41 protein-coding genes and 6 pseudogenes (1 of these 47 running past the window's edge) are annotated in these 57,671 nt (G+C 70.0%); 11 read left to right on the plus strand and 36 right to left on the minus strand.

The genetic code is table 11. From position 1 onward, the window contains the following. From T398_RS21045 to T398_RS21070, 6 genes and pseudogenes are all read right to left on the minus strand, one after another. A partial coding sequence (locus tag T398_RS21045) for a class I SAM-dependent methyltransferase (protein ID WP_496449339.1) occupies nucleotides 1-538 on the minus strand: 538 nt, incomplete at its 3' end. Between the two features lie 250 nt (nucleotides 539-788). Beyond that, a complete protein-coding gene (locus tag T398_RS21050; RefSeq protein WP_496449341.1) occupies nucleotides 789-3,392 on the minus strand; it encodes an ABC transporter permease in 2,604 nt (867 codons plus the stop codon). A gap of 254 nt (nucleotides 3,393-3,646) precedes the next feature. Then, nucleotides 3,647-4,297, minus strand: a complete 651-nt coding sequence (locus T398_RS21055; RefSeq protein WP_496449342.1) for an HAD family hydrolase — start codon at nucleotides 4,295-4,297, stop codon at nucleotides 3,647-3,649. Between the two features lie 118 nt (nucleotides 4,298-4,415). Further along, the gene (locus T398_RS21060; protein ID WP_496449344.1) at nucleotides 4,416-4,577 is read right to left on the minus strand and encodes an imine reductase family protein; all 162 of its coding nucleotides are present in this window, start codon (nucleotides 4,575-4,577) and stop codon (nucleotides 4,416-4,418) included. Nucleotides 4,578-4,648: 71 nt separating this feature from the next. Further along, nucleotides 4,649-4,795: pseudogene (locus T398_RS21065) on the minus strand (DDE-type integrase/transposase/recombinase); the annotation flags it as partial. 81 nt (nucleotides 4,796-4,876) lie between these two features. After that, the gene (locus tag T398_RS21070) at nucleotides 4,877-5,800 is read right to left on the minus strand and encodes a methyltransferase (protein WP_496449346.1); all 924 of its coding nucleotides are present in this window, start codon (nucleotides 5,798-5,800) and stop codon (nucleotides 4,877-4,879) included. Nucleotides 5,801-6,278: 478 nt separating this feature from the next. Between T398_RS21070 and rsmI the strand changes: the two genes are divergently transcribed. Beyond that, nucleotides 6,279-7,175 carry a 16S rRNA (cytidine(1402)-2'-O)-methyltransferase gene (gene rsmI / locus T398_RS21075; RefSeq protein WP_496449348.1) on the plus strand — a complete coding sequence of 299 codons (897 nt, stop codon included), beginning with the start codon at nucleotides 6,279-6,281 and terminating at the stop codon, nucleotides 7,173-7,175. Between the two features lie 174 nt (nucleotides 7,176-7,349). Here rsmI and T398_RS21080 read toward each other — a convergent pair whose 3' ends face one another. Continuing rightward, nucleotides 7,350-7,883: a hypothetical protein gene (locus T398_RS21080; RefSeq protein WP_496449349.1), complete on the minus strand. Its 534-nt coding sequence runs from the start codon at nucleotides 7,881-7,883 to the stop codon at nucleotides 7,350-7,352. Nucleotides 7,884-7,935: 52 nt separating this feature from the next. On the opposite strand from T398_RS21080, the gene T398_RS21085 reads away from it, so the two are divergent. Beyond that, complete coding sequence (locus tag T398_RS21085) at nucleotides 7,936-8,577, plus strand: hypothetical protein (RefSeq protein WP_496449350.1); 642 nt, start codon at nucleotides 7,936-7,938, stop codon at nucleotides 8,575-8,577. Here the strand turns inward: T398_RS21085 and queD are convergent. The 8 genes and pseudogenes from queD to T398_RS21125 all read right to left on the minus strand — a co-directional run. Continuing rightward, nucleotides 8,559-8,915 (minus strand): 6-carboxytetrahydropterin synthase QueD, encoded by a 357-nt coding sequence (queD, locus tag T398_RS21090; protein WP_496449352.1) that lies wholly within the window; start codon nucleotides 8,913-8,915, stop codon nucleotides 8,559-8,561. The two genes, T398_RS21085 and queD, sit on opposite strands and share 19 nt — an antisense overlap. Next, entirely contained in the window at nucleotides 8,915-9,559 is a 645-nt protein-coding gene (gene queE, locus T398_RS21095; protein WP_496449353.1) for a 7-carboxy-7-deazaguanine synthase, read from the minus strand. Before queE ends, queD begins: the two co-directional genes overlap by 1 nt. Then, nucleotides 9,556-10,263 carry a 7-cyano-7-deazaguanine synthase QueC gene (queC, locus tag T398_RS21100; RefSeq protein WP_496449355.1) on the minus strand — a complete coding sequence of 236 codons (708 nt, stop codon included), beginning with the start codon at nucleotides 10,261-10,263 and terminating at the stop codon, nucleotides 9,556-9,558. Before queC ends, queE begins: the two co-directional genes overlap by 4 nt. Nucleotides 10,264-10,643: 380 nt before the next feature. Beyond that, nucleotides 10,644-11,015 carry a preQ(1) synthase gene (gene queF / locus T398_RS21105; RefSeq protein ID WP_496449357.1) on the minus strand — a complete coding sequence of 124 codons (372 nt, stop codon included), beginning with the start codon at nucleotides 11,013-11,015 and terminating at the stop codon, nucleotides 10,644-10,646. A 280-nt stretch (nucleotides 11,016-11,295) separates the two neighbouring features. Then, nucleotides 11,296-12,363, minus strand: coding sequence for a hypothetical protein (locus T398_RS21110; RefSeq protein ID WP_496449358.1), 1,068 nt, complete (start codon nucleotides 12,361-12,363; stop codon nucleotides 11,296-11,298). 1 nt (nucleotide 12,364) lies between these two features. After that, the gene (locus T398_RS21115) at nucleotides 12,365-12,940 is read right to left on the minus strand and encodes a glycosyltransferase (RefSeq protein ID WP_496449360.1); all 576 of its coding nucleotides are present in this window, start codon (nucleotides 12,938-12,940) and stop codon (nucleotides 12,365-12,367) included. Between the two features lie 45 nt (nucleotides 12,941-12,985). Beyond that, nucleotides 12,986-13,360 (minus strand): annotated as a pseudogene (locus tag T398_RS21120) (3-dehydroquinate synthase family protein); the annotation flags it as partial. Between the two features lie 172 nt (nucleotides 13,361-13,532). Beyond that, nucleotides 13,533-14,511, minus strand: a pseudogene (locus T398_RS21125) (DegT/DnrJ/EryC1/StrS aminotransferase family protein); the annotation flags it as partial. 293 nt (nucleotides 14,512-14,804) lie between these two features. On the opposite strand from T398_RS21125, the gene T398_RS21130 reads away from it, so the two are divergent. The 3 genes from T398_RS21130 to T398_RS21140 all read left to right on the plus strand — a co-directional run bounded on the left by T398_RS21130 (nucleotide 14,805) and on the right by T398_RS21140 (nucleotide 18,032). Next, nucleotides 14,805-15,629, plus strand: coding sequence for an Rmt family 16S rRNA (guanine(1405)-N(7))-methyltransferase (locus T398_RS21130; RefSeq protein ID WP_496449361.1), 825 nt, complete (start codon nucleotides 14,805-14,807; stop codon nucleotides 15,627-15,629). Between the two features lie 271 nt (nucleotides 15,630-15,900). After that, nucleotides 15,901-16,743: a glycosyltransferase gene (locus tag T398_RS21135; protein WP_496449412.1), complete on the plus strand. Its 843-nt coding sequence runs from the start codon at nucleotides 15,901-15,903 to the stop codon at nucleotides 16,741-16,743. A 26-nt stretch (nucleotides 16,744-16,769) separates the two neighbouring features. Continuing rightward, nucleotides 16,770-18,032 (plus strand): GMC family oxidoreductase N-terminal domain-containing protein, encoded by a 1,263-nt coding sequence (locus tag T398_RS21140; RefSeq protein ID WP_496449414.1) that lies wholly within the window; start codon nucleotides 16,770-16,772, stop codon nucleotides 18,030-18,032. A gap of 16 nt (nucleotides 18,033-18,048) precedes the next feature. On the opposite strand, the gene T398_RS21145 is transcribed toward T398_RS21140, so the two are convergent. Next, complete coding sequence (locus tag T398_RS21145) at nucleotides 18,049-18,855, minus strand: class I SAM-dependent methyltransferase (protein ID WP_496449362.1); 807 nt, start codon at nucleotides 18,853-18,855, stop codon at nucleotides 18,049-18,051. A gap of 7 nt (nucleotides 18,856-18,862) precedes the next feature. Continuing rightward, nucleotides 18,863-20,020 carry a tRNA-ribosyltransferase family protein gene (locus T398_RS21150; protein ID WP_496449364.1) on the minus strand — a complete coding sequence of 386 codons (1,158 nt, stop codon included), beginning with the start codon at nucleotides 20,018-20,020 and terminating at the stop codon, nucleotides 18,863-18,865. Between the two features lie 122 nt (nucleotides 20,021-20,142). Between T398_RS21150 and T398_RS21155 the strand changes: the two genes are divergently transcribed. The 3 genes from T398_RS21155 to T398_RS21165 all read left to right on the plus strand — a co-directional run bounded on the left by T398_RS21155 (nucleotide 20,143) and on the right by T398_RS21165 (nucleotide 25,157). Beyond that, the gene (locus tag T398_RS21155; RefSeq protein ID WP_496449366.1) at nucleotides 20,143-20,400 is read left to right on the plus strand and encodes an SCO4848 family membrane protein; all 258 of its coding nucleotides are present in this window, start codon (nucleotides 20,143-20,145) and stop codon (nucleotides 20,398-20,400) included. A gap of 385 nt (nucleotides 20,401-20,785) precedes the next feature. Then, nucleotides 20,786-21,061, plus strand: coding sequence for a hypothetical protein (locus T398_RS21160; protein WP_496449368.1), 276 nt, complete (start codon nucleotides 20,786-20,788; stop codon nucleotides 21,059-21,061). A 565-nt stretch (nucleotides 21,062-21,626) separates the two neighbouring features. Further along, a complete protein-coding gene (locus tag T398_RS21165; RefSeq protein ID WP_496449369.1) occupies nucleotides 21,627-25,157 on the plus strand; it encodes an nSTAND1 domain-containing NTPase in 3,531 nt (1,176 codons plus the stop codon). Here the strand turns inward: T398_RS21165 and T398_RS21170 are convergent, their stop codons facing one another. The 14 genes from T398_RS21170 to T398_RS21235 form a co-directional block, all read right to left on the minus strand. Beyond that, nucleotides 25,158-25,424, minus strand: coding sequence for an NIPSNAP family containing protein (locus T398_RS21170; protein ID WP_496449415.1), 267 nt, complete (start codon nucleotides 25,422-25,424; stop codon nucleotides 25,158-25,160). Nucleotides 25,425-25,999: 575 nt separating this feature from the next. After that, a complete protein-coding gene (locus T398_RS21175; RefSeq protein WP_496449370.1) occupies nucleotides 26,000-27,277 on the minus strand; it encodes a methylaspartate mutase in 1,278 nt (425 codons plus the stop codon). Beyond that, nucleotides 27,274-27,795, minus strand: a complete 522-nt coding sequence (locus T398_RS21180; protein ID WP_496449372.1) for a cobalamin B12-binding domain-containing protein — start codon at nucleotides 27,793-27,795, stop codon at nucleotides 27,274-27,276. The genes T398_RS21175 and T398_RS21180 overlap by 4 nt, the downstream gene beginning before the upstream one ends. Continuing rightward, complete coding sequence (locus T398_RS21185; protein WP_496449374.1) at nucleotides 27,792-29,615, minus strand: non-ribosomal peptide synthetase; 1,824 nt, start codon at nucleotides 29,613-29,615, stop codon at nucleotides 27,792-27,794. Before T398_RS21185 ends, T398_RS21180 begins: the two co-directional genes overlap by 4 nt. 28 nt (nucleotides 29,616-29,643) lie before the next feature. Further along, on the minus strand, nucleotides 29,644-29,856 hold the full coding sequence (locus T398_RS21190; protein WP_496449376.1) for an MbtH family protein: 213 nt from the start codon (nucleotides 29,854-29,856) through the stop codon (nucleotides 29,644-29,646). A gap of 40 nt (nucleotides 29,857-29,896) precedes the next feature. Further along, a complete protein-coding gene (locus T398_RS21195) occupies nucleotides 29,897-37,222 on the minus strand; it encodes an amino acid adenylation domain-containing protein (protein WP_496449378.1) in 7,326 nt (2,441 codons plus the stop codon). Continuing rightward, the gene (locus T398_RS21200) at nucleotides 37,219-41,787 is read right to left on the minus strand and encodes an amino acid adenylation domain-containing protein (RefSeq protein WP_496449379.1); all 4,569 of its coding nucleotides are present in this window, start codon (nucleotides 41,785-41,787) and stop codon (nucleotides 37,219-37,221) included. Before T398_RS21200 ends, T398_RS21195 begins: the two co-directional genes overlap by 4 nt. Before the next feature lie 108 nt (nucleotides 41,788-41,895). Further along, nucleotides 41,896-43,770 carry an amino acid adenylation domain-containing protein gene (locus T398_RS21205; RefSeq protein WP_496449381.1) on the minus strand — a complete coding sequence of 625 codons (1,875 nt, stop codon included), beginning with the start codon at nucleotides 43,768-43,770 and terminating at the stop codon, nucleotides 41,896-41,898. Further along, complete coding sequence (locus tag T398_RS21210) at nucleotides 43,767-44,678, minus strand: LLM class flavin-dependent oxidoreductase (RefSeq protein ID WP_496449383.1); 912 nt, start codon at nucleotides 44,676-44,678, stop codon at nucleotides 43,767-43,769. Before T398_RS21210 ends, T398_RS21205 begins: the two co-directional genes overlap by 4 nt. Further along, entirely contained in the window at nucleotides 44,675-46,033 is a 1,359-nt protein-coding gene (locus tag T398_RS21215; protein WP_496449385.1) for a flavin monoamine oxidase family protein, read from the minus strand. The genes T398_RS21210 and T398_RS21215 overlap by 4 nt, the downstream gene beginning before the upstream one ends. After that, complete coding sequence (locus tag T398_RS21220; protein WP_496449417.1) at nucleotides 46,030-47,157, minus strand: aromatic ring-hydroxylating oxygenase subunit alpha; 1,128 nt, start codon at nucleotides 47,155-47,157, stop codon at nucleotides 46,030-46,032. Before T398_RS21220 ends, T398_RS21215 begins: the two co-directional genes overlap by 4 nt. Nucleotides 47,158-47,835: 678 nt before the next feature. After that, nucleotides 47,836-47,976 (minus strand): hypothetical protein, encoded by a 141-nt coding sequence (locus T398_RS21225; protein WP_496449387.1) that lies wholly within the window; start codon nucleotides 47,974-47,976, stop codon nucleotides 47,836-47,838. Next, nucleotides 47,969-48,451, minus strand: coding sequence for a Clp protease N-terminal domain-containing protein (locus tag T398_RS21230; protein WP_496449388.1), 483 nt, complete (start codon nucleotides 48,449-48,451; stop codon nucleotides 47,969-47,971). The genes T398_RS21225 and T398_RS21230 overlap by 8 nt, the downstream gene beginning before the upstream one ends. 2 nt (nucleotides 48,452-48,453) lie before the next feature. Continuing rightward, on the minus strand, nucleotides 48,454-48,681 hold the full coding sequence (locus tag T398_RS21235; protein ID WP_496449390.1) for a hypothetical protein: 228 nt from the start codon (nucleotides 48,679-48,681) through the stop codon (nucleotides 48,454-48,456). A 472-nt stretch (nucleotides 48,682-49,153) separates the two neighbouring features. On the opposite strand from T398_RS21235, the gene T398_RS21240 reads away from it, so the two are divergent. Further along, nucleotides 49,154-49,495: an HIT family protein gene (locus T398_RS21240; RefSeq protein WP_496449392.1), complete on the plus strand. Its 342-nt coding sequence runs from the start codon at nucleotides 49,154-49,156 to the stop codon at nucleotides 49,493-49,495. Nucleotides 49,496-49,663: 168 nt separating this feature from the next. On the opposite strand, the gene T398_RS21245 is transcribed toward T398_RS21240, so the two are convergent. The 4 genes from T398_RS21245 to T398_RS21260 all read right to left on the minus strand — a co-directional run bounded on the left by T398_RS21245 (nucleotide 49,664) and on the right by T398_RS21260 (nucleotide 56,382). Continuing rightward, nucleotides 49,664-51,304: a DUF8724 domain-containing protein gene (locus T398_RS21245; RefSeq protein WP_496449393.1), complete on the minus strand. Its 1,641-nt coding sequence runs from the start codon at nucleotides 51,302-51,304 to the stop codon at nucleotides 49,664-49,666. Between the two features lie 11 nt (nucleotides 51,305-51,315). After that, complete coding sequence (locus tag T398_RS21250; RefSeq protein ID WP_496449395.1) at nucleotides 51,316-54,390, minus strand: helicase-related protein; 3,075 nt, start codon at nucleotides 54,388-54,390, stop codon at nucleotides 51,316-51,318. Then, nucleotides 54,387-55,922, minus strand: coding sequence for a sigma-70 family RNA polymerase sigma factor (locus tag T398_RS21255; protein WP_496449397.1), 1,536 nt, complete (start codon nucleotides 55,920-55,922; stop codon nucleotides 54,387-54,389). Before T398_RS21255 ends, T398_RS21250 begins: the two co-directional genes overlap by 4 nt. Before the next feature lie 316 nt (nucleotides 55,923-56,238). Next, nucleotides 56,239-56,382, minus strand: coding sequence for a hypothetical protein (locus T398_RS21260; RefSeq protein ID WP_496449398.1), 144 nt, complete (start codon nucleotides 56,380-56,382; stop codon nucleotides 56,239-56,241). A gap of 192 nt (nucleotides 56,383-56,574) precedes the next feature. Here T398_RS21260 and T398_RS21265 point away from each other — a divergent pair. Both T398_RS21265 and T398_RS21270 read left to right on the plus strand, forming a co-directional pair. Further along, nucleotides 56,575-57,045: pseudogene (locus T398_RS21265) on the plus strand (sensor histidine kinase); the annotation flags it as partial. Next, a pseudogene (locus tag T398_RS21270) lies at nucleotides 57,042-57,145 on the plus strand (DNA-binding response regulator); the annotation flags it as partial. The pseudogenes T398_RS21265 and T398_RS21270, both read left to right, overlap by 4 nt. A gap of 212 nt (nucleotides 57,146-57,357) precedes the next feature. Here the strand turns inward: T398_RS21270 and T398_RS21275 are convergent. Further along, nucleotides 57,358-57,671 (minus strand): annotated as a pseudogene (locus T398_RS21275) (MerR family transcriptional regulator); it runs 753 nt beyond the window's last position.

The raw sequence follows: 57,671 nt of genomic DNA on the forward strand, positions 1-57,671 counted from the left end.
CGGTCGGCGCGGGCGGGGGCTGCTCCGCCGGTAGGTGCGCGGCCAGGGCGTCCATCGCGGCGATGAAGCCCGGGTCGTACGCGCCGGGGGTGCTCACCACCAGCCGGCCCGTGGGGCGCAATAGTCGCGCGTACGCCCGCAGGGCCTGCTCCGGCTCCGGCAGCAGGAAGACGACCATCCCGGCGAGCACCACGTCGAAGCTGTGTGGCGGGAAGCTCGGCTGTTGGGCGTCGCCGACCCGGACCTCGACCTGGGTCAGGCCGGCGCGGGTGGCGTCGTCGGCGGTGAGCTTCACCATCGTCGGGGCGAGGTCGATGCCAGTGACGCGGCCGGTCGGTCCGGTGGCCGCGGCGGCGGGAAGGAGAACAGCACCGCGGCCGCAGCCAACGTCGAGGACCTGCTCACCCGGCTGAATGCCGGCACAGCGGACAAGTGCCGTGCCGAAAGGCTCGAAGTAGGACACTTCGGTACGGTCGTAGCTGGAGGCGGCCTGCTCGAACACGTCCACGATCGAGTTCGTCCGTGCACTGCCCGTCATTGACCCTCCTCATCACCCGCACTGCTTGCCGCCCGATCCGGTGGGCTACGAGGGCAGCCCGAGCGCCAAGTTTGCGAACCCGTCAACGGTTACCGTGCGATGGTCGTACCGACACCAGGATGACATGCCGGTCGCAACGTTCAGGCACGCCTGCACCGGCGGACACGCACCCTGTCCCAGATCCACAAAGCAACGGACCCTCCATCACCGCTTCATGTCATGGACCTGGACAGGACGGCACGGGGCGCTCTCACTCCCGTCCGCCGATCGTGGTGATCGGCGCAGCTCGCATCGCGAACCGGGTGGCCGTCGTGATCGCTCCCCAGGAAAGCGCGACGGTCACCACGACAATCGCGATCATTCCAAGAAGGGAGAAGCTCGGCACGGCCGACTGGGTCAGCCCGAGGCTGAAGCCAGCCAGCGGTGGGATCATGGCCAGTGAACCGAACAGCAGCGCCATGACGACAACGACCCGGGCCTCGCCATTCACCATCTTGCGGACCTGGTCGCGACTGGCGCCGATGAGTCGCAGCATCGCGAACTCGCGCACGCGTGCCGTCGTCGCCATCACCAGCGTGTTCACGACCGCGATCGCGATGTAACCCAGCAACACGGTTTGGAACAGCAGGTTGAGCGCCCAGTCACCGGTGCCGCCAACCCCGGGCGCCGCCAACAATCGCTCCCGGTCACCGACCTGGACCGTCGGAAAGCGCTCGACCGCGCCGCGCAGCGCCTGTTGCAATGCCGTCTGGTCCGCCCCGTCTACGGCGCTGACCAACACCGCGCTGTTGACCTGGGCGGTGGTGTGCGCAACCACGAGATCGTTGGGGAGGGTCACATCGCCGAAACCCAACCCATGCTCGTAGATCGCCACCACCCGCGGGTTGAGCAGGTGGCCGTCGCCGAGGCGCAACTCGATCGCCTCGCCGATGGTCCCACGGACGGTCTCCGCGGCGATCCGGCTCAACGCCACCGTCTCGCCTCGTAGCTCCGCGATGTCGCCCCGGGTCACCGCGAGGTCGATGGTCTCGGAGAGCCGGTCGGGTGTGACGCCCTGGGCGGCGAAAACCTTGGTCGCGGTGCTGTCCTCGGACGGGAACGTCAACAACGCCTGACTCCGCGCCACCGGTGTGACCACGGCTACCCCGGGCGTCTCCCGAACCGCGTCCACGACCTCTGGTGAGATCCCCGCGGCGGACGGGGCAGTCAGCGCGTAGTCGGCCCGCAGTCCTTCCGCAAGCTGGTGTTGTGCCCCGGCGAGCGTGGTGGAGGCCCCAAAGACCTGCACGGCGGCGAGCGTCACCCCCATCGCCAGCGGCGTGGCGGCCGTGCTGAGCTGCCGCCAGTTGGCCCGCGTGTTGGACCGGGCGAGGAAGGAACTGGCGGTGGTTCGTGGGTTCACCAACCGGCCGAACAACCGGAGCGCACCGTTGAACAGCAACGGTCCAAGACAGCCGAGGGCCACGACGAACAGCAGGACGGCGCTCGCGGCGGTATCGGCGGCCGAGTCCCCCGGCGATGCCACGTTCCCGAGTGTGAGCAGCAGCCCGAGGGGGATGAGCAGGATGCCGATGGTCAGCCGGACTGTCCCGAGCCTCTTGGGCTCGATCGCGGCGTCGCCGAACGCCTCAACCGGGCTGACCCTGGCTACCCGACGGGCGACCAGCCAACCGGCCAGTCGGGCGCTGATCGCGCAGAGCACCAGCGCGGCGAAGAGCGGCAGCACCCCCACCTGAAGCGCGAAGTCTGGGGGCATCGCACCGACGAGCACGAACACACCGCGCATGGCATAGGCGAGCGCGATGCCGGGAAGGGCACCGACCAACGCGCCGGCGAGCGCCACCACGGTCATCTCGGCGCTGACCATCCCGTGAATCTGTCGGGGCGTCGCGCCGATGGCGCGCAGCAGGGCCAACTCACGCCGACGTTGCCGCACCGAGAGCGCGAGGGTGCTCGCCACCACGAACACCACGATCAGCACCATGGTGCCGCCGAACGACGCGGCGGACTCCACCACCAGACTGCGGGCATCGCCGACATCCAGGAACTCGACATCGCCGCGATCGGCACCGGTATGCACCACAACTCCGGGTACGGCGGCCTGGATGCGCTTGGCCAGGTCCTCCGCGGCGACGTCGGGTGCGGCCAACACGCCGATCGCGTCCACCCGGTCGGGGCGGCCGGAGAGCCGGGTCGCCTGGTCGTCGCTGAAGTAGACGGCGGACTGCCGGTCGAGCGCGGCTGGCGCCGCGGCGATGCCCACCACCTGGTAGGCCGCCGGGGTGGAGCCGACCACGATCTGCACGGTCGAATCAGTCGCCAGACCGGCCCGAGCAGCCAGGTCGGCGTCGAGCACGACCTCACCGAGCCCGGTCGGTGCCCGCCCCTGGTCCGCCGTGAAGGGTGCGAGCGCCGCCGCAGACCAGCCGTGCCCGAGCACCGGGAAGTCGTGCGGTCCGGTCACCACGCCGCCGTCAACGGTCAGGACGCTCACCGAGATATTGACATCTCCGACTGCGGAGGCGACGCCGGGGACTGCGGCGACCGCGGCGACCGTGTCGGCGGGCAGCGTCACCCGCTCGCGGTAGCGAACCTCTGCACTCTCATCCAACCAGAAGGACTGCGGTGCGCCGATCGTCACGGCCGCGCCCGCGTACCGCTCAGGAGTGACGCCGTTGCTGAGCCCGGACTGCAGCAGAACCCCGCACGCGGCAATCACGGCGGCGCCGACGACGATCGCGACGAAGGAACCGGCGAAGCCCCCCTTGTTTCCCCGGATCGTGCTCCAGGCCAGACCCAGGTCTCGGGGAAGCGGAACCACGATGCCGATGAGCCGCCGGACGGCGCGGATCACCACTCGCCCAGGTACGTCCGGTGCGACCCGACCTGCTCCGGGGTAGCCTGGAACAGGCCGGGGCCGGAAGGCCCTTTAGATCCAAATGTTGGGCGAACCGTCTGGTCAACTGACGTGACATGTTGGGAAGCTTGGGGCATATCGGCCAGCATGACAGCTTTCGGCAAGGCCGCAAGGCCGCAAGGCAGCGCCGCCCGCCGCGCGGTACCCGATTGAAGGCGCACGCCGGCCCAGTTGTAGATCGACGGTCAACGTCAGGCAGCGTCCAGCAGCGCCGGGAGCTTGCGCATGTCGTCGAAGACCACCGTGCCCGGGCCCTCCAGTCGGTGCGCAGGGGTCAAACCGCCCGCGTAGCCGAAGCAGCGCATCCCGGCAGCGCGGGCCGCCTGGACTCCGTAGTGACTGTCCTCGACCACGGCACACGCTGCGGGCGGCACACCCATCGCCGCCGCCGCATGCAGGAAAAGGTCGGGGGCGGGCTTGCCGTGGGCGACCTCGGTGGCGCTGAAGATGCGGCCCGCGAAGCGCAGATATAGGTTTGTGCGGCCCAGGGTGTGGCGCATCTTCTCGTGCGTACCGCTGGAAGCCACGCACGTCGGCAGGGCGATCTCGTCGAGCGCCTCGTTGACCCCGTCCACGGCGGTTAGTCCGGCGTCCACCGCCTGGCGGTGCGCCAGGTCGAACCGGTCGGCCCATTGAGCAGCCACGTGGTGTCCGAGGCGGGCCGCGATCTGCGCACCGATGGATGTGCTGGAACGGCCGATGAACCGCTCGATGATCGCTGCCTCGGTCAGCGGCCAACCCAGTTCCGCGCCGAGCGCGACGTTGATGCGGACCGCGATGCGCTCGCTGTCGACCAACACCCCGTCGCAGTCGAAGATGACAAGCCCGACCGAAGTGGTCATCCGTTGCTCCTAACTCGGTCCGCGGTGCGGGGGGGGGTAGGTCCGGCAACACGGGATCATTGCGATGTTTGGGGCCCCGTTACCTGTCGTGATGGCGGGGCCGGTGTGCGGCTGCAGCCTACTCGGCAGCCGGGGTCCGCAGGACCTCGAACACGGCACCGAACCCGTCCCCCGCGTGACCGCGGCGGATGGCCTGCTCCGCGCATGCGTGCAGGAACTCCGGCAGGGCCGCGTCCACGCCCTGCGCCCGGCTCGCGTCTACCAGGTGCTCGATCGCCACCGTCTGCATCCCGAGCGTCGACTCGTTGTCCGGGTACGCCCCTCGTCCACCTGGCCGGTGCGGTTGGGCTTGACGGCCAGCCTCGACTTCATGTGTGAGTCGATGGAGTAGCCGACGATCCGGTGGGACCATACGTCCTTGATCGCGCACAGGTAGAGCTTGCCCTCACCGGTTCGGTGCTCGGTGATGTCGGCCAGCCACAGCCGGTTCGGGCCGTGGATCAACCAAGGGCTGCGACCATGATCAGCCAGGGTCGCTTACAAACCGACCCAGGGAGACAGCGCCGACGGCGGCGCGGGTCAGCCAGCGAGCAGCCGTTCGGTTGCGTGGAGCAGGGAGTCGGGGTCCTTCTCGTACCGGTCGTGGTAGGGCCAGTCGGTCTCGGTGAGTCCGATCGGGCCCGGGGCGATTACCAGCCAGCCTCGCTTCCACTCGCCCCCGGTGTCGGTGGCGCGTCGCTGTGAGGTGAAGATCCGCACCCGTAGGCCGTTCTCGGTCAACCCGAGCCAGTCCGCGAGCCGTTCCTGGAAGGGGTCACCCGGGTAGTCGTTCATGGCGAGGTTGACCTCGACGACGCCGCCGGACTCCAGCTTCGCCGGGACGTTCCGGAAGAACGTTTCCAGGATCGGTTCGCCCGCCTCCAGCAGGTCAACGAACTCGCTTCCCTCCTCGTTGGTGGGGGAGTTGAACGCGATCCGGGAGAACCGTCCCTCGGCCGGCTCGAACATGTCGCCCTCCCGGAAGGTGACGTTGGTCAGGCCGTTGAGGGCGGCGTTGAGCCGGGAGAGGGCCACCGCACGAGGGTTGACGTCCACCCCGAGGACCGTCTCGTACCGGTCAGCGAGCACCAGAGAGAGCACTCCCGAACCGCAGCCCATGTCCAAGGCCCGCACCCCGCCGCGCCGGAGCATCAGCCGGATCAGCAGATCCGCCTCCCACAGCGGGTCGACGTACCAGCGGTGCTGCACCTCCTCCTCGACGTCCGGGTCGGTGAGCACCACCACGCCGTGCGACTGGTGGCCGCGCAGCGGCGAGGAGAAGTGGGTGCCGTCGTCGATAGCCACGCCGCTGTCGAGCAGCGCGAGCCGGCCCTCCGCCCCGACCTCCCGGGCCAGGTCGTTCGGGTCGGCCGGTGCGCCGGAGAGCAGGGCGGACAGCGGGGTCAGCGCCGGTTGCCCGACCACCTTCCGCATGGCGTCGCCGAGCTGTCGAAGTGCCGACAAATCGACGCGCTCCGGCTGGAAACCACCTACACCGCTTTCACCGGCACCCGGCATGCCTCACCGCCCGGTTGATCGTCCGCCGCGCCGACCCCGCCCACGCCGCGCCGACCCCGCCCACGCCGCGCCGACCCCGCCCACGCCGCGCCGACCCCGCCCACGCCGCGCCGACCCCGCCCACGCCGCGCCGACCCCGCCCACGCCGCGCCGACCCCGCCCACGCCGCGCCGACCCCGCCCACGCCGCGCCGACCCCGCCCACGCCGCCGGTCAGCGAGGACTCCTGCCCGCCTACTGGTATCACGCCGTATTCACCGACAGCCCAGATCACGATTAAGGGGCTTGGGCGCCCGTGGTTCGCTGCCCGAGGGGCATCGGGCGGGGCGAGGTGGGCAGGTGGTCCCGGCGGCGGACTGGTGACCGGCGGACAGCCGGGTGCCCCGCTCCGCTAGGGTTGCCCCGGGCGACACAGGGGGAGACGGGTGGCAGGGTCGGACGGAACACGGCGGTCGGACGGTATTGGCCCCGGCACGCTCTACCTGGTTCCCACCCCGATCGGCCACCCCGGGGACATCACCCTCCGGGCGATCGAGGTGCTGGGCCGGGTCGGCGTCGTGGCTGCGGAGGACACCCGGCACACCCGCCGCCTGCTCCAGTCGTTGGAGATCGAGACCCGCCTGCTCAGCTACCACGACCACAACGAGGAGTCGCGGAGCCGGCAACTGCTGGGGCTGCTCCACGACGGCATCGACGTGGCGCTCGTCTCCGACGCGGGCACGCCGTTGGTCAATGACCCGGGCTACCGGCTCGTGGCAGCGGCGGTCGAGGCCGATACGCCGGTACGGCCACTGCCCGGCGCGACCGCCTCGGTGACCGCGCTGGTCGGTTCCGGGCTGCCGAACCACCAGTTCCACTACGCCGGCTTCCTGCCCCGCAAGGAGGCGGCTCGCCGGGCCGCGCTCACCGCACTGCGGTCCACCCCGGCCACCCTGATCTTCTTCGAGGCACCCCACCGGATCGTCGCCATGCTCGCCGATCTCCGTGCGGTGCTCGGCGACCGGCCGGCGGCGCTGGCCCGGAATCTCACCAAGGGCGACGAGGAGTTCCTGCGTGGTCGGCTCGCCGAGTTGACCGCCCGACTCGACGCCGAGGGGGCTGTCCGGGGGCAGTTCACCGTGGTGGTCGCCGGTGCCCCTGAGGAACACGCGGACGAGGACCGGGCGCTGGCCGCGCGGCTCACCGAGACACTGGTCCGGCGCGGCGCCGAGGCCCGACTCGTCCGCGAGGTGGTCCGTGAGGTGACGGGACTGCCCCGGAACTGGGTCTACGACCAGGTACGCCTGGCGGTTGAGCGGTCGGGCGCGGCGGAGACCCGGTAACCGTTCCGTCGGCTTTCGTTACCCTGCACCAAGGTGATCATGACGCGATTCTAGAAACATCGGGAATAGGTGACCTGTGCGACGCGTCCGCGTGTCGGGCCCCTGGCCTAATTGCAATTACCGGTCGGGGCGATCGTAGGGAGTCGTCCGTGTAGACGGCCTCCGATCCCGCTGTTAGAGTCGAAGCCTTGGTAACGGCTGGCGTCCAGCCGCCTGGCCATATTCCTCATCCGTCACCCTCAAGGGTCGAGGAAGGTCATGAAGAATCTTCGATGAGCTTCCCTGGTCGAGCGTCTGTCGGGCGGCGGCGCGCCGACCGCACTCGACCCAACGAAACGGTCCCAGGTTCGGTGCGGCACGCGGACCGAGGTCGACTGGACCGGAATCCAGAACCCCGACTTCCTCGCCCTCGGGCTCGGCGCGACCAACATGATGGCGATGCTCTGGTCGGTGCCGAACGGCCGCCAGGCCGTCGGCGTGGAACTGCGCGGCGACCCCTCGCTCGGCGTGCACTGGAATATCCGTGAGGACTTCTGGCACCACCTCGGTCTGATCGACCAGCTCATGATGGAGAACTACGGCGAGGACCGCATCCCGCGCAAGGGCGACGGCCGGGTCTTCAAACTCCGTGAGACCTTCTACGGCGCGATGACCGAGCCAGGCGACGTCTACGCCGACGAGGTCATCGCCGGGGTCGAGGAAGCTCATATCTCGGGACTGATCCACTACACCGAGTTCATCGACGACCGGTGGGCAGACGGTGGCGCCGGACTTCCGGAACTTCGACCCGGTCCAGGCGGGCATGCTGCCCCCGGGCACGAGCCGGACCTCCGTCGAGTACTTCGGCGCGCACCGATACCTAATCCGGGACTACTTCCTCGAACAGGTCTCGCAGATCACCGAGATCCCGCGCCGGGAACTCTCCCGGACGCTGACCCTCGCCACCCCGAGGATCGTCTCGGTGGTGGAGCGGATCGGGCGCGACGCGTTGGTGGCGCCGAACTGCGTCATCGCCGGCGACTCCTTCGGCAACAGCAGCTTCTTGCTCAGCGGGGGTGCCAGCACCGGCATGGTCGGGCACGCGGCCCGGGTCTACCGGTACTGGCAGGCCCGGGAGGCGGGGGTCGACCACGCCGAGGCGGTCCGGCAACTCGCTGACGGCATCCGCGGGGAGATGGATCCCGCACCTGCGCCGATGGCTCAGGCGATGGCGGACGTGCCCGCCATCCCCGATGACGGTTCCGGAGGCCGCGATTCCGGTCGACGGGTCATCCACCCCGATGGCCGAGCAGGTGGACCGGGCCGGCGAAGCCCGCATGACGACAGGGGCCGTGCCGGCGTCGGCACGGCCCCTGTTCGGGATGTGGTCGCGGTGGTGCGGTGTCAGTCCTCGCCCCGGTAGACGCAGCCGGAGGTGCAGGTCTCCCGGACGGAGACTGCCGTCAGCGGTAGCCCACCGGACAGCCGGTCCCAGATCCACCGGGCCAGCACCTCGCTGGTCGGGTTCGACAGACCGGGCACGTCGTTGAGGTAGTGGTGGTCGAGCTGGTCCCGGAGCGGCTCGAAGGCCCGCTTCAGGTCGCCGAAGTCCATCACCCAACCGGTGTGCGGGTCGACATCCCCGCTGACGTGCACCGCCACCCGGTACGAGTGGCCGTGTAGCCGGGCGCACTTGTGCCCCTCCGGCACGTGCGGCAGTCGGTGGGCGGCCTCGAAGGTGAACTCCCGGAAGATCTCCATCAGGCGATTCCAATGTACTTGTGGGTCTGCAGGCTCAGCTGCCAATGCGGGTGCGCCAGGCAGTACCGCACAGCGGCCTCGGTGTTGGCGATCCGGTCCGGGCCGTCCATGGGCTGGAGCATGAAGTGGGCGAAGTCGAGGCCCTCGAAGCGGGCCGGCTCCGCCCCCGGCTGGGGGTAGACGAGCTTCAGGTCGTGACCCGAGGTGAGGACGAGGTCGGCGCCGGCCTTCGGGCTGACGCAGATCCAGTCAATGCCGGGTGGTGCCGGCCGGGTGCCGTTGGTCTCCACGGCCACCTCGAAGCCGACGTCGTGTAGGGCCCGGACAGCCGTCTCGTCGAGTTGCAGCAGCGGCTCGCCGCCGGTGCAGACCACGTACGGGCGGCTGCGTGGATGGTCGGCGCCGCGCCAAGCGGCGGCGACTGCGGCGGCCAGCTTGGCGGCGGTATCGAAACGCCCCCCGCCAGGGCCGTCGGTGCCGACGAAGTCTGTGTCGCAGAACCGGCAGATCGCCCGGTGCCGGTCCTCTTCCCGGCCGGTCCAGAGGTTGCAGCTGGTGAAGCGGCAGAAGACCGCCGGCCGGCCGACGTGGGTCCCCTCACCCTGGAGGGTGTAGAAGATTTCCTTGATCCGGTACACCGTCACCCACCCGACGGGGTGGCGAGAGCGGGGTCGGTCAACCCGAGCTCCGCGAAGCCCCGGCCGCGGAGCAGGCAGGAGTCACAGGTACCGCAGGCCTGGCCGTGGACCGGGTCGTAGCAGCTGTGCGTCCAGGCATAGTCGACGCCTAGGTCCAGCCCTCGACGAATGGTCTCGGCCTTGGTGAGCTGGATCAGCGGGGTGTGCACACGCAGCCGTTGCCGCCCTTCGACGCCGGCCTTGGTGGCGAGGTTCGCCATCGTCTCGTAGGCAGCGATGTACTCGGGGCGGCAGTCCGGGTAGCCGCTGTAGTCGAGGGCGCTCACGCCGATGAAGACGTCCGCGGCGTCCAGGGTCTCCGCCCAGGCTAGGGCGAACGAAAGGAAGACCGTGTTCCGGGCCGGCACGTAGGTGACAGGGATCTCGCTGCCCAGGTCGTCGGCGCTGTCGTGGTGCGGGACGGCGAGCGAGTCGTCGGTCAGCGCCGAGCCACCGAAGACTCGCAGGTCGATGTCGGCGACGACGTGCCGGGTCGCACCCAGCGCCTCGGCCACCCGGGCTGCGGCCGCCAGTTCGACGGTGTGCCGCTGGCCATAGCGGAAGCTCAGTGCGTACGTGTCGTAGCCCTCGTGCACCGCCATCGCGAGCACCGTGGCGGAGTCGAGCCCGCCGCTGAGCAGCACCACAGCCTTACGCTTCGCCGTCGGCATGCGCTAACCACCACCTCTCTCCGCGTCACCACGGGTACATGAACACTAGTCGGCAAGCCTACCCAGCGTCCCGGTCGGCAGGACCGCTGCGCCCACCCCGCCGCCCGCGGTCGTCGGATTCGGGGACCCAGTTGGTGACCACGGTGGCCCCGCCCTTTCCGTGACATGGCATGGTGCGGGCATTGAAGCACCGTCAGTTGATCAAACGGGCCCGCCGGGTCACCGCAGCGGCGGAGTACGACATCTCGGGGCGCTACCCGTTGGTCGTCGCACCTGTCGTGCGGGTACCACGGTTGGCCCGAGTGGCAGTTGGCGGGCGAGGAGTTCGGCTGCCGGCAGTCGGCCACCCGTCGTCCGTGCGTGGGGACCCCAGCCCCAGTTCAGCGCTGATACGTACTCGACGCAGCCAGCGCGATGCCACCTCGGACATTGAAGTCGACGGTGACCTTGAGGCATACCGGCTCAAGGGCCGCCACCAAGTCGTCGCGCATCTTTGTCGCGAGGTGCTCGTGGAAGATCCTCTCGTCCCGGAAGGTCTCGAGGTAGAGCTTGAGGCTCTTGGTCTCCACCCCCCGGTCCCCGGGGCGGTATTCGATGCGGATGGTCGCCCAGTCCGGCTGCCCGGTGACGGGGCAGCGGCAGGTGAATTCCCGGCAGTCGATGACGATCTCCTGTGAGCTGTCACCGATCGGAAAGGTTTCCAGGGATTGGTCGGGCGGCGTGTCCGCCCGACCAAGCTTCGTGAGAGCCATGAACTGATCATAGGCTCCGCTTCAGAGCCCTCACATTGTCCCGGACCTTCACCACCGCGTCCAACATGTCCTGTATGTCCTCCGGCTGCACCGCCACCATCGAGTGGTGGATCCAGACCGCTTCGTCGAACGCCACCCGCTCGGCGACCGGTAGGTGGAACGCGTCCGGGGAGATCTTCTCGCCGTACCGTTCGCGGATCGCCGGCCAGCCGTCGGTGGTGATGTGGAACAGCCCAGCTCGCGGCTGTCCTGGAGCAGCCGGTGGACGACGTCCATCCGGTTACCCTTCTTGACCAGTTCGAGCAGCCGCTCGTTCGCCGTCTCCAGGCCGAAGCGGCCCTGTAGGACCAGGCTCCCTTGTCCCTCGCGGAACGTGGTGTACAGCGATAGGTCGAAGTCGCTGTATTCCGGGGTCGGGGGTCTGGTTCATGTCGGCGACCCAGGAGATGTCACCGCTGCGCTCGTAGGTGCCGCTCTCGGTCCGCCAGTGTGTGTTGGGGGTGTTCTCCCGCGGCTTGGACATCTCCAGCAACAGCTTGTGGCCGACCGGCTTGGTGTCGAGCACGCTCTGCGCGGCCATCGGCTTGCACCCACCCGGGATACCCACCGGCCGCTCGCCCCGCGACAGCGCTTCGGCCGTCTTCAGCAGCGGCTCCTCGCCCTCCCGGACGACCAGCGCGTCGATCAGCCCACCCAACTCGGGGCAGGCTTCCAGACGGGGGACGAGCATGTCCGCGAACGAGGTGACCCACGGGCCGCCCCAGCAGAGGTAGAGGTCGGGGTTCTCCTGCTTCATCAGGTAGCCCAGCGTCAGTGCCGGGATGACCTGGTTGTAGCCCATAATGGAGAAGCCCATCAGGCCCAGCTCGCGGGCGGCACCGGCGACTCTCTCCTGGTAGAACGCGTGGTAGATGTTGGCGTCCGGGTCGCGGACCAGCTTCGCGACCCGCTCCGGCTCGTCCCGCAGGATCGACAGGAACTCGCAGTACGAGAACGGGAAGGGCGGGTCCCAGATAGAGAGGCTCTCCGGCGCCACCTTGCACTGCTGCTGTAGCTTCCACTGCTCGAAGTTCGTCTCAGTGAAGTAGTTGCCGGTGATGTGGTTCAGGAAGAACTGCTTGATGAACGGTTCGGTGAACTCGTGGTTGTTCCCCGGGCCCTGCACCTGCTCGATCTCGACCCGGCCGAGCAGGTAGTCGTTGAAGTCCGCGTTCAGGTCCAGGCCCCGGGCAGGCATGCCGTTATCGCGGAGGTAGGCCGTGAGAGCCGCCACCGAGATCGGCGGGGTCTCCGCCAGTAACGACGGTGGGAAGGCGACACCGGTGACGATCTTTCGAGGGACGGTCATCTCAGGGTTCCTCCAGTAGGGATAGATAGATCGCCTCCAGGCGTCCGCCTGTCGAGGCCAGCGAATACTCTCGCTGGGGGATCGGCTCGGCGGCTTCCGCCAGGCGGCGAGCCAAGTCGGGATCGTCGAGGACAAGTTCGATCGAGTCCGCAGGTTTCGGAGGGTCGAAGGGTGGAACCAGCACGCCGGTGCGCATGTGGTCAACCAGCTTGTGGACGCCACTGACGTCGTGCGCCACCACCGGGCGCTTCATCCTCATGTACTCCAGCACCACGACGCCCAGCTCCTCGTAGTTCGAGGGGAGGACGGCGAGCGTGGAGAGTGAGATGATCGAGGGGATGTATTTCGGGAGCAGGAAGCCGGCTATCACCAGCTGGTCCGCCACCCCGAGCTGCTTGGCGAGCGCCTCGATCTCGCCCCGCTGCGGCCCGTCCCCGGCGATCAGGAACCGGACGTCGCGCCGCTTGTTCACCTCGGCCGCGGCCTTGACGAACCAGTCGACACCCTTTTCTGACGAGATCCGACCGACGTAGAGGACGGTGGGCTTGTCGTCGGTCAGGCCGAAGCGCTTGCGCAACTCTTCCCGGCGCTCGGGGGGTGTCGTGCCCGACGAAGTCGTCGGTCACCAGATGCGCCAGCCGGTGCACCCGCTCGTCCGGGACGGCGAGTTCGTCCCGAATCCGTTCCCGGACCTGACCAGGACCATCGGCACCGAGACCAGCGGCCGGTCGTCGTGCGAGAGCGGTTCGTCGAGACCGCCAAGGAGGATCATGGCGCTGCTCTCGGCGGAGTCGGCGAGGTAGCCGCGCTTGTTGTCGAAGTGGAGCCTGCGCATCACTTCGTCGAGGTCGACCTCCTCGGGGATGGTCACCATCGCGCCGGCCCGGGTGAGCAGTTCCCGGTGCAGAGCGACCGTCTCGTCGTCGTGGTGGCCCATCCGGCGGGACACCTCGGCCGCCACCACCATGCCGAGGCCGATCGCCTGGCCGTGCGAGAGCCTGCCGGCCGCGGTGTATGACGACCCTCTGGCCGGCGTCCTCGGCGAGCGGCAGTGAGTAGCCGGTCAGGTCGAGCCCGGGGATGCCGTCGAACCGCGTCCGGGTCGCGGGTCGGTAGAGCCGGTTGTGGTTCATGGGCGGGTAGCTGGCGTAGATCCCGGCCCCGGCGAGCTCGGCGGCGACCGCCGGGGCGATCCGCTCGACGCCGAGCCGTCCGATCTGGTCGTCAGAGATCCGGCCCGCCCACTCGTAGTAGGTGCGTTCGGTAGTGCCGGCCGAGGAGACCTGGGGCGTTATACCCAGCGCCCCAAGCCCTTCGTCGAGCAGGGCTGCGTTGGCCCGGCGGCGCTCGTTCTGCCGGTCGAGGAGTTCGAGCTGGGTGAGCAGGATCGCCGCCTGGAACTCCGAAAGGCAGCGGTTGCTTCCCATCAACTCCGCGGTCTGGGCCAGCTCCATCCCCCCGACGCTGGGCTCGTCGGGGGTGTATGTGCGACCGTCGGCCCGGAGGTGCTCGGCCCGGCGGAACAGCGCCGGGTCCCCAGTGATCACCGCATCGCCTTCGCCGCTGGTGAGGACCTTGCTGTGCTGCATGCTGAAGGCGCCGAACGTGCCGACCCGGCGGCCACGGTAGCGCGCCCCGTGCGCCTGAGCGCAGTCCTCGATCAACGGAATGCCGTGCCTTTCGGCGATGGCGGTCAGCTCGTCCAGATCGGCCACAGCGGAGTAGAGGTGCGCCACGACGATGGCCGCGGTCCGGGGTGATCGCCCGCTCGACCGCAGCCGGGTCGAGGCAGAGGGTGCGTGGGTCGACGTCGACCGGGACCGGAACCGCGTTGACGCCGACGACCGTGGATGCGTTCGCGACCCAGGTAAGTCCCGGGATGATAACCTCGTTGTCGGCCCCGACCCCGCATGACTCGAGCGCGACCATGAGGCTGGCCGTCCCGCTGGAAGTTGGCACGCAGTGCCGGATCCCGTGGAAGTCGGCGAACGCCGCTGCGAATCGCCGCTCAAAGCTCTGCCTCCCCTGATAGGGGCCACTGATGGACCAGCGACCGGAATGGAGAACCTCATTCAGTGCGTCGAGGACCCCCGGGCCCGGGAGTAGGCCACAACGGCCACTGCTGATTGCGAATCGGGGAACCACCATTGACAGCAAGAAGGGTCACGTCTACGTCCTCCCCCGTGCAGAAGTTAGCAACCACTAGAGCGCGGGCTGGGCCAAGTATGCCAGCACGATCACTACTGTCGACGTGCAGAAATCGGCCAATCCGGGCTTTCGGGATTATTATAGCGACGACTATGAACCTAGTGTTTACTACTGCTACCCCCGTAGTTACCACTCGCTAATAGCTTTTGGTGCGCCAGCAATGCCCGGCGGGGTGCGGCGACATGATGAAGATCTTTTTCCTGTCGGCCCTATCTGTCAATCGGAGGTAAACGATGACGACACCTGCGGCCGACGACCGCATTGACCAGATCGAGCGCGCGATCACCAAGAGCCGCCGCTACCAGACGGTGGCGCCGGTCACCGTGCGCCGGCTGGCCGCCGCCGCCCTGGTCGCTGCCCGGGGAGACCTTCCCGGCGCGGTCAAGCGGACCAAGCGTGGCCTGCACGAGATCTACGGCGCCTTCCTGCCGCCGAATCCACCGAACTACCCGGCGTTGTTGCGGCAGCTTGACCGCATGATTGCGGAGGGTGACGACGAAGATGTCCGGGTGGCCCTGAGTCGTGCGATGTCCCTACATATCTCCACCCGTGAGCGCCTGCCGCATCTTGCGGAGTTTTATCGGGAGATCTTCACTTACATACCATTGCCAGCTTCGATCCGTGACTTGGCTTGTGGTCTGAACCCGTTGGCGGCACCTTGGATGGGGCTGCCCCCGGAGACCGTCTACCTGGCCTCCGACATCGACGCCCGGCTGATGGGGTTCGTCGACACCGCGTTGACGAGGCTGGCTGTCAGGCACCGGGCGAGCGTGGGCGACATCCTGGCGGACAGTCTTGATGAGCCGGCCGACGTCACGCTATTACTGAAGACGTTGCCCTGCCTGGAGGCTCAGCGGCGGGGTGTCGGATGGGAAGTAATAGACATTGTCAACTCACCGATTGTCATGGTAACCTTCCCGACCAAGTCTCTCGGTCAGCGATCGAAGGGAATGTTTCAGACCTATTCACAGAGTTTTGAATCCCAGGCAAAAGAGCGATCCTACCGTATTCAGCGACTAGAGATCGGCAACGAGCTGATCTATATTATTCAGAAATAGCTTTCGACACTCTTCCGGGGGAATCGGATGGCGTCGTGCGCGTACTCAGGCTGACCCCTTTCTTCCACCACGACTACGTCGACCACTGGCCGGCGGAGTTCGATCCGGTGGGCAGTATGCAGGTGCAGATCCTGGCGCTGTCCCGCAGCCTGGCCAGGGCAGGAGTCGACCAGCTCGTGCTGACCCTGGGCTTTCCCGGGCTCCCACCCACCAAGGAGATCGAGCCCGGGCTCACCGTCCGAATCGCCCGCATGTCGCTGCCCCAGATCCGATCCGAGATAGCCGGGCTCGTCGGGCTCGGGCCGGCGTGGTGGTCGGGACCGTCCGCGAGTGCCTACGGCTCCGGCGCGGCGACTGGCGTCCCGATCTCGTCCACGTGCACGCCGACGGTCAGATCTGGCCACTGATCGCCAGCCGGATCGCCGCCCGACTGCTGGGCGTGCCCTATGTGCTCACCCTGCACTGCTCCCGGCTCTCGGTCTACCAGCCGATGTCCGCGGTCGACAGCATGGCGCACCGCCTGGTCACCCAGGCCGAACGGCAGGCGCTGCGCTCCGCCGCCCGGGTGAGCACCCTCACCGGCCGGACCGCCGACATGGTCTGCGCCGCCACTGGTCTGGACCGTTCGGCGATCGTAGTGAACCCGGACGCGGTCGAGATCACCCCCGCGACGTCGGCCGAGGCGGCGGCGCTCGCGCAGCGGTACGGCCTGAACGGCCGCCGACCGCTGATCGGGTACATCGGCCGGATGGCCCACGAGAAGGGCTGGCCGGACCTGCTCAAACTCGCCGCACTCCTGGACGACCTCGACCCCACGTTCCTCGTTGTGGGGGACGGCCCGCAGCGGGGACGGATGACCCGGGAGATCGCCGAGGCCGGCCGGGCCCACCAGTTCGTGGTGACCGGGTTTCTCCCGCACGACCAGGTACCAGCGGCCCTGGCCCTAGTGGACACCCTCGTCATGCCCTCGATCCACGAGGAACTCGGGGGGAGCGCGATCGAGGCGATCATGACCGGCACTCCGGTGGCGAGGTACGCGGTCGGCGGGCTGCGCAGCACGATCGGCTCGGCCTGCCCCGACTTGCTCAGCGAACCCGGCGACGTACACGGGTAGTCGCCGCGGCGGCCCGGTCGCTGGGGCTGAGCCCCTTCCCGACGCCGCTGGCCATCGCCTCCGAGCCCTACCACGGCCGGCTCGCCTGCGCCGGTCAACGTCCATGCATCTCCAACCGGTGTGACCGGGGAGCCAAGGGGGATGCCGTGACCGTCTTCCTCGAACCGGCCCGCAAAGCCGGGCTGCGCCTCTTCGCCGGCCTGAAAGCCGTCCGGGTGCTCCGCCGGGACGCCACCACCATCGAGGGCGTCGAGTGCGTACGGGTGGACAGCGGTAGCCGGCACGTCTTCCGCGCTCGCCAGGTGGTCATCGCCGGCAACGCCGTCCAGAGCGCCGCCCTGCTGCTGCGCTCCACCGACGAGCTGAGCCCTCAGGGCCTCGGCAACGACCACGACATGGTCGGTCGGGGGCTCTGTTTCAAGATGAGCGGATACGTGCTGGGCTACCGCCGGAGGCTGAACCCGCCGACCGCCGACGATGCCCGGGGCGCCGGGCCGGGTCCCTTCTCCACCGCCGCGATCACCGACTACGACACCGCCAACGACGTACCCGGCGGGATCGGGGGCCTGATCATCGAGTCCCGCCCGGAGGAGTCCCTCCGGCTGCGCCCGGACGAGCAGATCATCCGACTCGAGTGCCTGGTACCGGACCAGCCCCGCCTCGACAACCGGGTCGTCCTAGGCCGGGGCGTGGACCGGTTCGGCCTGCGGGACGTGGTGATGGACTATTCTCCGCACCCCCGCGACCGGGCCCGGCTGGAGTATCTGCAACGGCGGGCGGAGGAGATCCTCCGGGCCGCCGGCTGCGAGCTGACCTGGCGTCAACCCCACCCGCACCATCCAGGCGCTCGCCCTGCGGATGACCCATCAGCTCCTGCGCCGCGAGTTCGGCATCCAACCCGACGTCCTTCCCTCCACACCTGTCGGACCAGAATGAATCGGACTGCATCTATCATTATCGATGTGCCTGGCAACGGTAACCTCTTCCAGTTCGTCTGCGCCGACGACAAGGTGCAGGACGCCTTCCACGCCGCCGCGGCGGCCGAGGGCCTGCTCTTCTTCGAGGGCGACAACAAGATTCCGTCGGCCGCTTTCACCGACGAGGCCGTTGACGACGCCGGTGGGTGGATAGACCGGGTCTGCGCCGCCCTGACCGGGCGCTTCGGGGACCGTGAAATCACCGAGGAGTCCTGGTACGCCAGCGCCTGGGGGGCGATGGACGGCCTCGCCGATCGGCCGCGTACCCGCCAGGAGACCACCGCGCTCGTCAGTCGGCTTTGGGTGGACTGACCGGCCCGCGCGGGCGTCAGTCCTTGCTGATCGCCACCAGGTCCTCGGATCCGAGCGTGGCCCGCGACCAGCTCCAACCTCGGCTGCGGGCCAGCCCGGCCAACTCCGCCACGTGCCGTGGCACGAAGACCGCCCCCCGACCGTTCATCGCCCGGGTGGGGAACGAGACCACCACGTGCCGGCAAGCCAGCCGGTCGACCAGTGCCAGGCCCGCGCCAGGCCGGCGCCCCTCCATGCAGTGATATGTCTTCAGCAGCAGCGCCAAGTCCTCGGTCACCTGGTGACCGTCGGTGAGCACCTCGGCGTGCCGGACCTCACTCTCCGGGTAGGTCCTCGTCAGGAAGGTGTTGCCCAGGGCGACGAAGGCCGCGTTGAAGTCGTAGCCGACGTACCGGGCACCGCTGACCTCGCGCAACCAGGGCAGGGTAAAGGGGTTCAGGGCGCAGGCCAGGTCGGCCACCGTACGCGGCGGCGGCACCAGGCCGAACAGCGTCGGATAGAAGGCGTCCAGGTCGGGCAGGCGCTCGGCGGTGGAGAAGTGCCCGGCGAGCGCCTCCCGGCACCACTGTCGCCGGGCACCGGGGTCGGCGAGGTCGGCCCGGTCTAGGGCCTTGCGCAGCGCCGCCGGCCGGCTGGTGAGCAGGTGCAGCGCGGCGACCTTGTGTAGCCGTGCCCGGACCAGTCGCTCCAACTCGGTGGAGTCGCTTGTGCTCCGCCCTTCCCGATGGACCAGGTCGGCGATGGTCTCCGGGTGCACGTCCCGGTACTTCGCCGCTTTGTTAAGTCGGGCGATCACCGTCTCGACCGCCGGCGATGGGGTCACCGCTCGTTCACCCCACCCGCGACGGCGTCGGCAGGGTCGGGCGGGCCATCTGGCCGCCCCGGATCATCTCCAGCAGCCGGGTGTAGAAACGCAAGTTGTGCAGGGTGGCGAGCCGGTCCGCGAGACCATCCCTCACCCGGAAGAGGTGGTGCAGGTAACTGCGGCTGTACCGCCGGCAGGTCGGACAGTCGCAGGTGGCGCAGATCGGCTCGTCCTTACGGGAGTTCTTCTCGTCCAGGATGTAGACGTTCTGGTAGAAGCTGCGGTCCGGGGTCAGCAGCCGGTCGGCGATCTCCGGCACGAAAGAGTAGAGCCGGCCGTGCCGGGCATCCCGGGTCGGGATAGTGCAGTCGAAGACCCAGCGCATATCCAGCTCGCAGAGGGAGACCAGATGCTCGGGGCGGCCCACCCCGAGGGCGAAGAGCGGCGCCTCCGGTGGGGTGATCCGGGAGAGCAGAGCGAACATGTCGCGCTCCAGCTCGCCCTCGGCGCTGAGCGGCCAGCCACCGAACCCGAACCCCTGTGCCCCCGACTCGACCAGTGCGTCCACGCAACGTTGTCGCAGCTCCGGGTCGGTGCCGCCCTGCACCACCCCGACCAGCAGCGGCGGATCCGACGAGCGGCGTTGCCGGCACTGGAGGTCATAGGCGGTCCGGGCCTGCCGGAACCAGCGGATTGTCCGCTCGGTCGAGGCCAGTTGCTCGGCCGGGGAGTCCTCCGGACCGGTGCAGTCGTCCAGGGCGACCACCACGTCGGAGCGGAGGCCGAACTGCCACTCGATGACCTTCTCCGGGGTAAGCACGATCTTCTTGGCGGTGGGTGCCTCCTGGAAGGTCACCCCGTTCGAGCGAATCGCCCCGGTCTTGCCCTGCTTGCGGATCAGGGAGAGGACCTGAAAGCCACCGGAGTCGGAGACGATCGCCCCGTCCCATGCCATGAAGCGGTGCAGACCACCGGCCCGCCGGATGGTCTGCAAGCCGGGGCGCTGGGCCAGGTGCATTGCATTGACCATCAACGCCTCGATCCCCACCGTGGCCAGGTCAAGGGTGTCGGCCGCCCGGACCGAGGCGCGGGTACCGTCGGGGAGGAAGGTCGGCAGGACGACCGATCCGTGCGCGGTGTCCAGCGACGGGCCCGCCGGGGCGGACCGGTCCGCAGAGGTCATGGGGGAGCAACTCCTTGGCAGTTGGGATGGACGCTTCAGGATACGCGCGGTGCTGGTCATCCCTGCGCGCCGTGTTCCGCCGCACCCGCTGGTGCCGCCGGCCGCTGGCATACTCGTCAGCCATGGTGCTGTCGCGTGGCTGGGCGCTCTTCCTGATCGGGGTCGGAGTCTGGACGTGGGTGATCTGGCCCCGGTTCGCGGTCGCGATCTGGAACGACCCCCGGTCCTGGTCGGGCGGGAGCGTCGGCACGGGTGACGGGACCGGCTTCCTCTGGGTGCACGTGCTGCTGATCGCCGCGTCACTGGTCATCGGGACGACCACCGGCGTGCTCGGTCTGCGGGGCCTGTTCACTCTCCGCCGCTCCCAGCGATCACCCTAGTAGCCACCCTAGACGATTTATTCCAAGGGGTCAGTGGTCGTATGCGATGGTGAGCGCAGGGTGGGCTGACCGGTGGTCCGGCGACGCCACCCATCAGCTACAAGATTTTTCCCGGGGATAAACCGCGACCAGCGTGGACATGTCGCCTGGCTGTTGCTGATCCTCGCGGACCGCCTCCGCGTCTCGAGGCCCGGCGCGTCACTGCTCATGTGCTCGGATTGGTGGCAGTTGCCCACCAGCAACGCCCTGCAGGCCGGCGGCTGGCTATGGCGCGGCATCATCTGCCGGCACAAACCCGGGTCTCCGTGCCGTGATCGTCCTATACGTGATCTTCCACTGGAACCGGCTCGGGCTGCCCGCCGCGACGTGACGTGCAGCCTCGGGGGTGACGGGCCCGCGGGCCGGCGAGGCACTGGCCGCCGGAACCGACCCGGTGTCGGCGCTCTACGACGATCTGGGGGACGCGGGCCTGCTGCCCGAGGGAACGGTGCCGGAGCGTTCGGCCAGTTCGCTGCTCTGTCCGCCGGCCTGGGTTGGGGTCGTCGCGTTGGGCGACGCCGTCATCGTCACCGTGCCGGCGGGCAGTGGGGCCGTGCTCGTGCGCGAGGTTCCAGCCGGTCGAAGTCGATACTGTGGATGTAGTCCTTGGAGAACGTGCTGATCTTGCCACGTTTCTGGCCTCTGCCACGTTTCTGGTCTCTGCCACGGCGGACGACGCCGACGAATGCGGGTTGGCCGACCTCACGTCCCGGGCGTTCGTGGTGCGTCGCGGGAGTCGCGTTGTCGCGGCGGCTGGCTACCGATGTTGGCCAGGGCGGGTGGCCCACATGTGCGTGCTCGCCATGTCGAGTCAACGTGGGCACGGGCTGGCGCTCCGCAGCAGTCGCGGACGGTTTGGCGAACCAGCTGCTGCCGCAGTGGCGGGCTCGGCGGGACTCGTCGCGCCGAGCGGCGCGGGCACTGGGATTCCGTCGGCTTGGCGCTCAGCTGGGCGTCCGAATCGGAGGGTGAGCCCAACGCCTCGTCGTCGGCTGCGCGGACAGCCGTGCCGAACGCGGCGCGAGTCGCCGATCAGCGCACAGGTTCTGCCGTCTACGCCGGATTGCTGCACTGCGGCGTCTGTGCGGTGCGAGCGCGGGGTGGCGGTGCGGTGATCTCGAGCTGTCACCGTCGGCTGTTGCTCAATTACTGTGGAGGCGGCGGGGTGGTGGTGTGGGGGAGGCGGGATGCGGAATGGCCGGCGTTCGTCGCTGACGTTGCAGCTGTCTTTGCTGGTGGCGGCGATTCTGTTGGAGGTGGTGGCGAACTTCGCGGCGAGCGCGGCTGAGAGTTCCAGTTTCGCTGCCGCGGTGCAGACTTTTTCTGGGCCGGCGTTGATCGTGTTGTTGGTGGTGGTGATCGCTGGTAACGCGATGGTGTTGTGGTGGGAGCGTCCTCGTGGTTCTCGGCCGGTGTGGGGTGGTGATCGGTGTCCGTTTCCGGGTTTGGGTGCGTTTACGGAGCAGGACGCGGCGGTGTTTTTCGGGCGGGAGCAGCTGACCAGGGATCTGGTTCGGCGTTTACATGTGCTTACTGGGCAGCCGGCGGCCCGTTTTGTGTGTGTGACGGGAGCTTCGGGTAGCGGTAAGTCGTCGCTGGTGCACGCGGGTGTGGTGCCGCGTCTGCGGGGGCATCGGTGGCATGTGTTGCCGTCAGTTGTTCCGGCGGGGGAGCCGTTGGGGCGGTTGGCGGCGGTGGCGGCGACGCTGACCGGTGGGCAGCGACAGGCGGTGCTGCGTGCGATGTGGGCTGATCAGGATGGTGTGGCGCAGAGTGTCGCGGCGTGGCGGGCGAAGACGGGAAACCGGTTCGGCCGGGTGCTGCTGATCGTTGATCAGCTTGAGGAACTGGTCACGTTGTCCGGCCCGGCCGAGCGGAAGCTGTTTGTCGACCAGATCGCTGCCGCGCTCGCGGCGGACCGCCGGTTGTGGGTGTTGGCCACGCTGCGGGTCGAGTTTCTGGCGGACCTCCTTGCGAGTGAGTACGCGGAGTTGTTCGCCGGGCCGGTGGCTGTTGGGGCGATGCGTCCCGCTGATCTGGTGGAGGTGATTGAGCAGCCTGCCTGGTTGGCGGGGGTGAGTTTCGAGGCGGGGTTGGTCGCCGAGATCGTGGAGGAGACCGGGACGCCGGATGCGTTGCCGCTGCTGGCGTACCTGTTGCAGGAGATGTACCTGACCGTTGGCACGGGCCGTGTGGTGACCCGGCAGATGTATCAGGCATCGGGTGGGGTTGCTGGGGCGCTGGCCCGGCAGGCAGACACTGTCCTCGCTGAGCTGCGCACGCAGTACGATCCGGAGGCGATCCTGTCGACGCTGCTGCGGCTGGTGTCGATGGATGGGGCGGAGCCCACCCGGCGTCGGGTCCCGATGGCTGAGCTGTCGGCGCAGCAGCGTCAGATCGTGGAGGTCTTTACCGATGCCCGGCTGTTGACCTCCGACGTCAACGACGGCCGGCCGGTGGTGCAGGTGGCCCATGAGGCGTTGTTCCGTCAGTGGGCGCCGCTGCGCCAGCAGGTCGAGACGAGGGCCGTGCATCTGAAACGGCGTGCGGAACTGGAACGCTGGGCGGGCGACTGGCAACGCTCCGGGCGCAGCCCCGACTATCTGCTCACCGGGGATCGGCTGGTGCTGGCGGGGCAGTGGCTGGAGGCGATGCGTTCGGCCGGGCAGGACACGCCGGCGGCTCGTGGGCTGGTCGAGGCGTCTCGGCGGCAGGACACGGCGTTCCTGCGGAGGGTGTCGGAGTCAGTCGGCCACTACGCGTTGACCAACGTTGACCGGTTCCCAGAACTGGCCGTGCTGCTGACCACCGCGGCGTTGACGGAGTGCCCAACGACCCCGGTCGCCGGGCGGGCGTTGATGTCCGCGCTGGCGTCCAGCCACATCGAGGCCGTGTTGGCTGGGCACACAGACGTCGTTCGAGGGGTAGCCTGGGCGCCCGACGGGCGCAGCATCGCGACTGCCTCCCGCGACGGCACCGCCAGGTTGTGGGATGCCGACACCGCGATGGTGACCCATGTGCTGCACGGCCACACCGGCATGGTCGAGGCCATCGCCTTCTCCCCGGACTCCACCATGGTTGCCACCGCGTCGCGGGACACCACCATCCGAGTCTGGGATACGGACACCGCCACCCCGATCGCGGTACTAACCTGCGGCGACCACGCCCGCAGCGTGGCCTGGTCCCCAGACGGCACGGCCCTGGCCGGGACCAGCCGCGACCACCGCACCCACCTGTGGGACACCGCCACCTGGACTAAGCAGACCACGCTGACCGGCCATGCGGGCGATGTGTGGGGCGTTGACTGGGCGCCAGACTCGTCCCGCCTGGCCACCGCCTCCCACGACCGCACGGCCATCGTCTGGGACGTGACCACCGGCCAACCTGCCGTCAGACTGCGCGGCCACCTCGACCTCGTCGAAGCCGTCGCCTTCTCACCCGACGGCCGCTGGATCGCCACCGGATCGGCCGACCGCACCGTGCGGATCTGGGACGCCCACAGCGGCAGCCAACACCGATGCATCGGCGGCCACCGCGACGCGATCTGGTCGCTCACCTGGGCCCCCGACGGCGAACGGCTCACCCTCGCCGCCGGCGACGGCACCATCCGAGTCTGGGACGTGACCCGGCTGCGAGAAATCGCCGAGCTACGCGGGCACGAACACCCCGCCTGGAGCGTCGCGGTCAGCCCGGACGGCACCCGGGTACTCAGCGGCTCCGCCGACCACACCGCAAGGCTCTGGGCCCTGCACCCCCGCGGCGCCGAACAGGTCCAACTCACCGGGCACCACGCGGGGGTCACCGCCCTTACCGCCCCCAACGGTGGCATCGTGACCGGATCCGCCGACGCCAGCGTGCGCCGCTGGCACACCGCCCACCGCCCGCACGCCACTCCCCACGCGATGCCGGCGGCTGTGGTCGCCCTCGCCGGCACGTCGACCGACTCCACGCTCGCCGCCGCCGCGCAGGACGGATCGACACACCTCATCGACAGCTGCGGCACCCACCTGCTATTCACCGACACGGTGGAGTGTGAATCCCTGACCTTCTCCCCGGACGGTAGACGCCTCGCCGCCGGCGCCAAGGACAACACCATCCGCGTCTTCGACGTGCGCACCCGCACCCTGGTGGGCATCCTGTCCGGACACGCCGACTGGATCGGTGCCCTCGCCTGGTCACCCAGTGGCCGGTATCTGGCCTCCGGCTCCGACGACCGCACCGTCCGCATCTGGGACATGCGCAACCCCAGCACCAGCACCGTCCTGGCCGGGCACCACAACTATGTCGACGGGGTGGCCTGGGCGCCAGACGAACACCACCTCGCCAGCTGCTCCGCCGACTGGACCATCCGCGTCTGGAACCTGACCGATCACACCCTGACGCGTGAACTCACCGGACACGACCGGCGAGTACGCGCCGTCGCCTACTCACCCGACGGCCGCTACCTGGCATCCGGCTCCGACGACCGCACCGTACGCCGTTGGGACACCCACACCGACTACGAAAGCGACGTCATCGGAGTCCACCGCGACGCCGTCACCTGCCTGGCCTGGCTACCCGACGGCAACCACGTCGTCACCGGCTCAACCGACGCCACCACCCGAATCTGGGCCACGGAAGTCGACCTCGACGCACTCCTACCCGCCGCACGTCACCGAGTCTTCCGGACCCTCACTCCCGACGAACGCGCCGCCCACCGCCTACCGGCAGCCGAGTAGCTACAAGACCTGCTCCACCTCACGGACCTGCTCACCCACCAGGAACTCCGCCGGGTCCACCCCCAACCGCTCCCGCTGCGGCGAGGCCCAATAGTCGGCGTTAGCTTCCGCGAACGACCGACCTCCCTCGTAGGAAACCACCCAAATATGGGCGCTCGCATCACGGTCCACCCACGAACCGTGCACCTCAAAACCGAACTCCCGTCGCAACGGAACAATCAACCTCCGCCACGCATCAACCCACTCATCCAACCGACCCACCCGCACCAGATACGTACGAACCTGAACTGTCCTCACCGCGCCCACACCCCTCCCAGTACGACAGCATGTCAACCGCAACGCCGCTTACTGTATGGCCAGGACTCTCAGGAACGCGCAGGCCAATGCCGATTTCGATCGCAGGCGAGTCGATCGATGCCTTAATTTCTCTAGGCGATTGAACGAATTCGACTTCAATGCCGGGATCGCGACCCGCTACTGGATCCGGGTGAACCGCGAGAAGGCGCTCACGTAGCCGTACGCTGCGTCTGGTCCCCGTAACCAAATGTGATGGCCGACCATTTAAAGCCGTTGTGCGTCGGCATGAGCAGCTTGGGAACGTCGACCACACCGCGTCGCTCGTCGCGGAAGCGATAGCGCTGATCCGTGCGGCATGCACGGAACGAAAGCCGCGGCGTCGCTCGGGTTCGACAACGACTGCCGTTCGCCGAGACCGACCAGTGCGCCCGCGTGCTCGATCCGCGGCTCGCGGGCATCTTGGTGAGTCGAACTCGTCGGTAGTTGGGGCGACACAGGCGGTGCGGGCGCGGTGTCCGGCGAGAAATCCGTTGGCCTGCCGCCGGTCAGCGAACGGCCGTCGCGGTCGAGTCGAAGCGGTCCGCCACGTAGTTCAGCATGCTGGTCAGTTCTTGGGCACCGACCGCATGCCCGGCCGGACGTGGCCCGTTGATCGGCAGGGAGCCGGCATGTGCCCACTCCAGCCGTCCGTCGGGGCCGACCCGGCTCCTGGTCCGGCCGTGAGTGTCCGGGTGCAGGCAGTACGGAACGTCCAGCAGTCCGCGTCGGAAGGCGATGTGTAGGGCGGTGCCCAGGTCTGGGTCGAGTGACCGGACCGCGTCGATCATCGTGCGGGCCTCCTCGTACAGCCCGGAATCCGATGGCGTCCAAGGGTGGCGGCCGGCGGCCCGCATCTGTTGGGAACACCGGACCTCGCGCTCGGCCCGTTCCACGGCCGCGACGTTGTCGGCGACGTCAGGGATCCGGATCGACTCCATGACGGTCTTGACGATGAGCCGCTCGGCGCCGCCGAAGACGGCGATCCGGGCGCTTTCCTCGAGCAGGGCGGAGGAGCCGGCCCGGGTCCGGGGAAAGACGCCCATGTACGTGTACAGGACGACGTGGACGTCAAGGTCCGGCAGCAGCTCGCCGATCAGGCGCCGGAGGGCGGCCAGCGCCTCCAGATCCTGTTCGGGCTGGGTCTGCTGGGCGTAGCTCAGCGAGATGCTCGGCACCCCGTGCTGGGCGAAGAACATGCCTTCCAGGACGGCGATGGCCACCAGCAGCGACGGCGGGCACATCTGCCCCAGCATGCAGCCGCCGAAGCTCTCCAGGTGGGCCGGTCGTTCCGGCGTGGACATCCCGGCCAGCCGGTCGCAGGCAGCCGCCCACGCGCTGATCGCGGACCGTAGTGGGGTTCGGCCGTACGGTAGGCAGTAGGAGACCGGTCCGCCCTCGGTGGCGTCCAACCCGATCCGGGCCATGGCTTCGATGATGTGCCCGGGCCGCGCTGAGCCGTGCCGGATCTGGATCGGGAATCCGGGCCGGTACACCTCGGACAGCATGGACCTGGTGGTGTCGTCGGGATGAGTGCACAGCGGGTAGCCGTTGAGACCGGTCCGGGTCCGCACGGCGGTACGGGCGCTTCGCAGATCGCCGACGCGGGTGTAGCTGTCGAGTGTGATCGTGCCAACCGTGGTTGCCTGGGCGTCCCGGACCGCGACCAGCCCCGCCCGCATGGCTGCTGGCTCGGCGAAGCCCATCCGGGGCTGGACGACCACCAGACCGTCCCGTCGAGTGTTGTTTATCGCACCGGCGAAGCCCGTCCCCGGTGGTGCCGTCATCGCGCTCCTTCCAGTTCGCGGGCGGCAGCGGCAAGGGCGGCGGCAGCGGCAGGGGCGGCGGCAGGGGCAGGGGCGGCGGCAGGGGCAGCGGCAGGGGTGGCGGCAGTGGCACGGATCTCGGCGAGCAGCCGCATCAGCTCCGGCAGGTCGTCCTTCTCGAGGACGGCGGTCACCCCGGCGGCCTCCAGCGCGGGCGCGTGGACGGCATTCGGGTCCCCGGTGGTGCCGAGCAGCCCGCCAACGATGATCGGCATCGCGTCGTGCCGGGAGTTGTAGCGCACCGCCGTGGCCGCCCGGGCCGCGTCGGCGTGGCCGTGCCCGTTGACCGAGCTGATCACCAGCGCATCGGGTCGCAGCCGGACGCATGCCTCGGTCAGCAGGTCGTCCGGGACGCACGGCCCGAGGTTGGTGACGTCGTGGCCGGCCTCCGCCAGGGCGAGTTGCAGGTAGATGAGGTTCCAGGTGTGGGCGTCGGACGACGTGCCGGTAACCAGGACGTGCAGGCGGCACAGGGTCATGATGGTCGCCCTTCGATCAGGGCCGCCAGCTCGGCCGGGGTGCGGTGCTCAAAGACGTCTACATAGGTCAGTTCGGCGTCGAACCGCCGGTACACCTTCGAGATCAGCCGGGTGGCCTTCAGGGAGTCCCCGCCCGCGTCGAAGAAGTCGTCGTTCACACCGCACGGGGCACCCAGGACGGCCGAGCACAGGTCGGCCAGCTCGGTGGCGACCGGGTTAACCTCGGGCGTGGCGGGCGCGGTCTCATTGCTGGAGATCATGCTGAGGTTCACCTTTCCGTTCGGGAGCAGCGGGAGCCGGTCGGCGATGCGCAGGGTCGCGGGTACGAGGTAGCTGGGCAGCCGCCCGGCGAGCCAGGTGCGGATCGCCGCGGCGTCCGGGGCGGTACCGGGGTCGAGCGGGACCACCCAGGCGGTGAGACCGCTCGGGCCGTCCGGGCCGTCAACCGGCGCCACGGCCGCGACGCGCAGCTGCGGGTGGGCGCACAGGGCACGTTCCACCTCCTCGGGTTCGACGCGCAGTCCCCGGATCTTGACCTGCCGGTCGCGGCGGCCCAGGTAGTCGAGCCCGCCGTCCGGCCGTGCGGCGACCAGGTCGCCGGTGCGGTAGTAGCGGCCGGTGCCGTCCGGGCCGGGACCGAACCGGGCGGCGGTCTCCTCCGGCTTGCCGGCGTAGCCGAGGCTGAGCGACGGCCCACCGACGAGCAGCTCGGCGGCGCCGTCCTGGTCCGGCAGGAGAACCTGTTGCACGTGGTCCAGGGGTGTGCCGATCGGCACCCGGCCGTCGGGCCCGATCCGCCGGCCGAACCCGCCGCCCAACTCGGCGGCGTGGGTGACGAGCACCGTCTCGGTCTGCCCGTACGTGTTGAGCAGCCGGATCCGGTCGGGGGCGCGCTCGGCCCAGGTCCGTACCTGGGGCGCCCGGACCTCCTCCCCACCGATGATCACCAGCCGGAGGTCGCCGAGCAGCGCCGCCGTCGCCTCCGGGGTCTCGTCGGCCTCATCGAGGAATGCCACCAGCTCGTACCAGAAGGCCGTGGGCAGGTCGATGACGGTGATCTGGTGGCGCCGGACCGCTTTCAGTAGGGCGGGCACGGATCCGCTGGTAGCCGCCGGGTCGATGACGAGGGTGGCTCCGGACAGGAACGCCGACCAGATCTCCTCGCCGCTGGTGTCCCAGCTCAGTGCGGCGAAGCTCAGCACCCGGTCGCCCGGGCCGGTGTCGCACCGCCGGATCAGTGAGGTGGCCGCCACGTACAGGGCGCCCTGCGACACCCGGACGCCCTTGGGGTCGCCGGTGGAGCCGGAGGTATGGATGACGTACACCGGGTCGTCGGGGTCCGTGAGCTCGTCGTCCAGGCTTTCGTCAGACCGCAGAGCCGCATCGATGGGCAGGAACGTCACAGGAAGACTGGGCGGGAAGCCCTTCAGGGCGTCGTACCGGCCGGCGACGGTCCGGACACCGCTGCCCGCGATCATCTGTTCGAGGCGGGGAGCGGGCTGGGCCGCGTCGAGCGGCGTGTAGGCCGCGCCGATCCGGCCGAGCGCCAGCATGCAGAGCAAGCTCTGCCGGGTGCGTTCGGCGGCGACGCCGACCACCTCGCCGCGGCCGACGCCGTGGCGGCGCAGGGACCCGGCGAGCATCCCGGCCTGGGACCACAGGTCGCGGTAGGTCAGGGTTCCGTCCGGGTCGACGAGGGCGGGGGCACCGGGCCGCTGCGCCGCCGAGCAGCGCAGCGCCGCGCCGACGGTGCCGGGGTTCGGTCCAGGGTCGGTCACCGGTTCAGCGGCGGTCGGGCTGGGGGGGTAGGTCGCTGTCATGGCGTCCTTGGGTCGGAGGTGGCAGGGATCAATTCGCGGCGGGGTGCTGGCGCTGCCGGAGGCTGAGCGGCCGCATGTCGGTCCAGAGGGTCTCGATCCGGTCCAGGCAGGTCTGCTTGGGACCGCGGGTCCCCTCCTCCCGCCAGCCCGGTGGGGCCGGGCGGCTGGTCGGCCAGATCGAGTACTGCTCCTCGTCGTTGAGGACGACCTTGAACTGCTCGTCGGTGTCGATGTCGGACACGGCTTCGCCTTTCTCGGAGGTGACGCGGGAACGGTGGGTGTCAGTGCCGGCGCACGCCGTCCGCCGTGCCCAGTGCTTCCACGCAGGCGCTGACGACGGTGGGACAGCGGTCGGTGCTGAGCATGGTGGCGTGGATCCCCGGCAGGTGGATGGTCCGCGGCGCCCCGGACCGGCCCAGCAGCTTCCGCCACCCGACCGCGTACGGGCCGTAGGCGGTGTGCGAGGTACCGGAGGGGCGTTCGGGCGCCGCGTCGGTGCATTCGGCCGAGACCACGAACTGGGTGCGCACGTTCGACTCATCCGGTAGCGGGAGTGGGCGGTACTCGGCGAAGGCCGCCAGCATCTGGCCGCAGGCGCGCATCGGCAGGGCGTCGCCGAGGCTGACCTCGCCGGCCGAGTAGCCGGCGTCTTCCAGCAGCCGGGTCAGTTCGGCCCGCAGCCGGTCGCCTTCCGGATCGCCGGCGGGCAGCCGGCGGATCCGCTCCGCGAGGTCCGCGCCGCGCAGGTAGCTGTCCCGGGCCGGCCGGTGCAGGTCGATGGTCCGGGCCACCCCGGGCAGAGTGGGCTCGAGCAGGATCAGCTGGACCGGCTCGCCGAGCCGGTCCAGCTGCCGCGCCAGCTCGAAGGCGATGGTGCCGCCGAGGGACCAGCCGACCACGACGTACGGGCCCTCGGGCTGCACCAGTCGCAGGTCGGCCAGATACCCGGCGGCCATGTCCTCGATGGTCTCCGCGGGCGCCTCCCGCCCGTCCATGCCGAGCGGCTGGAACGCGTGCACCGGGTGCGCCGTCGGCAGGGCGCCCGCCAGGGGCAGATACCAGGCGACGCCGCCGCCGCTCGGGTGCACGCAGAACACCGGACGCCCATCGCCCCCGCCACGCAGGGTCACCACCGTCCGCGTCGTGCCGGTGTGCCCGGCGCCGAAGACGGTGTCCAGCACCGGGGCGTCCGCATCGGCGCGGCTCCGCTCGATCGCGCGCACGGCCTGCCCGCGGACGGTCGGTTGCTCGAAGACGTCCCTGGGCGAGATTTCCACCCCCGCCCGGCGGCAGGCGCCGGAGAGCTGGATGACGGAGATCGACGTACCGCCGAGGTCGAAGAAGTTGTCCCCGATCCCGACCCGGTCGGTGCCCAGGACCATGGACCACAACTCGGCCAGCAGCTGCTCGCCGGGGGTGCGTGGGGCCTGGTACCGGTCCTCGAGTTCCGGTCGTTCGGACGTCGGGCCGGGCAGCGCCCGGTGGTTGACCTTGCCGTGCGGCGTGAGGGGGAAGGCGTCGAGCGCGACCCACTGGTTCGGCACCATGAACTCCGGCAACTGCTCCGCGCAGAACCGGCGCAGCGCCGACACGGTGACCGGCGGGTGGTTCTCGGCCGGAACGAACCAGCCGACCAACTGCTCGTCGCGAACCAGCACCACCGCGTTCTCCACCCCGGGGTGCTCGGCCATCCGGGCCTCGATCTCGCCCAGCTCGACACGGTAGCCGCGCAGCTTGACCTGGTCGTCGACCCGTCCGACGAAGTCGAGGAGCCCGTCGTCGCGCCACCGCACCAGGTCCCCGGTGCGGTACATCCGCGCTCCCGGCTCGCCGGCCGGATCGGGCAGGAACCTCTCGGCGGTGAGGGCGGGCCGGCCGAGGTAGCCGCGGGCGATGCCGTCGCCGCCGATGAAGAGCTCCCCGACGGCCCCGACCGGAACCGCCTCGAGCCAGGCGTCGAGAACCTGGAGCCGGGTTTCGCCGAGCGGGCGGCCGAGCGGCAGTGGGCTGTCCGCGGCCGCCTCCCCGGCATCGCGAACCGGGTGCACTACGCGCCCGATCACCGTCTCGGTTGGCCCGTAGTGATTGATGACCTCGGCGTCCGGGCGGAGCTCCAGCAGCTGCTTCACCAGAGCCGGGTCCAGCGTCTCGCCGCCGACGACCCAGCCGCGCGCCGCCGGTGGGAGCTGCTGGCCGGTCCAGTGCCCGACCAGGTGGCGCAGGTGCGACGGGGTGAGCCGGACGTAGTCGTAGGCCAGTGGCCCGGACAGCTCCTCGGCCAGCTCGGCCAGGGTCGCGTCGGCTGGCAGCAGGGTGACGCCGCGACCGGACACCAGCGGCTCGAAGAGGGCCGATATGGTCAGGTCGAAGCCGACCGACGAGTGCGCCAGGGTGCCGCGCCGTCCGGCAGTCGGATAGTTCGCGGCCGCCCAGCAGAGGTAGCGCACCAGCCCGATGTGCTCCACCGCGACGCCTTTCGGCTGCCCGGTCGACCCGGACGTGAAAATCGAGTACGCCAGGCTGCGGGGGTCGACGGTCACCTCGGGGCGGTGGTCCGGCATCGCGGTGAGCCGGTCGGCCACCCGGTCCAGCGCCACCACCGGCACGCCGCCGAAGACCTCCGGCCCCGGTAGGCACCCGCCGTGCCCGGTGCGGGCCCCCGCCAGGCACCCGCCCCCCTGCCCGGTTCGGGTCAGGATCAGCGCGGGTGTCACCGTGCCGGCGATCCGGGTCAGCCGGGCCGTCGGGTAGCCCGGGTCCACCGGGATGAAGTAGCCCCCTGCCTTGAGGACGGCGAGCATCGCGACCACGAGCTCCGGGCTGCGCTCCAGCAGGAGCAGCACCGGTGTCTCCGGGCCGACCGGCGGCGCCCCCAGCGCCCCGGTGCGCAGGGCGTGGGCCAGGCGGTTCGCCTGGGCGTCGAGGCCGGCGAAGGTGAGGCTGCTGGCGCCGGTGCGCAGCGCGGTCCGCCCCGGGGTCCGGGCGGCCTGTGCCTCGACGAGCTGGTGCACCGTACGGTCGTCGCCGACGTGCTGCTCGGAACGCCCCCACCGGGACGTGCGTACCGTGTCGCTCTCGGACGTGACGGCCAGGCGGGTGACCGCGACGTCCGGGGTACGGACGGCTGCGGCGAGCAGATTGGTCAGCGACGTCACGAGCCGTTCGGCGGTGCCGGGTAGATAGAGGTCGTCGGCGTACTCGAGGACGCCCTCCAGCGTCGAGCCGTCGTCCACCACCGTCAGGACGAGGTCGAACTTGCAGGTCGTGACCGGTACGGGTACGGGCTCGAGGTCCACCTCGCCAGCGCTCCGGCCGGCCGGCTCCTGGCTGCTGAAGCTGTACATGATCCGGAACAGCGGCCCGCTGCCGGCGCCGCGGTCGGCAACCAGCTGCGCGAACGGGAGCTCCTGGTGGGCCAGGGCGTCCGCGGTCCGGGCGTGGGTGCGGCGCAGCAGTTCGTGGAACGTCGGTGTGCCGGACAGGTCACCCCGCAGGACCACCGTGTTGACCAGGCAGCCGACCAGGTTGTCCAGCCGCGGGTCGCCGCGCCCGGACACGGTGCCGCCGAGCACGACGTCGTCGCCGCCGGTGATCCGGTACAGCAGGGCCTGCAGTGCCGAGAGCACCACGGTGGACACCGTGGTACCGCACCGGCGGGCCAGCTCGCGGATGCCCTGGATCTGCCGCGGTGCCAGCGCGAACTCCACCGCGCCGCCACCGCCGCCGGGCGTGGTCGGGCGCGGGAGGTCGCCGGCCACCTCGGTGGCGACGGCGCCGGTCAGCTCGGTGCGCCAGAAATCCAGCTCCGCCGCGTATCGCCCGCGCTGCACCGACCGGCGCTGCCAGACCGCGTAGTCGGCCTGCGCCGGGGCCGGCTCGCCGAGCTCGGGTTCACGGTGCCCGGTGCCGGCCGCGTACAGCTCGGTGAGGTCGCGCTGGATCAGGTCCATCGACCAGGCGTCAACCGCCACGTGGTGGGCGGTCAGCAGCAGGACGTGCTCCCGCTCATCGAGGCGCCACAGCACGGCGCGCAGCGGGTGCTCGGTCGCGAGGGGGAAACCGAGCGCGGCTTCGGCCAGCAGGAGCTGCGCGAGGTTCGTGCCCGGTGCGGCATCGCGCTCGTCGAGTGTCGCGCCGCACCCGGCGGGGTCGGCGACCTGGACCGGCATCCCGTCCGGGCCGGGGTAGATCCGGGTGCGCAGCATGTCGTGCCGGTCGACCACCCGGTTCAGCGCGCGGCGCAGCGCCCCGCGGTCCAGCGGGCCGCTCAGCCGCAGCGCCAGCGGTACGTTGTAGACGCTGTCGCCGGCGGTCACCTGATCCGCCAGCCAGATCGATTCCTGCATCTGCGACAGCGGCAGCGGCTCATCCCGCGGCACCGGGATCAGGCTGACGGCGTCGTCATCGGTGGACGCCTCGGCGGCGAGTTCCGCGGCGACGGCGGCGACGGTCGGGGCCGCCAGCAGCCGCCGCAGGGAGAGGCCGGCGCCGAACTCGTCGCGGATCCGGGCGAGGAGCCGGAAGGCGAGTAGCGAGTGGCCGCCAAGTGCGAAGAAGTTGTCGCTGACCGCGACCTCCGGCAGGCCGAGTACCTCGGCGAAAGCGGTGCAGAGGAAGCGTTCCCGGTCGTCCCGCGGTGGCCGGGCGGCGCTGCGGGTGCCGTAGTCCGGCGCGGGCAGCGCGGCGCGGTCGAGCTTGCCGTTCGGTGTCGTGGGAAGGTCCGGTACCGGCACGATCGCCGCCGGGATCATGTAGTCGGGCAGCTTCCGGGAAAGCTCGGCGCGTAGCGCGTCGGGGTCGACCGGGCCGCCCGGGATCACGTATGCCACCAGTCGCAGGTCACCGGGCCGGTCCTCGCGGACGACCGCTGCGGCCCGGCGCACCGGACCGGCCTCGATCAGCGTCGTCTCGATCTCTCCGAGCTCGATCCGGAAGCCGCGGAGCTTGACCTGGTGGTCGGTGCGGCCCAGGTACTCCAGGTCGCCTGCGGCGGACCAGCGGACCAGGTCGCCGGTGCGGTACATCCGGGTGCCGGGCGGGCCGAACGGGTCGGGCCGGAACTTCTCGGCCGTCAGACCGGGCCGGTTCCAGTACCCGCGGGCCAGCCCCTCCCCGGCGATGTGGAGTTCACCGGGGACCCCGATCGGGGCGGGACGCAGGTTCGCGTCGAGGACGTACACCTGGGTGTTGTCGATGGGCACGCCGACGGATCCGCGGCGGGTGCTGCCCGCGCTGGCCGGGCCGGTGGTAGACCAGATGGTGGTCTCCGTCGGTCCGTACATGTTGGTGACCTCGGCGCCGGCGTCGCGTAGCCGGCGGGCCAGTTCGGCGGGCAGCGCCTCGCCGCCGACCAGGACCCGAATTCCGGCCAGTGCCGGTCCGGGGAACTCCGGTACGAGGGCCTGCCACAGGGTCGGTGTGGCCTGGGCCAGGGTAACCCGGTGCCGGCCGGCGAGGTCGATCAGTGCCGCCGGGTTGCGGGCGGTGTCCGCGTCGGCGAGCACGACACCGGCGCCGGAGCGCAGCGGCAGGTACAGCTCCAGGCCGGCGATGTCGAACGAGATGGTGGTGGTGGCCAGGACCCGGTCGTCGGTGGTGAGGGGGAACCGTTCGGCCATCGCCGCCAGGAAGTTGTCGAGCGCGGCCCGGGTGATCACCACGCCTTTTGGTCGGCCGGTCGATCCCGAGGTGTAGATCACGTACGCGCTGTGCCCGGCGGGGACGGCGGGCAGCTCCGTGGCGGGATAGCCGCCGGTGTCGGTTTCCTCGAGGACCACGAGCCCGGTGCTGTCGTCCGGGCCGAGCCGCCCGGCCGTGGCAGCGTCGGTTACCACCAGCACCGGGCAGGCGTCGGACAGCAGGTAGGCGATCCGCTCGACCGGGAAGTCCGGGTCGATGGGCAGGTACGCGGCCCCGGACTTGATGACGGCGAGCAGGGTGACGAGCAGATCGGCGGACCGCGGGAGCAGCACGGCCACGAACGTCTCGGTGCCCGCGCCCCGCTCCATCAGGAGCCGAGCCAGCCGGTTCGCCCGCTCGTCGAGCTCCCGGTAGCTGAGCGTCTTGCTCCCGTCGATCACGGCGACCGCGCCGGGCGTGCGGCGGCACCACTGTTGGAAGCGTTCGCGCAACGACGCGGCGGGCAGCGGCCGGGCGGTGTCGTTCCACCTGCGCAGGACGGTGTGCAGCCCGTCCGCGTCCAGCAGGTCCACCTCGGATATCAGCCGGTCGGGCGCACCGGCCAGCCCGGCGAGCAGGCTGAGGAACTGGCCGGCCAGTCGTTCCGCGGCCGCCGGGGTGAACAGGTCCGCGGCGGCCACCAGGGTGACGGCGAGGCGATCGCCGTCGTCCAGGACGCTCAGGTCGAGGTCGCATTTGGCGAGGGCCACGTCGACCGGCTGCTCGGTGCCCGTCGCCTCACCGAACGCCAGGGTCACGGCGGCCGCTTCGGGCCCGGCCATCGCCTGCACCAGCGGCTGGCTGCCCGCGACGCGGTCCCGGCGCAGCTCGCGGACGAGCCGCTCGAACGGGATCTGCGGGTGGGCGAAGTCGTCGCGCGAGCCGGCGACCGTACGGTCCAGCACCTCGTCGAATCCGGGCTGGCCGGTCAGGTCCAGCCGGACCGGTATCACCCCGGCGAAGAGGCCGACCACCGATTCGAGGTCGGTACGCTCGCGACCGGCGACCGGTACGCCGACCGCGAAGTCGTCCTGGCCGGTGAGCCGGTGCAGGAACGTGCCGTACGCGGCGAGTAGCACGGTGAACGGTGTGGTGTCGTGGGCTGCGGCCAACCGGCGGACGGCCGCCGCGGTGGCGGCGGGCAGCTCCCGCCGGACGCTGTGCGCGCGCCAGTCCCGGTCTGCCGGGCGCTGCCGGTCGCCGGGAATCTCCAGGTCGGGCAGCCCGGCGAGCCGCTGCCGCCAGTACTCGAGCTGGTCGTCCAGTTCACCGGCGGTGAGTCGCCCGTGCTGCCAGGCGGCGACGTCACGGAAAGCCGGTGCCGCCCCGCCCGCCGGCAGCTCGCCGGCGTAGGCCCGGGCCAGGTCGGCGAGGAGCAGGCCGCCCGACCAGCCGTCCAGGACGATGTGATGGACGGTGACGAGCAGGACGTGCTGCTTGGCGCCGATCCGGTGGAGACAGGCCCGCAGCAGCGGCCCGCGTTCCAGGTCGAAGGGCTGTTCGGCGGTGGTACGCAGCGCCTGCGGCAGCTCGGCCTCGGTGACGTCGATGACCGGGAGCGCGACCGGTGCCGCGGGAGCGGTCTGCTGGACTGGTTCGCCGTTTGGCCCGAGCCGGAACACGGTGCGCAGCGCCTCGTGCCGGGCCGTCACCGCGTCCAGCGCCGCGCGCAGCGCGGCCACGTCGAGCGGGCCGGTCAGCCGGACGGCGAGCGGCACGCTGTACAGCGGCGTCCCCGGCCGCAGTTGTTCGGAGAACCAGATGCCGGCCTGTCCCGGCGCCAGCGGCACGGGTCCGGGCGGCTGGACCGGTAGGCCGCCCCCGTGCGCCGGGCCCCGGCGCAGGCGGGTGCCCGCGCGAGCGATCCGGGCCCGGACCGCCTCCAGGCGCGGGTCCGTCTCGGCACGAGGCAGCTCTTCGATGGTCATGCGGTGCCTTCCTGCGTGTCGGAGACGAGGGCGGTCAGCACGGATTCGGCGACGGCGGCCACCGTCCGGGTGGCGTACAGCTCGGTCAGGGAGAACTCGATGTCGAAGCTCTCGCGGAGGCGGGCGACGAGCTGGGTCGCGCGTAGGGAGTGCCCGCCCAGGTGGAAGAAGTCGTCGAACACCCCCGGCGGGTCCGTCTGCAGGACCGTGGCGAACAGGTCCGCGATGAGCTGCTCCAGGTCATTGCGGGGTTCCGTGCGGCCGGTACCGCGCAGGCCGTGCTGCCGCGGATCGGGCAGGGCCTGCCGGTCCACCTTTCCTGCCGTGGTCAGCGGCAGCTGGTCGAGTTCGACGAAGAGGGCCGGGACCAGGTACGACGGGAGCGTCGCGGAGCAGAAGCGGCTGAGGGCGGCGGTGTCCAGGCGGTGCCCGACCGCCGGCACCACGTAGCCGACCAGGACGCGTTCCGCGCCGGGCTCGGGTGGGAGGTGGTCGACGACGGCCGCCGTCTCCACCCCGGGCGCCACCGCGAGCCGGGCCGTGACCTCACCCGGCTCCACCCGGTGGCCGCGGATCTGCACCTGGTCGTCGGCCCGACCCAGGAAGTCGAGGCGCCCATCGGCCCGGGCCCGAACCAGATCGCCGCTGCGGTACATGCGTTCGCCGGGGACCACCGGGTCGGGCAGGAACCGCTCGGCGGTCAGCGTGGGCCGCCCGAGATACCCGCCGCTGAGGCACCCGCCGATGTACAGCTCGCCGGTCGTACCGGGTGGCACCGGCCGCAGGGCGTCGTCGAGCACGTGCACCCGCGCGCCGTACCGGGGGCCGCCGATCCCGACGATCTCCGCCTGCGCCTCGGCCAGGGTGACGTCGACGGCGGTGGCGGTGATGGTCGCCTCGGTCGGGCCGTACGTGTTCACCAGCCGGCACCGCGGCGCCCACGCGAGCCAGTGTCGGGCGACGTCACCGGATACGGCCTCACCGCCGAGAACGAGCAGCCGGAGCAGGTCCGGCGGCGGCGCGTCGCCGCGGCGGTTGACGACGGCGGACCAGTAGGCGGGCGGCAGTTCCGCGACGGTCACCGCCGTGCGTCGCAGCAGCTCCGGGAACTCCTCCGGCTGCCACAGCTCGTCCGGGCGCAGCACCACCGTGGCGCCCACCGTCAATCCGGGCAGCAGTTGTTCGAGCGAGGCGTCGAACGAGTGGCTGGCGAACTGCAGGACGCGGTCGGCGGCGGTGAGCTCGTACGCCGCGGCCATCGCCCGGCAGTGCCGCGTCAGCATGCGGTGCAGCCCGATGACGGCCTTGGGGCGGCCGGACGTTCCGGAGGTGTAGATGAGGTACGCCGGCTGCTCGACGTCCACCGCGGGCAGCGGGGCCGCGCCGACGTCCGGGCCGGTGACCGGGACCGGCACGACGCCGTCGGGGAGGGTCAGGTCGCCGTCGGGCAGGGTCAGGCCGCTGTCCACGATGGCGAACCTGGTCCCGGAGTCGAGCAGGAACGCGCGTTTGCGTTCGGCCGGCAGGACCGGATCGACCGGCAGGAAGGTGCCGCCGGCCCGGAGCACCGCCAGCAGGGCGACCACCGAGTCGACGCCGCGCGGCAGGTGCACGGCCACCGGCTGCTCCGGCCGCACGCCGAGGGCGACCAGCCGCCGGGCCAGGCTGCCGGCCCGCTCGGTCAGTTCCGCGTAGGTGAGCCGGTCCGCGCCGCAGACCACGGCCGTGGCCGAGGGGGTACGCGCCGCCTGCTCGGTGATCAGGACATGGATCGGGCGGTCCGGTTCGTCCGCGGGTGTCGGCGCGTCCCACGGGAGAATCTCGGGACCGCCACCGTCCAGTTCGCTCACCCGGATGTCCGGGTTGGCGGCTGTCTGTTCCAGCACGGCCAGGAAACGGGCGGCCAGTCGCTCGGCCGCCGCGGTGCTGAACAGGTCGGTGGCGTACTCGATCGTCGCGCTCAACCCGCCGTCCGCGTCCAGTTCCAGGTCGACGGTCAGGTCGGCTGAGGCGCTGAGCCGGGGGAGCGCGGCATCGCGGACAGTCAGCCCGGCGACGGCTACCGGCGCCCGGTCCACGTGCCGCACGTCAAACAGCACGGTGAACGGGCTCTCGGCCGGCAGGTCGCCCCGGCGGCGCAGCTCGGCCAGTAGTCCCTCCACCGAGCAGCCGGGGACCACCCGGCCCGGCGCCGACCGGACCCGGCCCCGGGAGTACCGGTGGGTGTCCAGGTCGCCGGTGCGGACGGTCTCGATCAGGGACAGCATCGTCGGGTCCGCGGACAGGTCGACCGGGCGCGGAACGGTGTCGACGAAGAAGCCCGCGACGGACTCGCCGTCCGCGTGCAGGCGGTCCGCCAGCGGCGTGCCGACACAGGTGCGGGGGGCTCCGGTCCAGCGGGACAGCAGCGCGTGGAAGCAGGCCAGCAGGACCACGTTCGGGGTGGTCCGCGAGCTCGCCGCCAACCGGCGCAGCAGCGCCGTGGTGCCGTCCGGGACGGTGATGGTGAGCGTGGCGCCGCGCCCGGTCTGCGCCGCCGCTCCGGGGACGTCGACCGGCAGCCGCGGTGCGACGGCTCCGGCGAGCCGGCGGCGCCACCAGTCGAGCCGCTCCGCGGCCGGCTCGGCCTCCTCGGCCACCCGGGCCAGCGTGAAGTCGCGGAATGACACTGGTTCGGGCAGGGCCGGGCCGTCCCCGCCGGCGGCCTCCCGGTACAGGTGCAGCAACTCGTCGCGCAGGACGTCGAGCGACTGGCCGTCGGCGGCGACGTGTGCGACGGACAGCAGCAGCACATGCCGGTCGTCTCCGGTGCGGACCAGCAGGACCCGGGTCAGTGGCCCGGCGGCGAGGTCGAACGGGCGGGCGAGCTCATCCGCCAGCCGGTCCGTCAGCGCGGCGGCCGGATCGGCGGCGCTCCGGACGTCGGCGTACCGGGGGATGATCGCGGCCGAGCGGCCGGATGTCCAGTGCGGACGGCCGTCCGCGCCGGCGACGATGCGGGCGCGCAGGGCCTCGTGCCGGGAGACCAGCCCGGTCAACGCCGCGGTCAGGGCGGCCCGGTCCAGCGGGCCGTCCAGCGCGAGGGCCAGGGGACACGCGTGCTCGGCGGAGTCCGGCCGCAGCTGGTGTGCCGTCCACATCCGTTGCTGACCGGCGGTCAGGGCGAAGTCCGTCGGCCCCGAGCGCCGGGACGGGACCGGGCCGAGCGGTGCCAGCAGCCGCAGGGCACCGGACGGCGCGACGGCGAAGACGTTCACCCCGGTGTCGGCGTCGGCGGCCACCGCCGTCAGCCCGCGCGTCAGCGCCTCGCTCAGGGCCTCGATGCCGGCCGGGTCGAACAGCCCGGAGTCGTACTCCAGGAACGCGGTCATCGCGCCGGCCTCGTCGGCGACGTCGAGCAGCAGGTCGAACTTGGCGGTCGCCCGGGGCACCGTGACCGTCTCGACCGAGATTCCCGGCAGGTCCAGTGTCTCGCCCACGGCGTTCTGGTAGTTGAAGCCGACCTGGAACAGGGCGGTCCCGGTCGGCGTCCGCTGCGGGCGCAGCCGGCGGACCACCTGGTCGAAGGGGATGTCCTGGTGGGCGTAGTTGTGCAGTGCGGTCCGCCGGGTGTCGGCCAGCAGGGCGGTGAACGAGCTGCCGGACACGACGCGGACCCGCTGCACCACCGTGTTCACCAGGTAACCGACGACCTCCTCGCTGCCGGGAACCGACCGGGTGGCGACCGGTGAGGTCACCGCCACGTCCGGGCTGCCGCTCCAGTCGCTCAGGGTGGCCTGCAGCGCCGCGAGCAGCACCATGTACACCGATGAGCGGGACGTCCGGGCCAGCGCACGGATGCCGTCCGCCGGGTCGGCCGGGACGACGAAGTGGACGGCGGCGCCCGCGCCGCGGTGATGCCGGTGGCGGGGCCGGTCGGTGGGCACGGCCAGGTGCCGCAGCCCGGCGAGCCCGTCCGCCCAGTACCGCAGGTGCTTCTCGGCGTCGAGCCCGGCCAGGCGCTCGTTCTCCTGCCGGATGAGGTCTGGATAGTCCAGCTCCGGTCCCGTCCAGGCTGCCCCCTCCTGGTACGCCGCGCCGAGGTTGCGCAGCAGGATGCCGGTGGACCAGTCGTCGAAGACGATGTGGTGGACGTTGAACACCAGGACCGCGTCGTCGGGACCGAGGCGCAGCAGCCGGGCCCGCGCTAGGGGCCCGTTCGCCAGGTCCAGCGGCTGCCAGCCGAACCCCGCGGCGGCGGTCCGGGCCGCCTCGACGGTGCCGCCGGCTAGGTCGGCGACATCGAGGTCGAACGGGGCGTCCGGGGCGATCTCGTGCCACGGCTCGCCGTTCTCGTCGACCGTGAACCGGGCGCGCAACGCGGCGTGCCGCCGGGCCAGTGTGTCCAGGGCGGTCCGCAGCCGCTGCTCGTCGAGCGGGCCGCGCAGGCGAACCGCCACCGGGACGTTGTAGGCGGGGGCCGCGTCCTCGAAGGTCTCGGCGAACCAGATGCGCTGCTGCCCGGCGGTCAGCGGCAGGCGGACGGCCTGCTCGGCCTGCGGCGGCGTCCCGTTCTGCGGGGTCATCGGCTCACCTGCGGGGTGCGGTGGGTGCCGCCTGCCGCAGCGCGGCGGCGGCGTCGAGGGCGGTCTCGGTCACGTCGTCCTCCTGGTGCGGGAAGTGGGCGTGGAAGGTCAGCGGGCAGCGTCCTCGACCGCGGCGGCGAGACCGGCGACCGTGGGCTGTTCGAGCAGGTCGAAGTAGGTGAGCCGGACGCCGTGCCCGCGCTGGATCGCGTGCAGGGCGCGCGCGGCGAGCAACGAGTGCCCGCCCAGTTCGAAGAAGTCGTCGTCGGCACCGATCGGGTCGACCTTCAGTAACTCGGACCAGATCTCGGCGATGCTGGTCTCCAGGTCTCCCTGCGGTGCCCGGAAGGCAGCGGTGCAGTTGCGGCCCGCCACGGCGGGTCCGTGCAGCGCGGACCGGTCGACCTTCCCGGTCGGCCCCAGCGGCAGCTCGTCCAGGGCGGTGACCGTGTGCGGGATCTGGTAGGCCGGCAGCGTGTCGCGGAGCCGGTCCTGCACGTGCGCGACGAGGGCCGGTCCGCCCGGTGCGTCCGGGGCGGTGACCACGAAGGCCTGCAGCCGCTTGGTGCCGTCGTCGTCGGCCTGCGCGACGACCGCCGCCTTGCTGATCTCCGGCAGCCGGGTCAGGGCGGCTTCGACCGCGCCCGGCTCCACCCGGAACCCCTGAATCTTGACCTGCTGGTCGGCACGGCCGAGGAAGGTGAGGGTGCCGTCCGGCTCCCAGCGGGCCAGGTCGCCGGTGCGGTACATGCGGACCGTGCTCGCGTCCGGTCCGGGCAGGTTCAGGAACTTCTCGGCGGTCGCGTCCGGACGGCCCAGGTAGCCGCTGGCCAGGCCGTCGCCGAAGGCGTACAACTCGCCGTCCTCACCCACCGGGACCGGCTGGTGCCCGGTGTCCAGCAGCGCCACGCCGGTCCCGCTGACCGGCCGCCCGATCGGGACCGGCCCGTCGATGGCGGCCGGGCCGTGCACCGTCCAGCAGGTGGTGAAGGTGGTGTTCTCGGTCGGACCGTAGCCGTTGGTGAAGGTGAGGTGCGGGTGCGCCGCGAGTAGGCGACCGACGGAGTCGGGCGACAGGACGTCCCCACCGGCGAGCAGGTGCCGCAGGCCGCCGAGGGCGTCGAGCCGGGTGTCGACCATGTGGTGGAAGAAGCCGGCCGTCAGCCACAGCACGCTGACCTGCTCGTCCGCCAGGACCTCGGCGAGTGTGTCGGGGCTGGCGCGGCCGGCTGGGTGGATCGCCAGCCGGCCCCCGAGGGTCAGCGGGGTCCAGATCTCCAGCGTGGACGCGTCGAAGGCGACCGGCGCGAGTTGCAGGAACACGTCGTCCGCGGTGAACGATGCCCAGTCCGGCTGCTGCACCAGACGGGCGACCGCGCGGTGCGGGACGCACACACCCTTCGGCTCGCCGGTCGACCCCGAGGTGTAGCTGACGTACGCCAGGTCTTCCGGGGTGACCGGGGTGGCAGGCACCGGGTCGGTGACCGGTTCGGCGAGGAGCCGGTCCAGGTCGGCCACGGGTGCACCGCATGCGCCGGCGGCGCCAGACAGGGACGGCTCGGCCAGCAGCAGCACCGGGTCCGCGTCCGCGACCAGGGCGGCGAGGGCAGCCGGCGGGGCATCGTGGTCGAGGACGAGGTACGCGCCGCCCGCCTTGAGGATGGCCAGGAGTGCGACGATCAGCCGCGGGGACCGTTCGGCCAGCACCGCGACCACCCGATCCGGTCCGGCTCCGCGCTTGACCAGGTGCGCGGCGAGCGCGGTCGCGACGGCCTCCAGTTCGGCGTACGTCAGTCGGTCTGCGCCGCTGGACACCGCCACCGCGTCCGGGGTGCGACGGGCCGCCTCCGCGACGAGATCGTGGATGCAGCGGGCGGCCGCCGGTGGGGCGGGGTGCCCGCTCCACGAGCGGATCGGCTCGGGCCAGGGGCTCGGGTCGGCGCTGCGCGGCTCAGCCGGACGAGCCGGCGACGTGCCGGTCATACTGCTCTCCGATCGTGGTCGGGCGGGCCGGCGTCGAGCCAGCCGGTCAGTTCCTTGGGGGATCGGCGCCAGGGGTCGAACGCCTCGATGCGCCAGGTCGCCCCGGCGGCGGCCAGCAGACCGGTCCGGTCGGCGGCCTGCCCGGTGCCGGGCCGGCTGCGGTCCAGGGCGACCACCTCGTACGGGCGGTCCGGGGACTGCTCGGGTGCCAGTTCGGCCAGGCGGGTCAGAATGGCCGTCAGCTCCGCCGGTTCCGGGCCGCGCAGGTGCCCGTGGTCGTCGCGGACCATGGGGGCGACCCCGTCGAACCGGGCGGCTCGGCGCAGCGCTCCGGTCCGCGGGGCGGGCCAGGTGGCGGCACCCCAGATGGTGACGGCCGGGTGGCCGTGCCGGTCGGTGCTGCGGGGTGTCGGCAGGAAGGTGGCCCGGTCGACCCGGTAGTGCTCGCCGGTGTGGCTGAACTCGGTCCCGCGCCACAGGCCGGACAGCACGCGCAGCGCCTCGTCGAGTTTCGCGGCCCGGATCCGCGGCCCGGTGGGTTCGCCGAACGCCCCGAAGTCGAGGTCCGGTTCGGCGCCCAGTCCGGCCCCGAGCACCAGCCGCCCGGCGGACAGGTGGTCGAGTGTCGTCGCCTCCCGGGCCACCTTCCATGGCCGGCGCCGGGCCAGGGGGGTCATCAACGGACCGCTGCGCAGCCGGGTGGTGCGGGCGAGGATCGCGGTGACGACGGTCCACGCGTCGGCCATCGGGAGGCGCAGTTCGCGGGCGAACATCAGGTGGTCCCAGAGGAACAGTCCGTCCCAGCCGGACTCCTCCGCGCGGACTGCGACGTCGACCAGCCGCGCCGGGTCGGCGTAGTAGCCGGCGTTCGGGAGCAGGAGCCCGTGCCGGACGCCCGGAGCGCTCACCGCGGTACCCGTTCGTCGGATCCGGCCGGGTGGGGGATCCGCCGGACGGCAGCGTTGGCCGAGCGGACGGCGCCTTCGAGGTGGCCGAAGAAGTACGGCGAATGCTCTGCGCCCACCCGGTGCAGGGGACCGTCCGGGTCGCCGGGGGAACGGGCGTCGAGCCAGGCGCCGGGATGTGGCACCGCCGCGTAGCAGCCCTGGACCCACGGCTGCTGCTGCCAGTCCTGCGCGGTGACGTGCACGGGCGCCAGGGCGGGGGGTCCGAACCAGTCCGCCAGCCGGGCCGTGAGCCCTGCCCAGGTGATCCGGCCGGCGCGGTAGGCCCGGGCTTCCGCCCCGGTCAGGAATCCGACCAGGACGCCGAGGCCGTCGCGCCCGTTGGAGTCGTCGACCAGGAAGCGCAGCGGTGCCCGGTCCGCGGTGACCCAGCCGCTGAGCCCGCTGGCGCGCCAGAACGGCGTCCGGTAGACCAGGTGGATCTTCACCACCGAGCCGCCGGTGGATGCCGGCACCGGCGAGCCGGCCGCGCCCGGGATCGTCACTTCGACGGCTCGTTCCGGTGCCGGGCCGATCGCCAGGACGACCCGGTCGCAGTCGGCGACGAAGCCGTCGGCCTCCACCCGGATCCCGCCGGTGGTGCCGCAGATGCGGCGGACCGGGCGACCGGTCCGCACCGGGCGGTCCAGCCGGGCGGCGAGCCGTTCGCTGAGTACGGCGGCTCCACCGGCCAGGCGGAACTCCTGGGCGCCGCCGGCGAAGGCGGTGAGGAAGTCGAGACCGCCGCCGGATTTGACGTAGAAGAGGAAGTGGAGCAGGGACACCTCGTCCGGCTCCGAGGCCAGCATCTCCCGGACGATCTGCTCGATCAGCAACGTGGTCGCGGAGGGCATCCGCTCGGTGCTCAGCCACTCGCGGACGGTGGTCCGGTCCTGCTGCGCCGCGTCCGGTGACGAGCCGGGCGAGTGGAGGTCGACGGCCTCGGTCAGCTCGTCGATGCGGTCCAGGGCGAGGCCGAGGGCCAGAGCGTTGAAGGGCGCGTCAGCGTCGTCGTCCCGGTACCGGCGACCGGACAGGTCGAACAGCGCGGCGCCGGGGGCGACAGTCCGCTGGAGCGGCACGCCCAGCCGGTCGGCCAGCTGCCGGATCTCGGTGTGCCGGTTCCCGATGTACGCACCGCCGCAGTCCAGTTGGAGTCCGAGCGGCGCCGCCTCCGTGCGGGTGCGTCCGCCCAGCCGGTCGGATGCCTCCAGGACCTCGACGTCGTGCCCGTCCGCGGCGAGAGCCTCCGCGGCGCACAGACCGGACAGACCTGCCCCGACGACGACGACGCCGGTCCGGATTCGCATACCGGTCACCGCTCGGTCCACAGCGGTCGGAGTCGGCTGTTGTTGCGGTACGCGTCGGCCAATGCCCGTAGGAAGGTGTGGAGCTCCTCCTCGTGCGAGGCGAGCGGGCCGGCGATGTACCGCGGATCGGAGACGCCCCGCTGGGTGGACGAACAGGCGTCCCAGTCCTGTTGATTGGTGGTTTTCCAGAAATCGATCGCATAGTCCGGCGTGAACCCGGTGCTGGCCAGTAGTTCTTCTGAGAAGAACCATTCACAGATTACCCGGGTGCGATCCGGAGCGACCGGGTCGAGGCGATGGGTGACCACGTAATCGTGCATCGCGGTGACAAAGAGACCGGGTAGCACCGCATAGTAGCAGACCTGTCGCGCCCGGTTCTCGTCGAGCTCAGGAAATGTCCACTCCGGGCCCTTTCCATCGAGGGACATGCTCGCCGCGGAATTCTTGAGATCAAGGGAACCGCCGAGCCACATCCCGGTGCTGGCGAATCCCTCACCGTTAACAGTCCGCTGGACCTTGCTGAGTTCGGGATGCGTGCTGGGGCAGTGGTAGCACTCCAGGTAGTTCTCGACGAGGAGTTTCCAGTTGGCGTGGACGTCGTAGACCTCGGTGTCGACCTGTTTTAGGGTGCCGAGATGATAGGGCGCGAGGATGTTGGTGAGATTGCCGAGGGATTCGCCGAAGTCGTTCGCATCCCCGGAGTGGTTGACGAACAGCCATCCGTTCCATTCGGTGGATCGGACCGGGAGTAGGTCCATGCCCTGCGGGTGTCGCCCGGCGGCGTCCTCGAACCGCGGTGCCCGCCGCAGTTCGCCGTCCAGGCCGTAGACCCAGGCGTGGTAGGCGCACCAGACCTGGGCGCGCCGGACCGTGCAGGCGGGGGCGACCAGCTCGTGCCCACGGTGGCGGCAGGCGTTGACGAAGACGTTCACCCCGTCGCCGGTGCCGGTGATCAGGATGTTGCGCCCGGCCGACATGACGGCGGCCTGGGTGCCCTTCTCGGCGAACTCGGCGACCCGGCCGACCGGCAGCCAACCCTGCCCGAAGAATCGCTCCAGCTCCCAGATGAACAGGTCTTCCGACGTGTAGGTGAGGCCAGGAAAAGCGCGTGCATCCTGGATATCGGCTATAATTCGATCGGTTTCTTCGGATCCAACTAAATTGGATGATGCCCCATTTTTGGGCAGCATCGAGCGCATATATATGTCACCTTTGTCGGGACGGGTCGACAGTCAAGGAGTGGCCCAGCGCTGAGCACGCCGGGTCGGCCGGCCGCGCTCAGCTACACGAAAACTTGAGCACCGAATCGGTGATTGCGTGAGAAGTCACTACTCGGGGTATGGGGTAGATCTGCCGAGTTCGTAAAGTTCGGCCCGCCGCCAGCGCATTGTGGTTCCCTCCCCTGGTGCGTGGCCATGAAGTTGGGATGATTATTTACCATTGTGAGTCTGCCTAGAAGGGCATGTAATACTCGTCATAATCCCTTGTGGAGTCTTGACCGCAGGGCTCTGGCAAGGTAAAGAATTTGGTGGTTGGGGGGCGGGCGCTCCGGATCGTGGCGATATGGCGACGGGCGTTACCTTCGGTGATCATCCAGGTGCTGATGGTCGTCGCGTGCCGGCCGGTATCGGGGGGCGGGCGATGGGTATCAGCATGATCAACCATGGATGGAAACCGGGTCGCCGGTGCCTGAAACAAGATCCCGGATGTCGCGGGACTCACGCAGCGGTGAGAAGACGACGAACTCATCTTTCGGTTAGGGCGGGGCTGCGGCGTTGAACAGCGTGGCGTTCGCCGACAGCGCCGCCAGGTCAACGCCGTAGAGCGCCAGCCCCCCAGCCCGGCTGGGCGAGGGGCAGGTGGAAGCAGAGCGGGCCGGGCGGCAGCAGGGCGAGCCAGATGACACATCCGGTGCCGACACGCTGTGCAGCGATGGCGCGGTCGTCAGTCATCGTGGACGGTGAGTACCTCGATCACCCGCATCGTGAGCTCGGACTGGTTGATCCCGGCGGTCGCGAGCGCTCGCGGCACGGTGCCCTTCTCTGCCTGCAGAATGCCGAGCAGTAGGTGCAGTGGCTGCAACTCACCCCGACGCTTACTCAAGCCCCGCTCAAGGGCCAGTTTGGCCGAGGCGCCGAGCTTGGTGGGGCGGGCGTGGCTCGCCCCGGGATGAATCGTCATGTCGAAGGTGGCGAGCGACACCCCGGCCGCGCCAAGGCTCTGCTCGAACTCCCGCTGCAGCGCGGTGCGAATGCCCTCGTGGTCGAGACCAGCCGCGCTCAACACCTGCTGCGTGTTCGCCTCGGGTTCTGCGGCTATTGCCAGGAGGAGGTGCTGAGCCTCGATGGTTGCGGCACCTTCCTTCTGGGCCTCGATTCCGGCCTGGTCGACGACGGCCTGCACGTACCTGCGAATTGTTGTGGACATGGTCAACGCCTCCTCAGTGCGACGCCGGCAGCAACGAGCCGCTTGGCATGCTTTTTGTGCACCGCCTGCCGTGTCACACCGAGCGCCTCCGCAACCTGCGGCCAACTCCAGCCGGATCGCATGGCACGCTCCACGGCAGCATCTTCCAGCTGGTCAGCCAGGCGCCGCAATGCCGTGACGGCGGCGAGTGCAGCGCCGGGATCCTCCGAGGACTGGACTTCAACCAACATGCAAGCAACTTTAGTTGACTAGCAATGAATAGTCAACCGAAGTTGCTCGGAGTTGGGGTTGGGGCCCTTACTTTCGTCATGGCGGACCGAAGGCTGGCCTGTCCGCGGGCAGGGCGGACGCGCGCTGGGCGAACATCAGCTACCGGGATCGACATCGACGGTGGGGACAGGCCGCAGTGGTGCCATGTCCTCAACCTCGGGGCGGACTCAAGTCCACTTCCCGGGCCTTCGGGCCGGGCGTGGGTGCGTGGGCGACGGGATGGTGGCCGGCTGCACCTTGCGGTCGGCGATGACGGCCGGGGTGGAGCGGTGCTCGTACCGGGTGGCGCCCTGGATGGCGTCGGCTGCCCGCCCCGAGGAGTGCAAGGCGCTGCCGGCCGCACCGATCGCCTGGCTGATGCGGGTGTTACGGTCACCGCCTTCGAAGATTAAAAGCGAGTCGCGAATAGATCGCCGTGAGGAAGGGTGTGCGATGACCGAGGACTTCTATTGCGACGAGGCGCTCAGCGGCCGAACCAAAGTGACCGTGGTGGCAGAGACCGAGGAGGTCCTTGCCTTCGAGCACACCAGGCCCTTTTGGCCGGTGCACATCGTCGTGGTGCCGAAGCGGCACGTGCCGTCTCTGGTTGACCTGGGCGATGCCAGCGTGGATCTCTTGCAGTGCGTTCTCGAGGTAGTCCGCCAGGTCGCCGGACGGGTGGAGCGGGAGCGAGGTGCTTGCCGGGTGCTGACCAATCTGGGCCGGTATCAAGACTCCAAACACCTGCACTTCCACGTCTGTAGTGGACCGCCGCTTCGGCCCGACCTGGCATAGGGCTGCGAGCGGTCCATGGTCTGTCCGTAAGAGGCCACGGGCCGGATGAGCCGTGTCGTAGCTGGCTCCATGCTGGGGCGGGGCTGGTCTGAGCACCCGGTAGTCGCCTTGGTTCACCTGATCAGTAGTGGTTGCCAGCCGTCGTGGTGCCGAAGACCGTCGGGGGGATCAGATCGAGCGCCGCAGGTAGCCGTTCCGCCCGAACAACACGCCACGGTCCAGGAACAGATTGAAGAATCGGCACGACGGCTCACCCAGGTGCATGCAGGCCGCACAAGCGCCACCGCCGATCCCGCACCCCGGATCCAGCGGACAACGGTGCTCGGCGGTAGCGAACGCGGTCAACAGGTCGTCGAGGTTCGACTCGAAGACGGCCTGGATGCCACCGAGTACGAAGTCGCTCCGGGCGGCCGGGTACAGGAAGAAGCCGAGATGGTGGGGCACGAGATACTCGCTGAGCGCGTCACGCTCGATGCCGGAGAAGACGGCGGTCTGCCGGATGAGCCGGTGGGCGTAGGTGTGAATCAGCTTCAGTACGTCGGCCCCGGTCGACTCGACCCGCGGATCGTCGCGTTTGGCGGGAACCGCGGCCGACTCCAGGATGGCGACCCGGGCCAGGACCGGGTCGGTGCACTCCGGCGTCCACCCCGGTAGCCGGTGACCGCGACCGGCCAGCCACGTCGCCACCCGGATCGGGTCGAGCCGGATCAGGAACGCCTCGGTCTCGGCGAGGTTGCCGTAGAGCCGGTAGCCGCCCCGCCTGCGTCGGAACGGCACCAGCCGACACCTCGACGGGTCGTCCTCGCCCCGCGTGTAGCCGTACATGGCGTTGAGGATCGGGAACTTGTCGACCAGGTCGAGCCCGTCGATGCCGGCCAGTCGCAGGGCCGGCGGGTACTTCTCCCGGTAGCGCTGCTCGAGCGGGTCGGCGGAGTCCGGCAGGCGTAACGCGGTCGTTGGTGTCCGACTCTCGGCTAGGGCCATCGCGATGTCGACGGCCTCCCGCTCGGCCACCGTACGTCGGGCCGGGGGAAGCCGGTCGACCGGATGATCGCCCGCCTCGGCCAACTGGCCAGCCTGCTCGGCAGACGTGTTCACCTGCAGACCCTCGACCACCCAGATCAGCGCCTTGCGCGGACCACCGGCGAGGTTGAGGTTCTCCCGATGCTTGGGCCGAGATGGGCTGATCAGCACCATGCCCCGCGGCACATAGACCATGCGGGCCTTGTGAACATTCCAGCGCACGGCGCCGGCACCACACCCGCACTTCTTGTGGAATCCCAGCCCCTGCATCGTCGGGGTGTCACAGATCGGGCACACGAAGCGAATGTCCGCGGCCTTGGCGCTCCTTGGCACGACCACCCGTACGTCGTCGTGCTGCGGGCAACGCCGGATCCGGGGTTCGGTGATCGCCCCGCACTCGTGCACGCCGACGAAGTGCAGCTGACCCCAGGCACGTTTGCCGCACTTGCAGTGTGCCTCCTCGGACGTGCCGATGCGTTTGCAGACCCGGCACAGCCATGTTCGCGGGTACCTCTCGACCGTCACGCCACGGCGTTCATCGAGCTCGACGACCTCCACCGGCACCTTGCGGAGCAGTTCCCCGGCCATGCCGCCGTCGGTGTCGTTGGCGGTCCATGCGCCGATCTCGGCCAACAGACTCCACCGTACGACGTCAGGGTCGATCTCGATCGGGTTCGGGGCTGACCACTCGTTCACCCGGTAGATGTCGCCGCGCAGGTCAACGGTCTGTGCCGGCAGGAAGGTACGCAGGATTTGGCTGCCGCTACGGGAACCCAGTTTCGCCATGTCGCCCGCCTTCAGTCGTGAATCGGGGCTTGGGCCTCGACATCGCGGAGGCTCCGCATCGGGGAGGGGTAGCCGATCTCGCTGATGAAACGGGCTGCGGTGGCTGGGTTTTCAAGATCGGCAAACCATTCACGGACCCACTCGATGATCTGCTGCCGGTGTAGGGAATCCTCCGGCCCGTCGAGACCGAGGAGCTTCGCCACGGCCGCTGCCTCGACGTCGGGCGTCAGGTCCACGTCGCGGACGTACTGGCGCAGCTTCGCCGGTGTGCTCAATCGCTGCCTGCTGGCCGGCTCGTGCACCATCAGGGTGCGCGCCGCAACCAGTCCGGGGAGCGTGAGGGCCAGGACCCGCCGGCTGCGGCGCGTGATCGGGATGGCGTCAACGAACCGATCGCCCTGGCGTACGTACTTGTCGAAGTGCCGGAACGTCTGGGCATCGCGTTCCCGGCCGATTTTGTGCAGGACGTACACCAGACCCGGGCGCCGGCGACCGACCCGGGCGGTGGCCTGGATGAACTCGGCGGTCGTCAACGGCAAGCCCAGCATCACCATCGTGTTGAGCCGGTCGATGTCCACCCCGTGGGACATCATTGAGCTGGCCGCGATCACGTGAATGCGATCCGCGAACTTCTCCTCGGGCTTTCCTAGCCGTTCCAGGATGTCGCGCACCTCGTCGAAGTCGGTCTGCCCGGTGAGCTGCTCGACGTTGATGCCGTCGACGGTGTTGTTGCTGTCGAGGCTTCGGCCGGCGGCCTCGACGTCGTAGAGGGTGGAGCCGTACACCACGTCTGTGCCGTAGAGGCTGAGCAGTTCGTCGACGTGCTTCGGATCGATGCCGGCTTCCGTGCAGACAGCCGATGGCTCGCCTACCAGCCGGCGCACGCAGTGCTGCAAGGCGTCCAGGGTTCGGTCGCTGACGTGCTCGAGTGTCACCCCGCGCGGCGCGACCGCCACGAAACGCCGTTGCTTCTCCGCTGTGCGTACCGTCCAGAAGGACTCGCCGGAGCGGGGACCTGGCTGCGGGAAGACCCGGCCTTCGCGCCGGTAGAGGACCTCGACCTGCCGGTCGTACCCGGTGAGCGTCGCGCTGCTGGCGACGATCTTGGCGTGGCTACCGGACAGCTCCTGCTGTAGGTAGTCAAGCAGACTCTCGTAATGCGAGTTGACGGCACCGAGACTGTCGCGGAGCAGGTGCAGCTCGTCCTGCAGTCGCAGCGACGGTGCGAACCGTTCCGCCGGCATCGGCAGCGGATTGAGTGTTCCCTGGCAGTCGGGCACCAGACAGCCGTTGGGTGCCTTCGCTCTGGTCGCGTAGGTGAAGCCGTGCCAGTCGAGCGAGCAGATCTTCTGCGGTGGCCCGACGAGACCGCGCATCGCCTGCTGCAGGCCGATCGATGCGGCCTTGTCCAGTGTTCCCACCACCGCGGTTGGGAGGAAGCGAAAGATCTCCTGGTCGACGATGTACACCGGCAGGGCCCCGCGCTTCCAGGGGCAGTGCGGGTTGGTGCAGTGATGTTCCAGCTTCCAGCGTCGTCGGTCGAACTTCATCCGCAGGTTCTCGTCGCGGCAGAACGGACAGTGCAGCAGTACCCGGTATTTGTCTGGTATTCCCGGGTTGTCCGGACCGATCTCGTCACCCCCTGGCTTGGGCGCGATCTTGTTGGGCGTACTTGTCTGGCCGACCAGGAAGCCGAGGCTGAACGGGGCACCTTTGACATCGGCTACCCGGCGTGCCACCGCATCCCGGCGTACCAACTCGGCGCCGGCGAGCGCGTCGGCGAAACGCTGCGTCTGTTGCAAGCTCAGCAGCCGGAGGGGAAATCGGGACCACGCCGTCACGCCGGTGCGCTTGCCGGTGAGCCGGTCGAAGAAGGCCGTCATCAACAACAGCCCCAGGTAGGTCTCGGTCTTGCCGCCACCGGTGGCGAACCACACGGTGTCGACGATCTTCGTGTCATCGGCGGGTTCGGCGAGGAAGCGGGTGGCGGACAGCAGAAAGCCAACCTGGAACGGCCGCCAGGCGTCGTAGCCACGCCCCTTCGCGCTCCACCCGATCGCCCTGTTCATTAGCTGGAACGACTGGCGGATATCCCGGTTGGTCTGCAGGAGCTTCAGCCCGGCTCGAAGCCGGTCGACTTCGGCGAACACGTCGGCTGCCGCCTTGTCCGCCTCGGCGCGCATTCCCGGCGTCCAACCCTCGGCAGCCTCCCCGGCGGCGAGCACCGATGGAGACCAGTGGGCGTGGTCGTACTCTTCGAGCGCATCGACCAGTGCGGTGAGTTCCGGAATCGGGTCGGCGGCGAGCCGTTCAAACGACAGCGTCGGCTCCGGCCGACTGCTGTTCCAGTAGGCGGGGCGGAAGGTCTGCACCGTGGTGGTGTCGGAACTGCGAAACACCCCGGGTGCGGGCACCTCGACGCCAACGTTGATGCCGTACGCCGGTACTTCGCGGTTGTAGCGGAAGCTGTCCGGCAGGGCCTCCAACCGGAACGGGGTGGTGGTGAGGCCGGCGACCTCCAGCTCTGTTTCGTACAGGTGCGAGTCGGTCAGATCGCGCGAATCCTCCGGGCTGGTGTTGATCATTTGTACGACAAGTTCGGTGTCCTGGTGCCAATCCTCCACATCGACCCGGACTTCAGCCGTCAGGCCCGGCGCACCCACCGCCGCGAAGGCATCTCGCAGCTGCTCGGCGCCGAAGGTTCCACCATCGGCGGCGGCCACGACGGAGATCTTCTCCTCGACGGGACCGGTACGCCACCAGGGCCGGTTTGGGTCCGGAGCATCCTTGGGTTCCTTGACCCAGGCGCGGGCCCGCACCGTTACCGTCATCGACCACGGCGGCGCCTCGGCGGGACGCAACCGGATGCCGATCGCGCACGGGTCCAGTCGCTCGGCTCGGTCGTCGCCGGTGCCCCGACGCACCTCGGCCTCGCATGCGAGGCGCCCCAGCCAGAAGGTTCCCGACGGCGCCACTTCCAGTCGATCCAGGCCGTCGCCTCTGCCCGCCGCGACCACACGTCGATCGAGCCAGGTGACGAAGGCATCGCACGCCTCCTCCAGCGACTGCGCCGCCCCGCCGCTCATCGGGTCTTCCTCTCCGTCGACGCGCCGTGCCCCGGTTCGCTGACTAGGTACGGCCGCAGCGCCACCGTCTCCGTTGACCGCTGTAGCTTGCTCATGGCCTTTCCCTGGATCTGGCGGATCCGTTCGCGGCTGACGCCGTGGTCGGCAGCGATATCGTCCAGGGTCTCCTCCGCGCCGGTGCCGAGACCGAACCTGCGACGGATCACGTTGGCGGCTCGGTCGGGGAGTAGCATGCGGAGAAGGCGATCGATCTCGCCGCGTAGTGTCGCGTGTTCGACGATTGTCGCCGGGTCGGTGCGCCCATCGCGCTCCTCGTCGTGGACGAGGACGTCCGCGAGGCGGAGGTCGCCATCCATACTGAGAAGCAGGTCGATGCTGAGCACTGGTTGACTGAGTTCGAGCATCGCCTGCACCTTGCCCGGCTCCATGCCGGTAGCGTCGGCCAGTTCGTCGAGCGTCGGCTCCCGGTCCAGCCGGTCCGCGAACTTCCGGGCGGCCCGTCGAATCTTCTGAACCCGGTCGTGGACATGCATGGGTATGCGGATGGTCCGGCCGTGGTTGCCGATGCCCTGTTCGATGCCTTGCTTGATCCACCACGTCGCATAGGTGGAGAACTTGTAGCCCTTGGCGCCGTCGAATAGACGGGCGGCATGCATCAGGCCCAGGTTGCCGTCCTGGATGCGGTCGGCAAACTCGACGCCGGACTGGCGGTATGTCCGAGCTTTGGCGATCGACACCACGAGTCGCAGATTCGCGCACACCAACGCCGTGTGGGCGCGCTGCCCCTCGATCACGCGGCTTCGTAGTGACCGGCGGTCCGCTGCTGACAGGTCCGCCCCACCGGTGCCGAGCGCGGCCCGTGCCGCTGCGCCTTGCACCATCAACGACCAGAGCTCCACCTCACGAGCGGCGTTGATCAATGGGTATCGACCGATCTCCCGGAGATACTGGCGAACCACGTCATCGGGTAGTTCGTAGCCCTTCGCGGGGGACCTGACCGGTCCCGCGTCGGACACGGCTATGAGGTCAACGCCCGAGTCCGCCAGGAGGCCGAGCAGTTCACCGGTCTGTGCTGCGGTGAGGCTTCGCCGGGTTGCGAGCAGTGCGACCTCGGCGCGGGTGAGCCTTCCCCCCGTCCGGGTCCAGTCACCGAGAAGGTCCTCGAACGCCTGGTCGACGACATCATCTGCGGGGAAGGGAATGGGAGGCGCAGGACCGTCATCGAACATCCACCCAGCGTCACTGTCTGGTGGGTCATCGTCCGGTTTGGGCTCAAGACTGCTTACGTTCGTCCCGGTGGCGGTCCCGGTCCCGGTGGTGGTGTCGGTGGCGCTGGTGGTGGCCGGGGCTTCGGGTGCCGGGGTGGCGACTGGAGGCCGGGCGTGGTCGCTGCTGGCGTGGGGCTGGGCCAGCGCCACCACGAGCGCATCAATGTCGCTGCGGGTAAGGCGGTGTCGAGCGACGAATTTCGCAATCGCGGACTGTGCCTGGTGTACGTCCTGGTTGTCGATGATCGCGCGTAGTTCGTCCATGAGTGCAGCAGACGCTCTTGCGGATCGCACCATTTAGGTGATGATGGCGGTAGTCATGCTTCCTCCCCTGGCTGGTAGCGCTCAGCGTAGGGAACGGGTGCGACAAAGAACATGAATCGAACAAATGTTCTATTTCCCTCTTCGGGGTGGCGGGCTCAGACTCCCGACCCGGGCTGCATGTTCGACGAGTTCGCCCGACTCGTCCACCACGGAAGGTGCCGAGCAATGGCTGACGTGGACGTAGCGGCCGGCGCGGCTTCGATCTGTCCGGTGAGTGGGGCGGTGGGAACCAGGAACTTCCGCCCACCAGGAGCTGTCAGCGAGGCATGGCAGCGTACTCGGCGACCAGGTACGACCGGTAGGTGATCACCGCAGGGATCGTCACGTTCAACATGCTCGCCGTCTCGGTCAGCACCTTCTCGTATCCCAGCAACGCACCGGACCCCGAATCGATGATCACCGTGTATTGGGCGGGCAGGCCATGGAAGGAGTCGGAGTGCCGCCGCGCGCTGCGCGGGGTTCAGCAGCCGCACCCCCGTCAGCTCGGTCACATCCTCCTACTGCACCGGTGCCCGATTGGCGGGCGCATCCGTGGTGAGCCAGCCACTCGCGGAGCGCGGTAGCGTCGGTAGGCACTGGGCCCTGCCAGCGGGGGCTGCTCGCCCCCGCCGCCGACGGCCGGGACGCCGCCGAGCCGCCCGACGAGTACGCGCCGCAGCCGAGCCTGAGCCGGCTGAGTCAGCTCATCGATCGGAAAGCCTTCGCGGGCCTGCCAGTCGACGTACGCGTCAGCGGCGAGCCGCGTCCCCTGCCGAACGGAATCGACGTCACGGCGTACCGCATCATTCAGGAGGCGCTGACCAACGTGCTCAAGCATGGCGAAGCCGACCGAGCCGAGGTCGAGGTCCGGTACGCGCAACGGTACCTGCGAGTCGAGGTCCTCAATCCGGGGCCGAGCGTCCTGTCCGGCCTGCCCGGGGTAAGGCAACCGGCCGATGGCACCGGCCGTGGCCTGCTTGGCCTGCGCCAGCGGATCGCGGTCTACGGTGGCGACCTCGACGCCCGGCATCGTCTCGGCGGCGGCTACCGGGTTCGCGCCCGCATCCCCCTGGACCCGGCGTGACCGGACCACGGGTTCTGATCGCTGACGATCAGTTGCTGGTCCGCACTGGATTCCGGCTGATCCTCAACGCGCGGGTGTGGCGGTGGTCGGTGAGGCCGCCGTCCTCCACAGTCGCCGCGACCCTACGCCGGTCCGTCACTCTTCGGTGGAACATTGACTGCCGTCCCCGCTGCCTGGTCGGTTCCGTGACTTCTGTTCCGGAAAGTCGGTGTCCTGGTCGGGCTCCGCGTCACCGCGTAGCGGCGTTGTGCTGGCGGCGACGACCGTGGCCGTCACCAGCCTGCTGCTCGCCGCTACGCGGCGACGACGTTACTACTTGGTGATGATGTCGGCGACGACGCAGGCGATGTTGTCCGGCGCGCCGGCGGCGTAGGCGAGGTCGATTAGCCGTTGTGCGGTTGACTCGGGGTCACCGGACTCGGTGAGGACGGTCTGCAGGTCGCTTCGGCTGACGACGGCGGAGAGCCCGTCGGAGCAGAGCAGGTAGCGGTCACCGGCCAGAGCGGTGCGTAGCGCCAGGTCGGCTTCGACGGGTTGGCTGCCACCACCGAGCGCACGGGTGAGCAGGGCGCGCTGCGGGTGGGCGGCAGCCTCCTGAGGGCTGAGCTTGCCGTACTCGACCTGGC

It is taken from the genome of Salinispora goodfellowii, assembly GCF_059570675.1.

Coding starts and splice junctions, on each gene's coding strand:
- queC (WP_496449355.1), bottom strand. CDS start 10,263: ATGCCGACGGCGAAGCGTAAGGCTGTGGTGCTGCTCAGCGGCGGGCTC.
- T398_RS21175 (WP_496449370.1), bottom strand. CDS start 27,277: ATGACGGCACCACCGGGGACGGGCTTCGCCGGTGCGATAAACAACACT.
- T398_RS21195 (WP_496449378.1), bottom strand. CDS start 37,222: ATGACCATCGAAGAGCTGCCTCGTGCCGAGACGGACCCGCGCCTGGAG.
- T398_RS21225 (WP_496449387.1), bottom strand. CDS start 47,976: ATGACTGACGACCGCGCCATCGCTGCACAGCGTGTCGGCACCGGATGT.
- T398_RS21110 (WP_496449358.1), bottom strand. CDS start 12,363: ATGACCGTCCCTCGAAAGATCGTCACCGGTGTCGCCTTCCCACCGTCG.
- queD (WP_496449352.1), bottom strand. CDS start 8,915: ATGGAGATCTTCCGGGAGTTCACCTTCGAGGCCGCCCACCGACTGCCG.
- T398_RS21185 (WP_496449374.1), bottom strand. CDS start 29,615: ATGACAGCGACCTACCCCCCCAGCCCGACCGCCGCTGAACCGGTGACC.
- queF (WP_496449357.1), bottom strand. CDS start 11,015: ATGGCTCTCACGAAGCTTGGTCGGGCGGACACGCCGCCCGACCAATCC.
- T398_RS21155 (WP_496449366.1), top strand. CDS start 20,143: ATGGTGCTGTCGCGTGGCTGGGCGCTCTTCCTGATCGGGGTCGGAGTC.
- T398_RS21240 (WP_496449392.1), top strand. CDS start 49,154: ATGACCGAGGACTTCTATTGCGACGAGGCGCTCAGCGGCCGAACCAAA.
- T398_RS21235 (WP_496449390.1), bottom strand. CDS start 48,681: ATGTTGGTTGAAGTCCAGTCCTCGGAGGATCCCGGCGCTGCACTCGCC.
- T398_RS21055 (WP_496449342.1), bottom strand. CDS start 4,297: ATGACCACTTCGGTCGGGCTTGTCATCTTCGACTGCGACGGGGTGTTG.
- T398_RS21130 (WP_496449361.1), top strand. CDS start 14,805: ATGACGACACCTGCGGCCGACGACCGCATTGACCAGATCGAGCGCGCG.
- T398_RS21255 (WP_496449397.1), bottom strand. CDS start 55,922: ATGGACGAACTACGCGCGATCATCGACAACCAGGACGTACACCAGGCA.
- T398_RS21245 (WP_496449393.1), bottom strand. CDS start 51,304: ATGGCGAAACTGGGTTCCCGTAGCGGCAGCCAAATCCTGCGTACCTTC.
- T398_RS21180 (WP_496449372.1), bottom strand. CDS start 27,795: ATGACCCTGTGCCGCCTGCACGTCCTGGTTACCGGCACGTCGTCCGAC.
- T398_RS21165 (WP_496449369.1), top strand. CDS start 21,627: ATGCGGAATGGCCGGCGTTCGTCGCTGACGTTGCAGCTGTCTTTGCTG.
- T398_RS21205 (WP_496449381.1), bottom strand. CDS start 43,770: ATGACCGGCACGTCGCCGGCTCGTCCGGCTGAGCCGCGCAGCGCCGAC.
- T398_RS21080 (WP_496449349.1), bottom strand. CDS start 7,883: ATGAGCTTCCTCGACCCCGGCGATGACCTCGTCGGCGTAGACGTCGCC.
- T398_RS21150 (WP_496449364.1), bottom strand. CDS start 20,020: ATGACCTCTGCGGACCGGTCCGCCCCGGCGGGCCCGTCGCTGGACACC.
- T398_RS21230 (WP_496449388.1), bottom strand. CDS start 48,451: ATGTCCACAACAATTCGCAGGTACGTGCAGGCCGTCGTCGACCAGGCC.
- T398_RS21250 (WP_496449395.1), bottom strand. CDS start 54,390: ATGAGCGGCGGGGCGGCGCAGTCGCTGGAGGAGGCGTGCGATGCCTTC.
- T398_RS21200 (WP_496449379.1), bottom strand. CDS start 41,787: ATGACCCCGCAGAACGGGACGCCGCCGCAGGCCGAGCAGGCCGTCCGC.